This is a genomic window from uncultured Anaerotruncus sp., from assembly GCF_902490045.1.
In the GTDB taxonomy this organism is placed as follows: domain Bacteria; phylum Bacillota; class Clostridia; order Oscillospirales; family Ruminococcaceae; genus Anaerotruncus.
Map to the genome: position 1 here is coordinate 1 of NZ_CABUCJ010000005.1, position 47148 is coordinate 47148.

Sequence of the window (47148 nt, forward strand, 5' to 3'; positions counted from 1 at the left end):
CCCGCCTCTTTTGTATTTTGTCGCAATTTGTTAAGGGAATTGTAAGAATTTTGTCGACCCGGAGGAAAGAACTGTCTGGTATCATCGAAGCATGACGAGAGAGGGGAGGTGTGGTATAATCATGAAAACGAGGATCGCGGCCGGACGGATTGCGCCGAGGCCGCAAATCGCCTGCGGGGGGACAAAACGAATGGAAGAGAGACTGAGCGTGCTGGTCGTGGACGACGACCGGGAGATTGTGGAATCGATCGCGATCTACCTGAGCAGGGAAAATTTGCAGATTTACAAGGCGTATGACGGCCTGCAGGCGCTCGACGTCGTGGCGGGCCACACCATCCACCTCATCTTGATGGATGTGATGATGCCCCGGCTCGACGGCATCAAGGCGATGCTGAAGCTCCGGGAGGAGCACAACATCCCCATCATCCTCGTCTCCGCAAAAAGCGAGGACACCGATAAGATCTTCGGGCTGGAGTTCGGCGCGGACGACTACATCACCAAGCCCTTCAACCCCCTTGAGCTGATCGCGCGGGTCAAAAGCCAGCTCCGCCGGTATGTGCAGCTCGGCACCGCCGCGGACGCGGGCGGCTCGTCGGAGGTGCTGTCGGTGGGCGGGCTCGCCCTCGACGTGCACCAGAAACGCCTCACCGTCGACGGCGAGGAGGTCAAGCTCACGCCGATCGAATACAAGATCATGGAGCTGCTCATGCGCAACCAGGGGCGGGTGTTCTCAATCGATGAAATCTATGAGCGGGTGTGGAACGAACCGAGCTTCGCGCCGGAAAACACCGTTGCGGTCCACATCCGCCGCATCCGTGAAAAGATCGAAATCAATCCGCGGGAACCAAAATACTTGAAGGTGGTGTGGGGCATTGGCTACAAAATCGAGAAAGCGTAGGCCGGGGCTGTGTTTCGTCCTCTTTTTCCTCAGTCTGTCGATCCTGCTGACGGCGGGGATTCTTACGCCGTTCGCGCTGGAAAACGGGGTCGCGGCGGACTACAAGGACACCGCGAGCTACCGCAGGCTGATGGGTTCCCTCATCGGGGACGCCTACGACATTGCGGACGGCAAGCGGGCGGCGGACACCCTGCTGTGGGGCGAGGACAACGTCAGCTTCGACATCTACGACGGGACCGCCCGGGAGGACTGGTCGAAAAACGCCTCGGGAAACGGGGAGCTGGTCGCCGCCGACCTGCTGGGACAGGTGGGCGCGGGACAGTATGACCATGTGGTCTATATCAACGGAATCCACATGAAGGAACGGCTCTTCACCATCGGCAGCGGCGTCCAGGAGCGCGACTACGACTCCCTCTGGCGCTCCCCCTACGCCGCGGGCTTTTCCTCCGGGGGGATTGGGGCCGATTCCCCGACGATCGCCATCGCGGTCAAGGCGCGGGACCAGATGCTCAACTACGGCCCCGTCTACAGCGAATACTACCGCTGGTTCCGCTGGATGATGGTGCTGGCCGCCGCGGGCGCCGTCGCGGGGCTCGCCCTGCTGGTGCTGCTCGGCACGCTGATCGCCCACCGCACCCTCGGCGCGGCGCACCGCGCCATCGCCTCCGCGATGGGGCGGCTGTGGATGGAGGTCAAACTTCTCCTCTCGGTCGCCGCGCTCGGTTTCGGCGGGTGGACGCTGTGGGAGACGTTCGTCTGGGAGATCGGCCCCGCGCCCGGCATCGCCGTCTTCCTGCTCTGCTTCTGGTGGTGCTGGCTCGTGCTGGCCGACCTTGCCGTCAACGGCAGGGGATTTTTCCGGAACAACATCCCCATGTCGGTCGTGCGGTTCATGAAGAGCCTCGAGAGCCCCTACGAGTTCCTCGAGCGGATGAAGACCCGGCTGGTCGTGCTGATCGGCGCGGAGCTCATCCTCCTGGTCGTGTTCGGCGTGCTGCTCCTGCTCGGGCCCGTGGGAGGCATCCTCGACATCGGCGTGCTGGCGCTCGGCGTCTTCCTGCTCGCGCGCTTTGTGCTCGAATACAACCGCAACATGGACGAGTTCTCCAAGGTGGTGGACTACACGGCGGGCATCCGCGGCGGCACGGTCCAGGGACCGCTCCTGCTGCGGGGCGACTTCGCCGGGCTGGGGGAGGACCTCAGCGACATTATGAGCGGCGTGAGCCGCGCGGTCGAGGAACAGGTGCGCAGCGAGCGGATGAAGGTCGAGCTGGTGACCAACGTCTCCCACGACCTCAAAACGCCGCTCACCTCGATCATCAACTACACGGACCTGCTCGGGCAGGAAAACCTGACTCCCGATTTTGCAAACGACTATGTGAAGATCATCGGGCAGAAGGCGGGCCGGCTCAGCCACCTCGTGCAGGACCTCTTTGAAATCTCCAAGGCGAACAGCGGCGCGATCGACCTGGAGCCCGAACGGATCGACGTGGTCGCGCTGGCCGAGCAGACGATCGCCGAGATGGACGAAAAGATGAACCTGTCCGGCGTGGAGATCAAGGCGCAGCTCGCCCCCCAGCGGCTCTTCGTCTGGGCGGACGGCAGGAAGCTCCACCGCGTCTTTGAAAACCTGCTGGGCAACGCCCTCAAATATTCCCTCGCCGGCACCCGCGTCTACGTCGTCGTGCGGCAGGCGGAGGATTCGGCGGAAATCTCCTTTAAAAATGTGGCGAGCTATGAGATGACCTTCACCGCCGACGACATCGTCGAGCGGTTCCAGCGGGGGGACGCCTCCCGCACCGGCGAGGGCAGCGGGCTCGGACTCGCGATCGCCAAGAGCTTTGTGGAGCTTTCGGGCGGCGCGCTGTCGATCGAGCTGGACGGAGACCTCTTCAAGGCCACGGTGACGCTGCCCCTCTGCCCGGCGGAGCCGGCCCCCGCCGCACCGGAGGACGGGGACGCGTCCGGCGGCCCGGAGGCGGAATATCTGGTCGCGGCGGGCGGCGTGCCGTCTGATGAACAGGCTCCTCCCGATCCCACCGATGAATAGAGAGCACCCCAAAAGCGAGGGGCCCGCGGCGCTGCCGCGGGTCCCTCGCGCGTCCGGCGCGGGCGTGGATTAAGATTCCGTTAGAGATGGGCGCGAAGGGTTCCCCCGGGCGCGCGATGTGGTATGATAGGGGCAGAAAAGAGGGGAGGGAACCGGATGTCTGGGAAAAAGCTGTTTCTCGTCGGTCTGCTCTGCGTCGCTTTGATCGCGCTCATCCTGCTGGCGCTGACCTCCGCGTACATCGCCGTGTCCTACCGGTGGCTGCTCGTCCCGCTCGGGGCCTGGGCGGCCGCGATGCTGGTCCTTCATTTCCGCAAAAAGGACGACTGAGGAAAAAGGCCGGGGCCCCGCAGGGGCTCCCGGCCTTTTTTGTCCTCACAGCTCGTCGCAGGGGATGCCGCGGACCGCGTCCTCGGTGCCCGCCTCGCAGGCGAGCTCGTAATAGCGGATTTTGTGGTTGATCTTCTCCATGTGCTTTTGGAGCAGGGAGATCTGCTGCTCGACGATCGACTTCTGCCGCCGGAACATCGCAAGCCGGTCGGCCAGCGTGGTATCCCCCTGCACGCACCAGTCGATGAACTGCCGGATGTCCCGGATGGGCATCCCCGTGCTCTTGAGGCAGGTGATGACCGACAGCCACTCGAAATCGCTCTCCTTAAAGGCGCGGAATCCCGAGGGGGAGCGGTCCACGAAGGGCAGGAGCCCCTCCTTGTCGTAATAGCGCAGCGTGTGCGCGGTCAGCCCCGCGCGCCGCGCCGCCTGCGTGATGGTACAGCTCATCTGCGGCGTCTCCTTTCACCGGAAAAAATATTTTTTTGGGGGTATTGACTTCGAGCATGCTCTAAGGTCTATAATCATACCAGAAACACCGCAGAAATGCAAGCGGCGGGCGGCGTCCCGCCCGGTTCCAAACGATCATCATAAAGGAGCGATCTCATATGAAATTCAACTACTACATTCCCACCCGCATCCTCTTCGGCAAGGGGATGCTGAACCGGCTGTCGCGGCAGGAGCTGCCCGGCAAAAAGGCGCTCATCGTCACGACGGGCGGAACCTCGGTCAAAAAGTACGGCTATCTCGCGCGGGTCGAGGAGCAGCTTGACAAGGCGGGCGCGGAGCACCTGCTCTTCGATAAGATCCTGCCCAACCCCATCAAGGACCATGTCATGGAGGGCGCGGCGCTCGCCAAAGAGAACGGCGTGGACTTCATCGTCGGGCTCGGCGGCGGCAGCGCAATCGACTCCGCCAAGGCGATCGCGGTCATGGCGGCCAACGGGGGGGACTACTGGGATTACATCACGGGCGGCACCGGCAAGGGCCTCACGCCTCCGAACGACCCGCTCCCCGTCGTCGCGATCACAACGACGGCGGGCACCGGCACCGAGGCCGACCCCTGGACGGTGACCACCAAGACCGAGACGAACGAAAAGATCGGCGGCGGATACGACAAGACCTTCCCGGTGCTGTCGATCGTAGACCCCGAGCTGATGCTGACCGTCCCGCAGAAACTGACCGCCTACCAGGGCTTCGACGCCCTCTTCCACAGCACCGAGGGGTACATCAACTGCACCGCCTACGTGCTCAGCGACCTCTACGCGCTCAAGGCGATCGAGTTGATCGGCAGGAGCCTGGCGGCGGCGGTCGCGGACGGCGGCAACCTCGAGGCGCGCGCCGACGTCGCCCTAGCCAACACGCTGGCGGGTATGGTCGAGTCGACCTCCGGCTGCATCTCCGAGCACAGCCTCGCCCACGCGATCAGCGCCTTCCACCCGGAATTTGAGCACGGCGCGGCGCTCATCTCGGTGAGCCGCGCCTACTACACCCACTGGGCGAAGGCAGGCTGCTGCGACGAGCGGATGGTCGAGATGGCAAAGGCCCTCGGCAAGCGGGACGCGAAGGAGCCGATGGACTTTGTCGCCGCGCTCGAGGCGCTCATGCGCGCCTGCGGCGTGGACGACATCAAAATGAGCGACTACGGCATGAAGCGGGAGGAGCTCGAAAAGTACGCCCGCAACGCGCGGGAGACGATGGGCGGCCTCTACGAGGTCGACCCCGCGCCCCTCTCGGACGCGGACGCGCTGAAGATTCTGGAAGAATCCTACCGGTAACGGAAAAAGGCCCCGGACAAAGTCCGGGGCCTTTTTCCGCCATTTTTTTGCGGCCGCGCGGGGCGGGAGAAATTCCCCCTTGCTTTTTTGCGGAAGATGAGATATGATATTTGCAAATCCTTCCGTTTGATCGGAACATACAGGGAGCAATGCTTGATGTCGGCAGTTTACGAGGCGGCTTTCCACTAAAACCGAATAACCCGGAACGGAGCGGGAGCGCGGGGAATGACCGGCGCTTTTGCGGCGTTCGCGCCACCTTTCGTGAATACTGTCGCGCAGCGGGCTGCGCAGCGTAGGACACGTTTGGCGTGTCCTTTTTTGCGCCCGGATTGCGCAAAGCGGCATGCCGGACGATCCCGCGGGGACAGGCTGAAAGGTTCTGTCTCCGCGGGATTTTTGCGTTTTGGCGGGGAAAGCCCGATTGGAAAGGAGCGGCCGAAAAGGCCAAACATCGGAAACCTGTATATTTCGGAGGGAACAACATTTGAATATTGAACAATATGGATTCCGCCGGGCGGACCTGCCGCAGGACGCCCAGGGAATCCCGGCGCGCATAACGGCGGTCCGCCGCGACTGCTTTGAGATCGTCTGCGACAGTGGCGCCGGCCTCGCGCGCCTGAAAGCGGGCGCGTACCGCCCGGGCGGGGAGCCCGGCCCGACGGTCGGGGATTTTGTCCTGCTCGACTGGCGGGAGGACGGTGAAAGCCGCATCCTGGAGACGCTGCCCCGCAGGACCTGGTTCTCCCGCAGGGACCCGTCCTCGTCCGGACATGGGGAACAGGCGGTGGCGGCGAACTTTGACTACGTCTTCATCCTTCAGCCGCTCGGAAGCGGGTTTCGCCCGCGCGGGCTGGAGCGGTACCTGTCGCTCGCGTGGCAGTCGGGCGCCGTCCCGGCGGTTCTGCTCACAAAGGCGGACGCCGTGGAGGACTTTACGGACCAGCTCCGCGCGGCGGAGAAGCTCGCCGCCGGGACGGGGGTCTTCGCGGTCAGCGCCCGGACGGGGCGGGGCCTCGACCAGCTCGCCGACTACCTCAAGCCGGGCAGGACGATCGTCTTCCTCGGCCCGTCGGGCGCGGGAAAGTCGACCCTTGTGAACGCGCTGGCGGGCGGGGAGGCCATGCGTACCGCCGGCGTCCGCGAAAAGGACGGTCGGGGCAGGCACACGACCACCCACCGCCAGCTGGTTCTCCTGGAAAGCGGCGTCATGGCAATCGACACGCCCGGCATGCGCGAGCTCGGGATGTGGGAGGCGGAGGTGGGGCTTTCCCACAGCTTCTCCGACGTCGAGGAGCACCTCGGGCGCTGCCGGTTCAGCGACTGCCGCCACCAGGGGGAGCCCGGGTGCGCGGTGGCGGAGGCGATCCGACTCGGCGAGCTTTCGCCCGAACGCTGGGAGTCCTACCGGAAGCTCCGGGAGGAGTCGCGGCTGTCCGGCGGCAAGGCGGATTACCTGCGCGAAAAGCAGCGGCGGCAGAAGGAACTCTCCAAAACCCTGCGGCAGTGGAAAAAGGCGGATTACCGCCATGAGCCCTGTACGGAGAGCTTCACCTGCAAGGTCTGCGGCGCGCTGGTGACGCCGGAGGACGCCGGAAGCCGCCACCGCAACCACTGTCCCTGCTGCCTGTCGAGCATCCACGTCGACAACCGCCCGGGGGACCGGGCGTCGCTCTGCGGGGGCACGATGGACCCGATCGGCGTCTGGGTGCGCAGGGACGGGGAGTGGGCCCTCATCCACCGCTGCCGGGCGTGCGGCGCGCTCAGCTCGAACCGGATCGCGGCGGATGACAATCCGACCCTTCTCATGTCGATTGCGGTGAAGCCGCTGGCGGAGCCGCCCTTCCCGCTCTGGCGGGCCGCCCCGGAAAAGCCGTAAAAAAGCCCCGGGAACAGCAAAAGCAGCCGCGTATGCGGCTGCTTTTCTGCGGTGCGGGACGCTGCCCGCTCAGTGGCATTTCGTACAGGCGGTATAGCCCATCGCCTCGGCGCTGGCCGTATTGTAGGCCACGAAGCCCGCCGCTTCGTCAAAGTCGGCGCAGTCGAGCCTGTGGTAGACGGTGGCGCCCTCCCCCTGAATGAGCGCGATATAGGTGTCGAGGAAGAGCGCCTTTTCGGCGTCCGTCTTACCGGTCACGGCGGCGGGCGCCGCCGCGGGGGCGGAGGCTTCGGCGGGGGCCGCCGGCGCGCTCTCGTAGGGGCAGACGCCGTTTGGATGCAGGTGCGCGGGGTAGCCGTGGTGGTAGTGGTAGGGGCCGAGCCCGCTGGCGTTCTTGTTGTCGCGGTGGCCGCCGGCGGAATCGGTGCGCCCCGAATGGGCGGAAACCGGCAGTGAGAGCAGCAGGATGGACAGCAGGACGCAGAGCGTTTTTTTCATGGGACAACACCTCCTGCACACATTGTAACCCCCGGAAAATACTGGGAATGTCGAATCCCGTCGAATGGCGGAGCAAAAAAAGACGGGCCGCGGTTGTGCACCCCGCCCAACGGGCCGCCCGCTGAAAAGTCAATTTTTCCAACAAATTCTCTTTTTTACCTTGACATTCCCGCGCCAATATGGTAAGGTATAATTCGTCGAGTAAAGCTCGGCTTTTGATTTTCCCTCGGTCTGATGGACATGCGGTGGTGCTGGAATCGGCAGACAGGCACGTTTGAGGGGCGTGTGCGCGAGCGTGTGGGTTCAAGTCCCATCCACCGCACCAAAAGCGATAAATCCGAACCCAACGGGTTCGGATTTATTTTTGTCCTCCGCACCAAAAGTACAAGACAAAGCGATAGCCGGCGTGAAAAGCCATTCTGCCGGAGGGTACGGCGGGTGTGAATGAAGAATACTGGAAACAAAGCACGGGGGCGGTCCGTTAAAGGGCCGCCCCCGTGCTTTTCGGGTGAATGATAACATTCAGAGGTTAAGCCAATTCCCGCTGCAATTGCTTCAGAAACACCTCGGCTATCCTTGTAAACACCTGATATTTTTTCCAAACCAAGTACAGCTTCGTTTCCAGCAGGGGCGTGAGCGGACGGAAGCACAGCTCGCTGTCGGAGCCGGTGTTGATCAGCTTATCAAAGGACAGGGCGCAGCCCATCCCTTCCCGTACCAGGATACCGGCGTTGTAGGCCAGATTAAAGGTGGCCACGATGTTGAGCCGGTCCACCTTCTCCCCGAACCACCGGGGGAAATCTTCTGTGATTCCCTGCCGGGAGCAGATCAGCGGCAGGTCAAGCAAATCCTCTATTTGGACAGCCTCCTTTCGGGCAAGGGGGCTGTCCTTTCGCATCACAAGGCCCCAGCGGTCGGCGTGGGGGACCTCCAGATAATTGTATTTTGACAGGTCCACCTCCTGGGCGAGGACCGCGAAATCCAGCAGGCCCTTGTCCAGCCGATCCGCCACGTCTTCAGTGTTGCCGCTGTAAAGGTGCAGACGGATGCGGGGATACTGCTCCCGTAAGGATTTGACGCATCGGGCCAGGTACTTGACCCCGTCGGACTCGGCGCAGCCGATGCGGATATCCCCGCCGGTGATTTCCCCCAGAGACTTAAATTCATCGGCGGTCTTATCCACCATCTCCAGGATGTCCTCCGCCCGCTTGCGCAGGAGCATCCCCTCGTCGGTCAGCCGGATGCTGTAATTGCTGCGGGCAAACAACTTTTTCCCCAGTTCCCCCTCCAAATCCTTCAGCTGCTTGGATAGGGTGGGCTGGGACACGTGGAGGCGTTCCGCCGCCCGGGTGATATTTCCTTCCCGGGCCACCTCGAGAAAATAGCGCAGGACACGAATTTCCATACCGATCCCTCCTCTTTTCAGAATAGCAGAAAGAGTTATGCTTTTCAAGAATAACTTGATATAGAAACAAAGTATTTGATATTTCTGAATTGCAGACTTATACTCAAGACAACAGGAGGCGGTACTATGGCGGAAGCGTCAGATATCCAGGGCATCCTCTATCAGAATCTGGTGGACGCGGGCTGCGGACGGGAGACGGCCGAAAGGTGCATCCTCCTATTTCAAAACGGGGAAATGTCCGAGCTGCTCCGGCTGCTCTCCTGCCATCGGAGAGCCCTGCTGGACGCGGTCCACCGGAACCAGAAACGGCTCGACTGCCTGGATTACCTCGTCTACCAAACAGAAAAGAACAGCGTCAGGAGGAATCATGATGGTTCAATTTGATTTTAACTACCCTACCCTGGAGCAGGCCGCCCAAACGGGCCGAAGCGTATGAATAGGAGGCTGCTTATGAAGAAACGGTTTTTGTTCCCGACGCTGGTGTTCTGCACGCTGAGTCTCCTGACGCTGCCGGCCTGCGCGGCGAAAAATCGCGCTGAGCCCTCAGCCCTGCCGGAGAACACCCTCGCTTCCGGTGCCACAGAGGTGTTTACGGACATGGCCGGCGAGACCGGGCGCGCGGCGGAAGCCGTGCAAATCTCTGTGGGCGGCAAGGACTTCACGGCCGTGCTGGAGGAAAACGCCTCGGCACGCGCTTTGGCGGAGCGGCTGCCGCTCACGGTGACCATGGACGAGCTGAACGGCAACGAGAAATATTACGATCTCCCGGATAGCCTTCCCACCGACCCGGAGCAGCCGGGGACCATTCAGGCCGGGGACCTGATGCTGTACGGTTCGGACTGCCTGGTGCTCTTTTACGAGAGCTTTGCCAGCTCTTACTCCTATACCCGCTTGGGGAGGATTGCCGATCCGACCGGGTTGGCCGAGGCCGTGGGCGGCGGAAAAATAGAGGTGACCTTCCGGATGCGGACACAGGAAAGCGTACCGAACTCCAATGCGGAAAATAAAATCCTGGCGGCCTATTTTTCCGCCACCGGCACGACCCGGTCCCTGGCCGAATATGCGGCCGGTTCCCTAAACGCCGACCTCTATGAAATCGTACCAGAGGTTCCCTATACCGTCGACGACTTGAACTACAACAGCGGTTCCAGCCGTGCCAACCGAGAACAATCCGATCCCTCCGCCCGCCCCGCTATTTCGGGGAACGTAGAGAATATGGAGGATTATGACATTGTGCTTCTGGGCTACCCCATCTGGCACGGTCAAGCGCCAAGGATTATCAGCACGTTTCTGGAGAGCTATGATTTTTCCGGTAAGACCATTGTGCCTTTCTGCACCTCCCACAGCAGCGGAATCGGCTCCAGTGATACGGACCTCCATGCCCTGGCGCCCGGGGCCGATTGGCGGCCGGGCAGACGGTTCCCCGGAGGGACCGGCCGGGAGGCCGTGGAGAGCTGGATCGACGGTCTGGACTTATCCCGGCCACCGACCGCTCTGGCGGGCAGCGGAGGATTCGATTTTGAGACAGGGACCGTGACGCTCAACAGCGGCTACACCATGCCCATCAACGGATTGGGAACTTACTCCTTGACCGGTGAAACCTGCGTCCGTTCCGTGTCCGCGGCGCTGGAACGGGGCGTCCGGCTCATCGACACCGCCTATATGTACCACAACGAGGCGGAGGTCGGGCGCGCGGTACGGGAGTCCGGCATCCCGAGAGAGGAAATTTTCGTCATCACCAAGCTCTACCCGAGCCAGTTTTCCAACGCGGAGGCGGCCATCGACCAGGCGCTGGAGACGATGGGGCTTGATTACATTGACATGATGCTGCTGCACCATCCGGGCGACGGGGATGTGGCCGCCTATCAGGCCATGGAAAAGGCGGTGGCAGAGGGAAAGATCCGCTCCATCGGCCTGTCAAACTGGTATGTGGAGGAGCTGGAGGAATTTCTGCCCCAGGTGAGCGTCACCCCGGCCCTGGTGCAGAACGAGATCCACCCCTACTACCAGGAAAACGACGTGATTCCCTATATTCAGAGCCTGGGCATTGTGGTGCAGGGCTGGTATCCCCTTGGAGGCAGGGGGCACACCGCCGAGCTGCTGGGCGACGGGGTCATCTCGGACATCGCCGCGGCCCACGGCAAATCGTCGGCCCAGGTCATCCTCCGCTGGAATCTCCAAAAGGGTGTGGTGGTGATCCCGGGCTCCAGCAATCCCGACCATATCCGGGAGAACACGGAGCTCTATGATTTTGAATTGACCGACGAAGAGATGGCGCGGATCAACGCCCTTGACCGGAATGAAAAGCATGATTGGTACTGACGCACCGGCCCTTTCGCCAACTACCCGCCCATTCTGAGATTGAACAGTGATTCGCGTGATGGTTAAATCAAGCAAGAAAGCGGGAGTCGCACAGGATCAAGTCCCCGCACTTGTGGCAAAGGGAACACCGGTCGCTGCGGCGGTTGGTGTTTTTGTTTTTGCCCGGCGCGCGGGGGGAACGCTGAGACTCCCCGCATAGCGGCGCCCTCCGCGGCCCGCTGAAAATCCGGACGCTCCGCGTCCGGATTTTTTGCCGTCCGCGCGGCGGCGGAAAAAACTGGGGCGGGGTGCAGGAATCCGGTTTGATTTCGACACGTAAGGGGTGTATGACTTCAAGTATAATCTCCGCCGTGGACAGACACCGCCCTTCATCGGCGGACAAATGAATGTATATTTTCCGCGCCCCGGACGAATATACAGTGGATAAGCTGTTGAAACGGCGGGGGAGAGCGGGGCGTTTTCGCTGGTTATGGGGAAACGCTCCGGTGGAAAACCCGGTGGAAAGTGTTTATAACTTTGTGTATATTCTATGAAGCGGTCGCCACAGTCACAAAACCGGGGCGGAATATCCCCGCTTTCACCGGATTTACAACCCTTTGGCCGCCGCGGACATCCACTTTCCGGCTTTACAAGGCAAATGCCGATGATGTATAATAAGCACGTCACCGTGCACCCGGCCGGGCGGCGCGGGGGCGGACGGAATACGCGGGAGGCGGCTCCCGCCGTTAGGAGTAGAGGGATGTTTGAAAAGAAACCGCCCAAGGTGATCCGAGGGCACAATCGGAATATGCTCTGGCCGGTGCTCGGCCTGCTGGCGTTCGCACTTGTTTTTTCGCTCGCCGTGGCCGGCATCTGGCAGAAGGTGGCAGCCCAGCCGGAGGAGAGCGCCCCCTCCGTGGCGGAGAGCGCCGCGCCGGAATCGGGCAGCGAACCGGAGGCGTCCTCCTCCGAGCCGGAGGAGAGCAGCGAACCGGAAGCGCCGGAGAAGCCCGCCCTTCCCGAGGGCGCGGTTCCCGAGTCGGAGCGGGTGATGGGCACCTATTTTGACGACGCGGCGTTCGTCGGGGATTCGATCACCGAGGGGATCGGCCTCTATGGGCTCATGTCCAACACGACGGTGCTCGCGGGCACCAGCGTCAACCTCGACACCGTCTACACGCGCGAGGTCGTCAAGACGGAGGAGGGGCGCATCACGATCATGGACGCGCTCGGGCAGAAGCCCTATGCCAAGCTCTATATCATGCTGGGCGGGAACGAGGCCAGGGAGGACACCGCGACCTTCATCGCCCGTTACGGCAAGCTGCTCGACGACATCAAGGCGCTCCAGCCGGACGCGCTGATCTATGTCCAGTCGATCCTTCCGGTGACGCCGGGCAACATCTACAACCTGGACAACGGCCACATCGACGCCTTCAACGCGGCGCTGCTCGAACTCAGCAGGGAGAAGGGCGTCTACTTCGTCAACGTGGCCGAGGCGCTCAAGAACGAAAAGGGTGAACTGCCCGAGGAGGCATCCCCGACCGACGGGATGCACTTCGGGCCGGAATATTACACCAAGTGGTTTGAATACCTCAAGACCCATACCGTATCATAGATAAGGAGCTGTTATCATGAAACGTATTTTAGCGGCCCTGCTCGCATCGCTGGCGGTGCTCTCGCTGGCGGCGTGCGGCGGGCAGGCGGATTCCGGAAAGCAGCCGGCGGCGGCGGACGTGGTTGCGGCGGTGGCCGGCGGCCTCGAACTCAAGGACCAGATGGTCACGGCGGACGAGACGGTCTTTTACGGCCTCTACAGTTCGCTCGACCGGGAGAAGGTCGCCGACGCGTCGATGTACATGAGCGGCACCCGCTCGACCGCCGAGGAGGTCACCGTCATCAAGGCGAAGGACGAGGCGGACGTGCAGCATGTGAAGGACGCGATCGATGTGCGCATCGAGGACCAGAAGTTCTCCTATGAGGACTACAAGCCCGAGGAGATGACCAAGATTAACGGCGCGCTCGTGCTGACCCACGGGAACTATGTCCTGCTCGTCATGGCGGACGATACCTCCGGTGTGGAAAAGGCCTTTGAAGCGCAGTTCTGACCGCCGGAAGCCCCCGGGGAAACGGACCGTTTCCCCGGGGGCTTTCCCGTGTCCCATTTTACACGATTTTGACGGTATTTCCCCGGATTTTCGGAAATCGGGCCGATTTGGACGGTTTTCGCGCGGCTAGGCGGAAGAGGGTCCGGATTGCGGGAATTTGCGCTTGCAATCGGGGAATCATGTGCTATAATGGGAAAGGCGTCAAATGGACGCTGGAAATGAAATTTGACGGATCAAACTGTTTGGAGGTGCTGATGTGAACCCTGACCCGGGAAGTACCCGCTGGTGGAAGCTCTGTGTCAAAAAACACAATATCGTCAGGGGCGCATCCCACCGTGCGTAGAAGCCCCTGAGAAAGGGGCCATTCTATGCTGAACTTCTATAAGACGGTGGACAACCGCATCCTGAAGATCGACGCGCCCGAGCCGGGCTGCTGGATTTCGGTCGTCAGCCCCACCGAAGCGGAGGTCGCCTACCTGACCGGCGACCTCGGCGTGGAGCCTGATTTTGTCCGTGCCGCGCTCGACGAGGAGGAGAGCTCGCGCATCGAGAGCGAGGAGGATCAGACCCTCGTCATCGTCGACTATCCTTCGGCGGAGGAGCAGACCGACGAGAACAAGACGCTGCTCTACACCACCCTGCCGATGGGCATCATCATCACGCGGGACTATGTCATCACCGTCTGCCTCAACGACAACCTCACGATCATGGACATGGCGGAGGGCCGCGTCAAGGGGCTGCAAACCTCCCTCAAGACCCGTTTTCTGCTGCTGACGCTGCTGCGCATCGCGGCGCGCTTCCTCATCTACCTCAAGCAGATCGACAAGCTCTCCTCCACCACCGAGAGCCGTCTGCACCAGTCGATGCGCAACAAGGAGCTCATCCAGCTGCTCGGGCTGGAAAAATCGCTCGTCTACTTCTCCACCTCCCTCAAGTCGGACGAGGTTACGCTCGAAAAAATCCTGCGCGGCCGCATCATCAAGCTCTATGAGGAGGACGAGGACCTGCTCGAGGACGTGCTGATCGAGGTCAAGCAGGCCATCGAGATGTGCAACATCTATTCGGGCATCCTCTCGGGCATGATGGACGCCTTCGCGTCGGTCATCTCAAACAACCTCAACATCGTCATGAAGGTGCTCACCGCCATCACGATCGTCATGGCCATCCCCAACATGGTGTTCAGTTTCTACGGAATGAACGTCTCGGGGCTGCCGTTCCCCGTCTGGTGGGTGCCGATCGTCATCTCGCTGATCATCGCCGCCATCGGCACCCTCATCCTCGTCAAAAAGGATATGTTCCACTGAATATCCGTCGTAAGGCAGAAAAAGAGCCGCCCTTTCGGGCGGCTCTTTTGGGTTTTCATTTACAGGCCGTGGCAGGCCTCACATTCGGTGATCGTCCCGACGATCGGGTCGGGGTCGACGCCGTTTTTGCGGTAGTAGTCGGCGAGCGCCGCCTTGACCGCCTGTTCGGCGAGCACCGAGCAGTGAATTTTGCTCGCGGGCAGGCCGTCGAGCGCCTCGACCACCGCCTGGTTGGAGAGCCCCAGGGCCTCCTCGATGGTCGAGCCCTTGATCATGTCGGTGGCCATCGAGCTGGTCGCGATCGCCGCGCCGCAGCCGAAGGTCTTGAACTTCGCGTCCTCGATGACGCCGTCCTTGATTTTGAGGTACATCTTCATGATATCGCCGCATTTGGCGTTGCCGACCTCGCCCACGCCGTCCGCGTCGGGGATTTCCCCGACGTTGTGGGGGTTGGCGAAATGCTCGAGCACCTTATCCGAATATAACATTCTGCATCCAGTCCTTTCTATGCTTAGACCTTGAAGGTTTTTTTACCGGTTTGGATATCCTCCCACAGCGGGGACATCGCGCGGGTGCGTTCCACGACCGATTTGACCGCGGCAATGATCTGCTCGACGTCGCCGGGGGTGGTCCAGTCGGTGATCGTGAGGCGCAGCGAGCCGTGCGCGACCTCGTGGCAGAGTCCCAGCGAGAGGAGCACGTGGCTCGGGTCGAGGGAGCCGGTCGTGCAGGCGGAGCCGGAGGAGGCGCACACCCCCTGCATATCGAGCCCCAGCAGGAGCGCCTCGCCCTCCGCGCCGACGAAGGAGAGGTTCGCGTTGCCCGCGAGCCGCCGTTCCCGGTCGCCGTTGAGGCGGGAGAGGGGAAGGGTGAGCAGCTCGTCGATGATGCGGTTGCGCAGCGGGGTGACCTTGGCGATCTTGGCGGGGATGTCGGCGCAGGCGATTTCCATCGCGCGGCCGAGCCCGATGATCGACGCGACGTTTTCGGTGCCGGCGCGGCGTCCGCGCTCCTGCTCGCCGCCGTCGATGAGGTTGGGCAGCAGGATGCCCTTTCTGATGTAGAGGGCGCCGACCCCCTTGGGGGCGTGGAGCTTGTGCCCGGAGAGGGAGAGCATGTCGATCTTCTGGGCCTGCACGTCGATGGGGACGTTGCCGACCGCCTGTACCGCGTCGGTGTGGAACCAGACGCCCCTTTCGCGGCAGAGTTCGCCGATCTCGGGAATCGGCAGGATGGTGCCGACCTCGTTGTTTGCGTACATAATGGTCACGAGCGCGGTGTCGGGGCGGATGGCTTCCGCCACCTGCCGCGCCGTGATGAGGCCCCGCTCGTCCACCGGCAGGTAGGTGACCTCGAAGCCCTCCTTCTCGAGCGCCGCGCAGGCGTGCAGCACCGCGTGGTGCTCGAACACCGTCGTGACGATGTGTTTTTTGCCTTTGGCGGCGAGCTTGTGCGCCGCGCCCTTGATCGCCCAGTTGTCGCTCTCCGAGCCGCAGCCGGTGAAATAGATTTCGTTCGGCTGGGCGCCGAGCGCGGCGGCGACCTTTTTGCGCGCGTCCTCGATTGCAAAGCCCGCGCTTCGCCCGAGCTCGTAGATGCTCGACGGGTTGCCGTAGCCCTCGGTGAGCCAGGGCATCATCGCCTCGAGCACCTCGGGGGAGATCTGTGTCGTCGCGGCGTTGTCCGCGTATACAAACCGTTTCATTCGATTACCACCATTCTATCCGGAAATGTGAAGGGATGTTTGATTACATCTCAATTGTATACCAATAAAGTATAATTTGCAAGGGGTTCCGCGAAAAATCACGGATTTTCCCGCACCTTTTCGATCGCGGCGACCGCGAGCGCGTCGCACCGTTCGTTTTCGGGATGCCCGTTGTGCCCGCGCACCCAGCGAAAGGTGACGTCGTGCTCCGCGAGGAGGGCGAGCAGCCGCTTCCACAGGTCGGGATTCTTGACGGGCTCGCCGGGGGCGCGCATCCAGTTTTTCTTCTGCCAGCCGTAGACCCAGCCCTTGGAGACCGCGTCAGCGACATATTTGGAATCGGTGGTGATCGTGACGGCGCAGGGCTCCTTGAGCGCCGAAAGCGCCATGATCACCGCCGTGAGCTCCATACGGTTGTTGGTGGTCTGCTTTTCGCCGCCCGAGAGCTCCTTCTCGTGCCGCCCGAACCGCAGGACCGCCCCCCAGCCGCCCGCGCCGGGATTGCCCGAGCAGGCGCCGTCGGTAAAGATTTCGACCTGTTTACGCATCCGTTCCTCCGTGCCGTAAAACTGCCGGTTTCCCGGCGATAGACACCGGAAAATATTGTAGACGATTTTGCTCTTTTTTACAAGGGGCGCGGCCGCTTTTTTGCGCACGAACGGCTGGGAAAAGTGTAAAGGAGGGAGATTTCGTCCATACTAGCGGTAAATCTGTTTGTACGGAGGGTTCCCCACCTGATGAAAGCGGTCATTATGGCGGGCGGGCAGGGCTCGCGCCTGCGCCCGCTCACGGAAAACGTCCCCAAACCGATGGCGCGGCTGTGCGGCCGCCCCGTCGTGGAATATATCCTCGAGCTGCTCGCGGAAAACGGCGTCTTTGAGAGTGTGCTCACATTGCAATACCTGCCCGAACGGATCACCGGCCACTTTGAGGGCGCGGAGTTCGCGGGGGTGAAGCTCTCCTTCTGTGAGGAGGAGACCCCGCTCGGCACGGCGGGCAGCGTCAAAAACGCGCTCGGGACGCCCGACGGCCCCGCGCTCGTCATCAGCGGCGACGCGCTCTGCGATTTTCCGCTGCGGCAGGCGGCGGAGGCGCACCGGGAGAGCGGCGCGGCGGTCACCATCGTGACCGCGCGGGTGGACGACCCGCGCGAATACGGGCTGGTCGTCGCGGACGAAACCGACCGGATCACCGGCTTCGTGGAAAAGCCCTCCTACGCGCAGGCGACGAGCGAACTGGCCAACACCGGTATCTATATCCTGTCCCCCGAGGCGGTCAATATGATTCCCGAGGGCCGGAAATTCGACTTTGCGTCCGATCTCTTTCCCGCGATGCTCGAGCGGGGAATGCTCCTCAAAAACTGCACCCTGTCGGGCTACTGGTGCGACATCGGCGATCTCGGCGCCTACCGCCGCGCGCAGGCGGACCTGCTCGCGGGGCGGGTCCGGTGCCGGCTGCGCGGGGAGCGGGACGCCGACGGGAACTACTTCGCGGGCAGGCGGCCCGCGGGCCGGTACGAGCTGACGCCGCCCGTGTGGATTGGCGAAGGGGTGCGGATCGGCGATAACGCGCAGGTCGGGGAGGGCAGCGTGCTCGACGACGGCTGCACCATCGGCGCGGGCGCGCAGGCGCGGGGGAGCGTGCTGCTGCCCCGCAGCATGCTCGGCGGGCGAAGGCGCCGTCGTCGGCGCGGACGCGGAGGTCCGGGAGTGCGTCCGGGTGGCGGGCGGCGTGAAGGTCCCCGACGGCGCGGCCGTCTCCGACCATCTCTCGGCCAGAGGGGGCGCGGCCTGCGCCTTCGACGACGAGGGGATGTGCGGCGAGGTCGGCGTGGAGCTGACTCCTGAGCTCGCCGTGCGGATCGGCTGCGCGGTCGGCACCCTCGCCAAGGGCCGCCCGGTCGGCGTCGCCACGGGGGACGCGCGGTCCGCCAAGGTGCTCGGCGCGGCGCTCATCGCGGGGGTTCGCTCGACCGGCGCGCCGGTGCTCGATTTCGGAAGCGTCTTCGAGGCGCTCTTCGGCTTCGCCATGGGCTACAACGCCCTGACGCTGGGGGTCTACCTCTGCGGCGGAGAGCAAAACGCGATCAAGGTGCTCTGCGAGGCGGGGCTGCCCGCCACCCGCCGGGTCGAGCGGGAGATCGAGCTGGCGCTTTCGCGCGGGGAGTTCGCCCGCGCGGGGGCGGACGGGTTCGGCGACTGCGTGGACATGAGCGGCATCGGGGTCATGTACCTGACCGAGCTGCTGCGGCAGGCCCCCGACGGGCTTGACGGGATGCGCGCGCGGGTCGCCTGCGGAAACGCCGCCGCGGGGCGGCTGCTCTCCGACGTGCTCACGAAGCTCGGCTGCGAGGTCACCGAGGAGGCGGGGCTGAAGCTCACCCTCTCTGAGGACGGGCGGCGGCTGGAGCTCTCGGAGGGGGAGACAAAATTCGGCTGCCACCGGGCGGTGGCGGCGTGGTGCCTCGCGCAGTTCGAGCAGCAGGAGGACGTCGCGGTGGAAAACGACTTCCCGCGCGCGCTCGACGCGCTGGCCGGAGAGCGGGGACGGCACGTCTACCGCTATCTGCTCTGCCCGGCGGACGGCTCGGACGCGCAGGGCAGGAAGCTCGCGGCGCGCCAGCAGTGCGCGCGCGACGGGCTGATGCTCGCCGTGCAGCTGCTCGCGCACATGAAGCGCGGGGGGCTTTCGCTGCGCGAGCTCGACAAGCGGCTTCCCCCCTTCGCCGAGGCGGAGCGGACGGTGCCCATCCGGACGCCGCCCGCGCGGGCGCTCGGGCAGTTTTCCGGGGAGCGCGCGGGGGAGGGGATCGTCGTGCGGGGCGACCGCGGGGTCGTGCTGCTGCGCCCGCGCAAAAACGGCGGCGCCATCCGCGTCTTCGCGGAGGCCGCGAGTTGGGAAATCGCGGAGGAGCTCTGTACAGATTTTACCAGACGGCTGGAGAGCTTGCTTGACAAAGAGGGAGAAATCGTGTAAAATGTATAGAAATCATGTGTTCGTTTTACGCATTTTCACAATGCGTTTGATGGTAGAAGAATTCGGCTGACGGAATTTCATCGCCTATCCTCTCACTGCGATTGATGTCCTTTCCGGCGGGGATGCTGACCCGTTTCGTGGATTGGGCATGACCGGGTAAGCAGTTGGAGGATGGGTTCTGATTTTGTGATCTTTTCTGCCGGATTTTGATAAGAGCAGATGCTAATTGCATAAAACATGGAGGTACATTTTGTGACAGATGAAAAAAAAGTCGGTGGAAAATTGACCGACGAACAGCTCGGCCTTGGGCTTGACGCGCTCGAAAAGCGTTCGGTCGTCGAACGCGGCGCGCAGAAGAAAAAGCCCCGGCAGCCGGTGAAGGAGGCTGCGGCCAAGCTGATCCAGAAGGCGCTCCCCAAGACGGAGACGCCGAAAAAAGCCGCGCCCAAATCTCCTGAGAAACAGGGGAAGGGCGCCGCCGGGGCGCAGAACGAAAAACAGGACGCGCCCCAGAAGCAGCAGAAACAGCCCAAGCAGGGCGCCAAGCAGCAGGCGGGTAAACAGCAGCCCCCCAAGCAGCAGGCCCCGAAGGAGCCGAACCGGAAACAGGCCCCCAAGCAGCAGGCGGCTCAGAAGTCCGCGGCTTCCGGGCAGCAGGCGCCCAAGGCGCCGAAAAAGCCTTCCAGGGGCGGCAAAAAGGCCCCGGTGGTCGTCGGCGCGACGATCGAGCTTTCCGAGCCGGGCAAGGCCCGCCAGGCGGCCGAGGCGCGCCAGGACGCGGGCAAACAGCAGGGCCGCAGACGCAAGGGCCAGAAGGAACAGCGCAAAACCCCGGTGCGTGTCATCCCGCTGGGCGGGCTTCTGGAGGTCGGCAAAAACGTGACGGTCTACGAGTGCATGGACGACATGTTCCTCGTCGACTGTGGCATGACCTTTCCGGATGAAAACATGCTGGGCGTCGACCTTGTGCTGCCCGACTTCACCTATGTGATGAAAAACCGCGACAAGGTGCGCGGCATCGTCATCACCCACGGCCACGAGGACCATATCGGCGCGCTGGCCTATTTCCTCAAGCAGCTCAACGTCCCCGTCTACGCCACCCGGCTGACCCTCGGACTCATTGAGAACAAGCTGCGCGAGCACGGGCTCTACGGCAAGGTCAAGCTCGTGCAGATCGCCCCGCAGGAGACGATCAAGCTCGGCTGCTTCGAGGTGGAGTTCATCCGCGTCAACCACTCGATCCCCGACGCGGTCGCGCTCGCCATCCACACCCCGGCGGGCGTCATCATCCAGACGGGCGACTTCAAGATCGATTACACGCCGATCATCGGCGACATCATCGACCTCGCGCGGTTCGGCGAGCTGGGCGGCAAGGGCGTGCTCGCGCTGCTGTCCGATTCGACCAACGCGGAGCGTCCCGGCTTCACCCCCACCGAGGTGACGGTTGCCGAGAGCTTCGACAAGCTCTTCAAGCAGGCGGAGCACAAGCGGATCATCGTTGCGACCTTCTCGTCCAACATCCACCGCATGCAGCTCGTCTGCGAGGCGGCCGCCAAATACGGCCGCAAGGTCGCCGTCTCCGGCCGCAGCATGGTCAACACCGTGCTCGTCTCGACCGAGCTCGGCTACCTCAAGCCCCCCGAGGGGGTCATGATCGACATCGACGACATCAACCGCTACCGTCCCGAGGACGTCGTCCTCATCACGACGGGCAGCCAGGGCGAGCCGATGAGCGCGCTTTCGCGCATGGCGTCGGGCGACCACCGCAAGGTGTCGGTCACCGCGAACGATTTCATCATCATCAGCGCGAACCCCATCCCCGGCAACGAAAAGACGGTCGGCCGCGTCGTCAACGACCTGATGCGGCTGGGCGCCGACGTGATCTACGAGCGGATGTACGAGGTGCACGTCTCGGGCCACGCCTGCCAGGAGGAGCTGAAAATCATGCTCGCGCTCACCAAGCCGAAGTTCTTCTTCCCGGTGCACGGCGAGTATAAGCAGCTCAAGCGCCACGCCGGCCTTGCGCTGGCGATGGGCATCCCGCCTGAAAACATCTTCATCGGCGAGAACGGACATGTCTTCGAGCTCGACGGCGTGTCGGTCAAGACGGGCGAGATCGTCCCGTCCGGGCGCATCCTCGTCGACGGGCTGGGCGTCGGCGACGTCGGCAGCATCGTGCTGCGCGACCGCAAGCATCTGGGCGAGGACGGCCTCATCGTGGTGGTCACCACCATCGACGGGACGAACGGCCAGATCGTCGCCGGCCCGGACATCATCTCGCGCGGCTTCGTCTATGTGCGCGAGGCGGAGGATATGCTCGCCGAGGCGCGCGTCGTCGCCAAGCAGACGATCGAGGGCTGCACCAAAAAGCACGTCAGCGACTGGGGCAACATCAAGACGCAGGTGCGCGATTCCCTCTCTTCCTATTTCTACAGCCGCACCAAGCGCAGCCCGATGATCCTGCCCGTCATACAGGAAGTCTAGGCGCGCGTGCTTTTGGCCCCCGACCAAAAGCACGTTAAGGAAGGGCGGGACTGCCCGGCCCGATGGGCCGGAGCGGCGCTTCGCGCCGACGCCCGCCCGGCGCGCCTCATGGAGGGGGGGCGGGTCGTCCCCCTCCATGGACCACCCCCTGACAAGCAGCATACAGAAGCGGCCGCCCGATTGGGCGGCCGCTTTGTTGTGCGGTTAACATTCAGTAGGCGAGGGCGGGGTCGAATTTTTCCGCCCACAGCTCGCCGAGCGCGGCGAGATCGGCGCGGAACTCCTCGGGCGTCTGGGTCTCCTTCTGGGTGAGCTCGTCGAGCACCTCAAAGACGAAGGCGTCCTTTCCGCATGCCTTCCAGTCGGCCGAGAGCTTGTGCCAGTTGCAGCAGTCGGTCATTTTGGAAAACTCGAACTTGCCCTTCGAACCGGAGAGGTTCGTTTCGGCGGCGAGCAGGTAGCGGCCGTTTTGGGTGTTGCGGATGACGTACACGCCGCCCGAAAGGGGGCGGCTTTTGTAGGCGTTCAGCAGCTCCTTTTTATGCATGTCCATCAGTATCCCATCTCCTTTAACAGCCGGGCGAGGATGGAAAACCGCTCGCCGAGGCGTTCCCCCTCGTTTGAGAGGGCCTGGCTGAAGAGCTTGATATCCTCCCGGATCATCGGGTTTTCGGTGCAGACCGAGACGGTCATCGCGTCCCCCTCGAGTCCCACCCGGTCAATGACGGGGTGTTCCGGATCGTAGAATTCCGGATGGCGGTAGCTCTCCTCGCGGAAGTACTGGCAGGCGCGGGCGGTGAGGATGGCCAGGTCGAGCACCCGGTGAAGGGGCAGCTCCTCCGACTGCCGGGACCATTTGCCGCCCGTGTGGCGCCACACCTTGGCGGAGATATCGAGCTTTCCGCGGTCGTTCCACTGGGCAAGCCCGAGGGAGAGGCCCTTGGCGTCGGTGGCGGGGAAGCGGTGATCGTCGATCGCCTCGTAGTCCTCCACCGCGATGACGGGCTTATGCTTTAACGTTGTCGGGATGTTCATGGGGAACCCTCCATTTACTAAATTAGTAATTTACTAATCAGATTATATCAGGGCGGGCCCCACGTGTCAAGCGAAAGGTTGTGGATTGCAACTGCCGGGCGGACGTGGTATAATAATCTATGTATGAGTGGGCCGGCCCCGCTTGGGAAACCGACAACATCGTCACAAACGAGGTTTTGAAGTGAAGAAAAGTAATCATCCGTTCCAATCCTTTTTGCTGATCGCAATCGGGTGCTGCGCGGCTGTCACGGTGGCTACGCTGTTCTTCAATATCCGGCTGTTCTATATCTGCGCGTTCGTCACGGTGGCATGCGCGGTGCTGCTTGTATGGCAGGTCCAGCTTACCAAGCGGCAGATCAGCCGTTTTCTGGTCACGATGGGTCAGACGCTGACCACCGTGCAGCAGGACGCGCTGACGGGCTTCCCCATCCCGGTGTTCGTGTGCAGCGGGGAGGGTGAAATCGTCTGGTGCAACCGCCTCGGACAGACGGAGATCCTCGGGGAGGAGAACTGCTACGGCAAGAGCATCTACACCATCCTGACCGGCGTGGACATCACCCGGACCTGCCCTGAGGGCGGCTACGACACCGAATACAAGGGACGTTTTTACACCGCCTATGTGGCGCGCGCGGTCAGCGAAGAGGAAGAGCTCTACATGGTGTACTTCTTCGAGAATACCGAGCTCAAGCGCTACGCGCGCGAATACTTTGAAACCCGCCCGTCGGTCATGCTGATTCTGGTGGACAACTACGAGGAGCTCCAGCAGAACATGAAGGACAACGAGCGCGCGCGGGTGATGGGCCAGATCGAATACGTGGTGAGCAAGTTCGTCACCGACAGCGGCGGGCTGCTGCTCAAGACCGAGCGCGACCGGTTCACCGCGGTGATGGAGGAGCGCAGCCTGCGCGGGATCATTTCGGCGCGGTTCACCCTGCTCGAGCAGGTGCGCGCCATCGAGACGGAAACCAAGATGGCCCCGACCCTGTCGGTCGGCGTCGGCCGCGACGCGTCCACCTTGGAGGAGAGCGAGCGGTTCGCGCGCCAGGCGCTCGACATGGCGCTCGGGCGCGGCGGCGACCAGGCCGCGGTGCGGGGCGCGTCGGGGTACGAGTTTTTCGGCGGCGTCTCGAGCGGCATGGAGAAGCGCACCAAGGTCAAGACGCGCATCGTCGCCACCGCGCTCGCCGAGCTGATCGGCGGCAGCGACAACGTGCTCGTCATGGGCCACCGCGCCGCCGACCTCGACTGCTTCGGCGCGTCGGTGGGCATCATGAAGGCCGCCCGCCTCATGGGCAAGGAGGCTTACGTCGTCATCCGCAGGAACACCAACCTCGTGGCGCTCGAATATGAACGGCTGCTCCAGAACGGGTTCGAGGGCATGTTCCTCGAGCCGGAGGACGCGCTGCTCAAGGTCACCCGCAAGACGCTGCTCATCATCTGCGACACCCACGTCAAGCACATCCTCGAGTCGGAGGCCGTCTTTGACGCCTGTAAGAACGTCGTCGTCATCGACCACCACCGCAAGATGGTCGGCCACATCGACAACGCCGTCATCTTCTACCACGAGCCCTACGCGTCGAGCGCCTCTGAGATGGTCACCGAGCTGGCGCAGTATTTCGGCGACAAGCTGCGGCTCGGCCGCCCCGAGGCCGAGGCGCTGCTGGCGGGCATCATGCTCGACACCAAGAACTTCATCATCAAGACGGGGGTGCGCACCTTCGAGGCCGCGGCCTACCTGCGCAAGATCGGCGCGGACACGGTCGAGGTGCGGCGGATGTTCGCCCTCTCGATGGAGAGCTACCAGCGCCGCGCCAAGCTGGTCGCCAACGCGGAGGTCTACCGCGGCTGCGCGATCGCCGTCTCGCCCGACCGCGACGCGCCCGACATCCAGGTGACTGCGGCGCAGGCCGCGGATGAACTGCTCGGCATCATCGGCGTGCAGGCGTCCTTCCTCGTCTTTGAGATGAACGGCGGCGTGTCGATCTCGGCGCGCAGCATGGGGCAGCTCAACGTTCAGATCATCATGGAAAAGCTGGGCGGCGGCGGGCACCTCACGATGGCGGGGGCGCAGCTGACCGGCGTGCCGCTCGACGAGGCGTACCGCAGTCTGGTCGCGGCGATCGACCAGTACTTCGAGGAAAACAGCAGAAATTAGTCCCGGACGGCGCTTGCGCCCGACGGAGATTGCATTTGGCAGGCCCCCTTCAGGGGGCCGGAAGGGAGACGGAACAATGAAAGTGATTCTGACACAGGACGTCAAGGGAAGCGGTAAGAAGGGGGACCTCGTCAAGGTTTCCGACGGGTACGCCCGCAATTTCCTGCTGCCCAAGGGGCTGGCGATCGAGGCGAACGCGCAGGCGCTCGGCGAGATGAAGGCGCGGCAGGCGTCGATCGAGCACAAGGCCGAGGTGGAAAAGCAGGCGGCTCAGGAGCTGGCCGGGAAGGTCGGCGGCAAGACGGTGAAGATCGCCGCCAAGGCGGGCGCGAACGGCAAGCTGTTCGGCTCGGTCACGAGCAAGGAGATTTCCGAGGAGCTCTCCCGCCAGCTCGGCGCGCAGATCGACAAGCGCAGGATCGTCATGGATTCCGACATCAAGGCGTTCGGCAGCTACACCGTGCAGGTGAAGCTGCACCCGGGCATCGCGGCGGACGTCTACGTGGTCGTCGGCGAAGCGGAGTAAGCGGATCACACTGAGAGGAGGGGCGGCGTTGGCGGACTTCAATCTGGACACGGGGGAATACGGCCGGCAGATGCCCTACAGCCTCGAGGCGGAGCAGAGCGTGCTCGGCGCGGTGCTGATCGATCCCGCCTGCTTTGCGCTGGTGATGGAGAACCTGCGGTCGTCGGCGTTCTACCGCCCCCAGCACCAGCAGATTTTTGACGTGATGACCAACATGTTCAACATGAACAGGACGATGGACTTCATCACGATCCTCGACGCGGTCAAGGGAGAGCAGATCTTCGAGACCGACGAGGACGCCAAAATCTACCTGACCAACCTCGCGCAGGTGGTGCCCTCGTCGGCGAACGTCGAGGCGTACTGCCGGATCGTGCGCGAAAAATATTATGTGCGCCGGCTGATCACCGCCTCGCGGGAGATCATCGACATGGCGCAGGAGTCCCAGGCGGAGTCCGACGTGCTGCTCGACTCGGCCGAGCAGAGCATCTTCGACATCCGCCAGGGGCGCAACACGAGCTCCTTCAAGCATATCCGAACGGCGATCACCGAGACCTACGAGCTGCTCCAGCACCTCTCCGGCGAGGACCGGGACAAGTATAAGGGCATCTCGACCGGCTACCCGGCGCTCGACCGGGTGATCACCGGGCTCAACAAGACCGACCTCATCCTCATCGCGGCCCGCCCCGGCATGGGCAAGACCTCACTCGCGCTCAACATCGCGGAGAACGTCGCCACCAAGGGGGGGCGCACGGTCGCCGTCTTCTCGCTCGAAATGAGCAGCGAGCAGCTCGCGCAGCGCCTGCTTTCGTCGCAGGCGTCGGTCGAGGGGCAGCTGCTGCGCACGGGCGAGCTTTCGGGCGACGACTGGGTGCGCATCGCGGTGGCGTCGCAGGTGCTCTCCAAGGCGGATATTTACCTCGACGACACGCCGGGCATCACGGTGGGGGAGATGAAGGCGAAGCTGCGCCGGCTCAAGAAGGTCGACCTCGTCATCATCGACTACCTCCAGCTGATGTCCACCGGGCGGCGCAGCGAAAACCGCGTGCAGGAGGTTTCGGAGATCACCCGAAACCTCAAGATCATGGCCAAGGAGCTCAACGTCCCGGTCATCACCCTCTCCCAGCTCTCCCGCGGACCGGAGAGCCGCACCACCCACAAGCCGATGCTCTCCGACCTGCGCGAATCGGGTTCGATTGAGCAGGACGCCGATATCGTCCTGCTGCTCTACCGCGAGGACTACTACGCGCGCGAGGAGGCGGAGGAGCGCAACATCGCCGAATGCGACGTGGCCAAGAACCGCCACGGCGAGGTGGGGGTCGTCAAGCTCGGCTGGGACAACCGCTACACGAGATTTACGAATTTGGAGCTGGGGCGCGATGAACCGTAAGGCGAGGGCGACAATTGAAGAATTTTCCATGCTCCGGCAGGGTGACACGGTCACGGCGGCGGTTTCGGGCGGCGCCGACTCGGTCGCCCTGCTTGATTTTTTGTGCTCGCTCACCGATCTAAATCTGACGGTGCGCGCCTGCCATCTCAACCACTGCCTGCGCGGGGAGGAGAGCGACCGGGACGAGCAGCTCGTGCGCACGATGTGCGCGGAGTACGGCATCCCGCTCGACCTGCGCCGGGTCGAGGTCAGGGAGCTCGCGCGGGAGCGGGGCGTGTCGATCGAGGTCGCGGCAAGGGAGGCGCGCTACGCCTTTTTCGGCGAGCTTGCGGAAAAATACGACTGCAAGATCGCGACGGCGCACACCCTTTCGGATACCGCCGAGACGGTGCTCCTGAATCTCGCGCGCGGCACCGGCATCGCGGGGCTGTGCGGCATCCCGCCGGTGCGCGGGGCGGTCGTGCGACCGCTCATCGGCTGCACCCGGCGGGAGACGGAGGACTACTGCGCGGCCCACGGGCTCTGCTACGTCACCGACAGCACCAACCTGACCGACCGCTACACCCGCAACCACATCCGCCACAACGTCCTGCCGCAGCTCTTCCGGGTGAACCCCGAGGCGCTCGCGGCGGTCGGGCGGATGACCGACTCCCTGCGGCGGGACGCCGACTGCCTCGCGCAGCTCGCGGGGGAGGCGGGGGAGAAGCTCCGGCGGGAGGGAGGCTTCGACGCGGCGGGGCTTGCGGCGCTGCATCCGGCGCTCTGTACCCGCGTCATCGCCTCGCTGCTCGAGGAGGGCGGCGTCGAGCGTTCGGCCGAGCGGATCGGCGCGGTCGCTGGGATGCTCGAAAACAGCCGACGGCACACGATGCAGGTCGGGCCGCGGCTCTACGTCACCGTGCGGGACGGTGTGCTGCGGCTGGAACGGCGCGGCGAGCGCCCCGCGGGGCCGGTCACGCCGCGGCAGCTCGAGAAGGCGCGGCTCGACGGCGCGCGAATTCCGCTGGACGGTGGAAAAGCAATAGAATTTTCGGTTATAAACTGTGCAGATTATGAAATTTTTGAGAACATTCCGGATAGGGGATTAAAAAACGCGGTCGATTATGATAAAATAAATGTTGATATTTTTTTGCGTTCGCGGCAGGCGGGCGACCGGATGAAGCCCGCCGGGCGCGGATGCACAAAAACGCTCAAAAAGCTCTTTTCCGAGCTTGGGCTCGACGACCGCGAGCGGCTGTGCGTACTGGCCGACAGCGAGGGGGTCTTCTTTGCGGAGGGCGCCGGCGTGGACGAGCGGGTGCGGGTTGGCCGCGGGACGAAAAACATCATGATGATCACCCTCGCGCCGGAGCCCGGGGCGGGGGAAAGACGAGCGGAGGATGAATAGGCATGGCAAAAGGGAATATGACGGACGACATCCTGAAGGTGCTGATCGAGGAAGAGGAGATCGCGGCAAAGGTAAAGGAACTCGGCGCGCGGATTTCCGCGGATTACGCGGACAAAAAGCTGCTGGTGCTCGGCGTGCTCAAGGGATCGTTCGTCTTTATGGCCGATCTCATCCGCGCGATCACCGTCCCCTGCGAGATCGAATTCATGGCTGTTTCGAGCTACCGTTCCGGCGTAAAATCCTCGGGAGTGGTTAAGATAATCAAGGATATCGACATCAACCCCCAGGACTACAACATCCTCATCGTCGAGGATATCCTCGACAGCGGCCTGACCCTCAAATACCTCAAGGAGCTGCTCATGCAGCGGCACGCGTCGGACATCCGCATCGCGACGCTGCTGGATAAGCCCGCCCGCCGCGCCGCGGACATCCAGGCGGACTACACCTGCTTCGAGGTGCCCGACGAGTTCGTGGTCGGCTACGGGCTCGACTTCGCGGAGAAATACCGCAACCTCCCCTATGTGGGCGTGCTCAAGCCGGAGGTCTACGAAAAGTAGTCCCGCGCCGCCGTGCGGCGCGCCTTGGGCGCGCAATGATTTGACAGGAGTGAATCTGATTTGAACAAAAAGTCAAGAGGCATCGGCATCTGGCTTTCCACCTTCCTGCTGCTGATGCTCATGGCCGTGCTGATGTTCTCGTCGATGCGGCAGACCCCCGTCACCGAAAAGTACTCCGACGTGCTCGGGTATTTCCAGCGGCAGGAGGTCAAGGAATACACCCTCGACCTGGGCACCGGCGAACTGAAAATGACCTTCCAGGACGACACGGCCAAGGACTACAAGGTCCCCAACGTCGTGCTTTTCCTCGACGATATCAGTTCCGACAAGCCGGACGGCACCAAGAGCTATGTCCGGCAGTACAACGAGGCGCATCCCGACGCCCCGATGGTCTACGACCACTTCCCGATCAAGCAGACCCCCTGGTGGGTGAGCCTGCTGCCGACCCTCGTGCTCGTGGGGCTGCTCGTCTTCTTCTATTACATGATGATGAAGCAGGCGCGCGGCGGCGGCACGGGCGGCGTGATGAGCTTCGGCAAGGCGAAGCCCCGCGCCCCCGAGGAGGGGCCGAAGGTGACCTTTCAGGATGTCGCGGGCGCGGACGAGGAGAAGGAGGAGCTTGTCGAGATCGTCGAGTTCCTCAAAAACCCCTCCAAATTCAACTCCCTCGGCGCGCGCATCCCCAAGGGCGTGCTGCTGATGGGCCCTCCCGGAACAGGTAAGACGCTGCTTGCCAAGGCGGTCGCCGGCGAGGCGGGCGTGCCCTTCTTCTCGATCTCCGGCTCCGACTTCGTCGAGATGTTCGTCGGCGTCGGCGCGTCGCGCGTGCGCGACCTCTTCGAGCAGGCCAAAAAGAACGCCCCGTCCATCGTCTTCATCGACGAGATCGACGCGGTCGGCCGCCACCGCGGCGCGGGCCTGGGCGGCGGGCACGACGAGCGCGAGCAGACCCTCAACCAGCTGCTCGTTGAGATGGACGGCTTCGGCACCAACACGGGTGTCATCATCATCGCCGCGACCAACCGCCGCGACATCCTCGACCCGGCGCTGCTGCGCCCCGGCCGCTTCGACCGCCAGATCGCGGTCGGCTATCCCGACATCAAGGGGCGCGAGGCGATTTTGCGCGTCCACACCAAGAATAAACCGATCGCGCCCGACGTAAACCTGCACACGATCGCCGCGTCGACCGTCGGCTTCACCGGCGCGGACCTTGAAAACCTCGCGAACGAGGCGGCGCTGCTCGCCGCCAAGAAGAACCTCCGGGCGATCACGATGGCCGAGATCGAGGAGGCTACGATCAAGGTGATCGCCGGCCCCGAAAAGAAGAGCCGGGTGGTCACCGAGAAGGACAAAAAGCTCACCGCCTACCACGAGGCGGGCCACGCGGTCTGCACCTACTACCTGCCCACGCAGGACCCGGTGCACCAGATTTCGATCATCCCGCGCGGCATGGCGGGCGGCTATACGCTCTCGCTGCCGGGCGAGGACAAATCCTATATGACCAAGCGGGAGATGAACGAGGAGATCGTCACCCTGCTCGGCGGGCGCGTGGCGGAGAAGCTCGTGCTCGAGGACATCTCGACCGGCGCGTCCAACGACATCGAGCGGGCCACCAAGGTCGCGCGCAATATGATCATGCGCTACGGCTTCTCGGAGAAGCTGGGCCCCATCGTCTACGGGCACGACGAAAGCGAGATCTTCCTCGGCCGCGACTTCTCGAGCACCCCGAGCTATTCGGAGAACGTCGCCGCCGAGATCGACGCGGAAATCCGCGAGATCATCGACACCGCCTTCGAGCGCGCGGTCGAGATCCTCACCGAGCATATGGATCAGCTGCATCAGGTGGCGCAGTACCTCTTCGAGCACGAGAAGATGGAGGAGGACCAGTTTGCCGCGATGATGGAGGGCAGGCCGGTTCCGGAGACCTCTGGATCCTCCTTCTACCGCGACGCCTCCAGCCGGCAGCCTGAGCCGCCCAAGGAAACCGCCCCCAAAGAGGGGCCCGCCCCCGGAGGGCAGGCTCCCCCCGCGGAGCACCAGGACGATTCGCCCTTCGGGGAGGAATGGAATCACTTTTAGCGGGAGGTTAGGAAGATGCTCTTCGACAAGATCATCACGCTGTCGCTCAACCCTGTGGCGGACATCACCCTCTACGTGGATGGATTCATCATGGGCAGCGAGAACACCGTCACCAGCGAGCTGTACGACTCGGCGGGCAAGGCGGTCGACGTTTCGCGCGTGCTGCAGAGCTACGAGCTTGCAAACACCGCGCTCATCGTGGCCGGCCAGGAGAACAGCAAGCGCTACTTCGAGCGCCTCGACGACGAGCATGTCCGGACGCGGGTCATCCTCACGCCCGGGCGGATGCGCGAGAACATCAGCATCGTCACCCCGGACGGAACCTTCACCCGGCTGATCCGCAGGAGCCCCAAGATCCGGCAGCGTACGATCGACGAGCTGGAGACGGCGCTGTCGGAGGAGATCCGTCCGGCGACGCTGGTCGTTGTGGCGGGCGCGATGCCCGAAGGGGTCACCGACGACATCTTCTGTGAAATCTGCATGTTCATCAAGGAGTGCGGCGGCACGGTCGCGCTGGACACCCGCTCCGCCACGCTTGAGAACATCGCCAAAATCCAGCCGTGGGTGATCAAGCCCAACTTCGAGGAGCTGTGCATGCTCGTCGGCCGTCCGCTCGAATCGCTCGAGCAGGTCAAGGACGCCGTCAAGCAGCTGGCCGATCTCGGCGTGCGCCATGTGCTGGCGAGCATGGGCGCGGAGGGGATGGTCTACGGGGACGGCAAGGTTACATACAAAGCCGACGTCCCCGAGCTCTCGGAGATCAAATCCTCCATCGGCGCGGGCGACGCGGCCCTCGCGGGGTTCATTATCGCCCACGATTACAAGTACGATCCCAAGCGTTCGCTGCAGTTCGCGGCGGCGTTCGGGACGGCCTCCTGCCTCGTGGAGGGCACCAACCCGCCCCGGCGCATTTCGGTCGCGATGGTCAATAACCAGGTATCCGTATACGAAATTTAAACGGAGGGCCGGAGGAATCCGGCCCTTTTCAAAAGGGAGGACAAGCAAGTGAGCAAGCTGTTGGTCGTGGTGGACTACCAGAACGATTTTGTGAACGGGAGCCTCGGATTCCCGGGCGCGGAGGCGCTTGAGGAGCCGATCTGCCAAAAGATCGAGGCGTACAAATCCCGCGGGGACGACGTGGCGTTCACCTTTGACACCCACGGGGAGGATTACCTCGAGACGCAGGAGGGCAAAAACCTGCCCGTCGTCCACTGCGTGCGGGGGATGCCCGGCTGGGAGCTCTACGGGAAGGTGGCCGATTACTGCGACGCGCTGACCCCCTGCTTCCACAAGCCCGCCTTCGGTTCTATGGCGCTGGCCTACTATGCCAAGACGCAGGGCTATGAGGAGGTCGAGCTGTGCGGGCTGGTGTCCAACATCTGCGTGATCTCCAACGCGGTACTGATCAAGGCCGCGCTTCCCGAGGCGCGGGTGTCGGTCGACGCGCGCTGCACCGCCTGCGCCGACCCGGCGATGAACGAAAAGGCGCTCGACGTGATGGAGGGTCTCCAGGTCGCCGTGACCAACCGGTAGGAGCGGCCAAACGGGATGACAAAGCCGCTTGAGAAGCGGAAAAAAAGAGGGCGGACACGAAGGTGTCCGCCCTCTTTGCGCGTGATGCCGGGGAAGGGGAAGCGGCGGCGATGTTGACAACCCCGCCGCGGACGCTTACAATGTCTACATTGATAAGATGAAGAAATGCTCGAGGCGCCGACTAATTGACCGAAAGGAAGTCTGCAATATGTATGAACTGATGCTTGACACCGCGAATCTGGCGGATTTGAAGGAGGGGCTGGACAGCTGGCCGGTCGTCGGCGTGACCTCCAACCCCACGATCCTGAAGGCGGAGGGCGAAATCGACGTCTACGCCCGCCTGCGGGAGATCAAGGCGCTCTGCGGCGAAAAGCGCAGCCTGCACGTGCAGGTCGTCTCCACCGCCACCGGCGCGATTCTCGAGGAGGCGCGGCACATTCTCGAGAATCTGGGCAAGGACACCTTCATCAAGGTCCCTGTCAGCGCCGCGGGCCTGCCCGCCATCAAAAAGCTCTCCGACGAGGGGGTGAACGTCACCGCCACGGCGATCTATTCGACAATGCAGGGGATGCTCGCGGTGCTGGCGGGCGCGAAGTACATCGCGGTCTACTACAACCGCATGGAGAACAACTGCACCGACCCCACCCGGGTGATCGCGGAGCTCCGTGAATTCATCGACGGCAGCGGCAGCGGCGCGAAAATCCTGGCCGCGAGCTTCAAGAACGCCGCGCAGGTCGTCTCCGCCTACGCGAGCGGCGCGCAGGGCGCCACCGTGAGCGCCGACATCATCCGGCTGGGGCTGGGCATGACCGGCGTCGCCAGCGCGGTGGACGTCTTCCGGAAGGACTTTGAGGCGATCCACGGCGCGGGCCGGACGATGATGACGATCTGAGCCGCGCCATAAAAAGCCCGGCTGCGGGAGGCAGCCGGGCTTTTTTTCTTCGCGGTCGATTTTTCCAGCTCCGGCGGGGGCGCACAGGCCGGGCCGGCGGGAAAAGTTGAACGCCCGCCGGGAAAGGCGGACGCTCTTGGGGAAAACGGGTTATTTGTTTGTGTCTTTAGTATACCATAAATTTACAGCTCTGTATATAGTCATATTCGCGAAAAAACGGGAAAGAAAATCGAATATATTGTGATATCCAGAAAATTGGAAATGAAAAAAGGGCAAAAAAGTACCGCCCAAGCGATTGCCCGGACAGCACCCCTGGTGGACGGTAAGGAACTCGAATCCCTGACCCCCTGCACGTCAAGCAGGTGCTCTACCAGCTGAGCTAACCGTCCATATCGTCGTCTCTATCAGCGACTTTGTTATTATAATATAATTCTCGGTAAAATGCAAGCGAAAAATTCAAAAAAGGCGCAAAAATTTGTAAACCGTGGAAATCGACAAGGAGCGCGGGGGGAATCGGGGGGATTTATTGTGCAGTTCTGTCAAAAATTGCCCCCTCCGCACTGTCAAAACCAACTGAAAAGCACTTGTTCGCCGGTGCGTGAATGTGATATAATAAATTGATTTGGCATGTACAGGAGGGCGTCATGGTAATTCTGGGAATCGACCCCGGCTACGCCACGGTCGGCTTCGGGGTGGTCGATTATGCCTATGGGAGGTTCACGCCCATCCGCTTCGGCGCGATCACCACGCCGGCGGGGATGGCGTTTCCGGCGCGCCTGGAAATCATCTACGGCGACATCTGCCAGGTGCTCGACAAGACCCCGCCCGGGGCGATGGCGGTCGAGCAGCTCTTCTTTACCAACAACAAGACCACCGGCATCGACGTGGCGCAGGCGCGCGGGGTGATCCTGCTCGCGGCGCAGCAGCGCGGCGTGCCGGTATACGAGTATACGCCGATGCAGGTCAAGCAGTCGGTGGTGGGCTACGGGCTGGCCGAAAAGCAGCAGGTGATGGAGATGACGCGCCGTCTGCTCGGGCTGGAAAAGGTCCCGCGGCCGGACGACACCGCTGACGCGCTCGCGCTGGCCATCTGCCACGCGCACTGCGCGGGCTCGCTGCTCGCAAAATACCGATAGGAGGCGCGGGGATGTATTACTGCGTAACCGGAAAGCTGATCCATGTGGAGCCCTATCTCGCGGTGGTGAGCTGCGGCGGGGTGGGCTACAAGTGCATGACGACGCTGACGACCCTCTCCTGCCTGCCGCCGGCGGGCGGGGAGGTCACCCTTTATACCCACCTGAACGTAAGGGAGGACGCGCTCGACCTCTACGGGTTCTATACCCAGGCGGAACGGACCGCCTTCCAGATGCTGATCGGCGTGTCGGGCGTGGGGCCCAAGTCGGCGCTCGCCATCCTTTCGGACATGACGCCCGACCAGCTCTCGCTGGCGGTCGCGTCGGGCGACGCGAAGAGCCTGCGCAGCGCGCCGGGCATCGGGCCGAAGGTCGCCCAGCGGATCATTCTCGAGCTCAAGGACAAACTCGGGACGGATGGGCTCGCCGAGGGGATGCAGGAGGTCGCGGCGCAGCTTCGCAGCGAGACGACCAACATGAGCGAAGCGGTCAGCGCGCTGTGCGTGCTCGGCTACAGCCAGTCGGAGGCGGCGCGCGCGTTGGCGGGCATGGCCGCCGACACGCCCGTGGACGAGCTCATCAAGCACGGGCTCAAGGCGCTTTCGGGCGGCAGATAACGGGAGGGGGCATCGGGGATGTTCGACAACGAGATGGACTTTGAAAACCGCATCGCCGCGCCGGAGTACACCCCGGCGGACGGCGAGATCGAGCTCTCCCTGCGCCCCCGGACGCTTGGGGAATACATCGGTCAGGAAAAGGTCAAGGAGAACATGCGGGTCTTCATCCAGGCGGCGAAGGGCCGCGGGGAGCCGCTCGACCATGTGCTGCTCTACGGCCCTCCAGGACTGGGCAAGACGACCCTTTCGGGTATCATCGCCAATGAGATGAACGTCAATATTCGCGTCACCAGCGGCCCGGCGATCGAAAAACCGGGCGATCTGGCCGCGTTACTCACCAATCTCGCGCCAAATGATATACTGTTTATAGATGAGATCCATCGGCTGTCCCGCGCGGTGGAAGAGGTGCTCTACCCCGCGATGGAGGACTACGCGCTGGATATCATCATCGGGAAGGGCCCGTCGGCGCGGTCGATCCGCATCGACCTGCCGCGCTTCACGCTGATCGGGGCGACAACGCGCGCGGGACAGCTCACCTCGCCGCTGCGCGACCGGTTCGGCGTGATCCAGCGGCTGGAGCTGTACACCGCCGACGAGCTCTGCACGATCGTGCGGCGCAGCGCGGGGATCCTCGGGGTCGAATGCGACCCCGAGGGGGCGTTTGAGCTGGCGCGCCGCAGCCGCGGCACCCCGCGCGTCGCCAACCGGCTGCTCAAGCGGGTGCGCGATTTCGCACAGGTGATGGGGGACGGCAGGATCACCAAGGAGATCGCCGCCATCGCGCTCGACCGGCTGGAGATCGACCATCTCGGGCTTGAGACGACCGACCGCCGGATGCTCGAGACGATCATCAAAAACTATGCGGGCGGCCCGGTGGGGCTGGACACGCTGGCCGCCGCGGTCGGCGAGGAGGCCATCACGCTCGAGGACGTCTACGAGCCCTACCTCATGCAGCTGGGCTTTCTGGCGCGCACCCCGCGCGGGCGGTGCGCCACGGCGCTGGCATACGGGCATCTCGGGCTCAAAATGCCGGGGGAGGACGCCCCCGGACAGCTGACGCTCGGCTGAGCGGAGCGATTACATACGATAGGAGAAAGACCGAATGGGCAGAATTTTTGGAACCGACGGGGTGCGCGGTGTCGCCAACGGCGACCTGACGCCCGAGCTCGCCATGAACCTCGGCCGCGCGGCCGGCATGGTGGTGGAAGAGGCGACCGGACGCCGCCCGACCTTCCTGGTCGGTAAGGATACGCGGGTTTCCTCCGACATGCTCGAATCCGCCCTGGCGGCGGGGCTGTGCAGCGCGGGGGCGGACGTGGTGTTGCTCGGCGTGGTGCCCACCCCGGCGGTCGCCTTTTTGGTGACCAGGTACGGCGCGGACGCGGGGGTGATGCTCTCGGCGAGCCACAACCCCTACGAATATAACGGCATCAAAATCTTTTCTTCCCAGGGCTACAAGCTGCTCGACGCGCAGGAGGAGGAGATCGAGCGGATCGTGCTCGACCACGAGAAGCCCTATTCGATCAAGGCCCCGGCGGAGATCGGCGGGGTGCGCCGCGCGGAGAGCGCGGTGGACGACTATGTGGAATACCTCAAGACCACCGTGGAGTGCGATCTCTCGGGGCTGCGCGTCGCGCTCGACTGCGCCAACGGCAGCGCGAGCGTTACGGCGAAAAAGCTCTTCGAGGGGCTGGGCGCGGAATGCGAAATCCTCCACGCCGAGCCGGACGGCAGAAACATCAACGACGGCTGCGGCAGCACCCACATCGGGGAGCTCTGCGCGCGGATGCGCGCGGGCGGCTTCGACGCGGGGCTCGCCTTCGACGGGGACGCCGACCGCTGCCTCGCGGTGGACGAAAAGGGCGGGCTGGTCGACGGCGACCGGCTGGTGGCCCTCTTCGCATACCATCTCAAGGAGCAGGGCAAACTGAAAAACAACACCCTTGTGGCCACCGTGATGAGCAACCTCGGCCTCTTCAAGTTCGCCGAAAAGCACGGCATCGCGGCCAAGGCCACCAAGGTCGGGGACCGCTACGTGCTCGAGACGATGCTCGCCGAGGACTTCTGCATCGGCGGGGAGCAGTCGGGGCACATCATCTTCCGTGACTTCATGCCCACGGGGGACGGGCAGCTTTCGGGCATCCAGCTGCTGAGCCTCTTAAAGCTCTTCCGCAAGCCCCTCTCCGAGGCGGCGGGGCTCATGAAGACCTATCCGCAGACCCTCCTAAACATCCACGCGACGCCGGAAATGAAGGCTTCGCTCTCGCGGGACGCGCGGGTGCAGGGAGAGATCGCCCGGCAGAACGACCGCCTGGGCGGCGACGGGCGGGTGCTTGTGCGCGCGTCGGGGACCGAGCCGCTCATCCGCATCATGGTCGAGGGGCAGGACAGCGGGGAAATCGAGGCGATCGCGCGGGAGATCGCGGACGTGATAAAGGGGTAGTGACATGCGCGCAGCAACCGGATGGAAGGACTTTGAACTGCTCGACGCGGCGGACGGCGAAAAGCTGGAGCGGTGGGGGGATGTGATCCTCGCCCGCCCCGACCCGCAGGTGATCTGGAAGACGCCGAAGGGGCCGGAGTGGGGCCGCGCCAACGCGCGCTACAACCGCTCGTCGAGCGGCGGCGGGAGCTGGCAGGTGAACCGCCTGCCGCGCGCCGAATGGGAGATCGGCTACGGGGCGCTGCGCTTTTGCATCCGGCCGACCGGCTTCAAGCACACGGGACTCTTTCCCGAGCAGGCGGTCAACTGGGACCTGATGGACGGCCTTGTCAAAAACGCCGGCCGTGAGGTGAGCGTGCTCAACCTCTTCGCCTACACAGGCGGCGCGACGCTCGCCTGCGCGGCGGCGGGCGCGAAGGTCTGCCACGTCGACGCCTCAAAGGGGATGGTGCAGTGGGCGCGGGACAACGCCGCGCGCTCCGGCCTTTCGGACAGGCCCGTCCGCTGGATCGTCGACGACTGCAAGAAGTTCGTCGAGCGGGAGATTCGCCGCGGCGTCCGGTACGACGGCATCGTCATGGACCCGCCGAGCTACGGCCGCGGGCCGGGCGGCGAGGTGTGGAAGCTGGAGGACAGCGTCTATGACCTCGTGAGCCTCTGCGCGGGGGCGCTGTCGGACGCGCCGGAATTTTTCCTGCTCAATTCCTACACGACGGGGCTTTCCCCGTCGGTGATGGCGTACATCCTGTCGGTGACGGTGGGGGAGCGGTTCGGCGGGCGGGTGTCCGCCGACGAGATCGGCCTGCCGGTCGCGCGGACGGGGCTGACGCTCCCCTGCGGCTCCACCGCCGTCTGGACGCGCGAATAGGCGTCCGGCGGGAGCGGCCCGTAAAAACAGACAAGCTCACACGGCCGGTATCCCCCGGGAACCGGACCATCTAAGAGGAGACAGCCAAAATGGAAGACATCATTTCCGCGGAGCGGGTGGTCTTTGGCTACCCGAAGGAGGACAACCAACTGAATATCGTCCTGCGGGGCGTGAGCCTTACCATCCCGGAGGGGCAGTTCGTGGCGGTGCTCGGCCATAACGGCTCGGGCAAATCCACGCTGGCCAAGCATTTTAACGCGATCCTCGTCCCGAACGAGGGCAAGGTGACCGTCTGCGGCATCGACACGACGGACGAGGACAAGCTCTACGACATCCGCCAGCAGGTGGGCATGGTGTTCCAGAACCCGGACAACCAGATCGTCGCGACGATCGTCGAGGAGGACGTGGCGTTCGGACCGGAGAACATGGGGGTTGACCCGGCGGAGATCCGCCGCAGGGTGGACGAGTCGCTTTCCGACGTGGGGATGACCGAGTACCGGACCCACGCGCCGCACCAGCTTTCGGGCGGGCAGAAGCAGCGGATCGCCATCGCGGGCATCATCGCGATGCGCCCGCGCTGCATCGTGCTCGACGAGCCGACCGCGATGCTCGACCCCAAGGGCCGCAGGGAGGTTTTGAGCGTCATCAAGCGCCTCAACCGCGAAAACGGCATCACCGTCGTGCTGATCACCCACTATATGGAGGAGGCGGCGCAGGCGGAGCGGGTCGTCGTGATGAACGACGGCGAGATCCTCTTCGACGCGCCGCCGCGGGAGGTCTTCTCCCACGTGCAGGAGCTGAAGGAGGTCGGGCTCGACGTGCCGCAGGCCACCGAGCTCTGCTGGCAGCTGCGGCAGGCGGGCGTCGATCTGCCGGGCGACATCCTGACCGAGGCGGAGGCGGTCGAGGCCATCTCGGGCGCGCTGCGGAAGAGGGGGGTGGGCGCAAGATGATCGCGATCAAGACAGAGGAGCTCACCTACACCTATTCGGCCGGCACCCCCTTCCAGAAGACGGCGATCGACCATGTGAACCTCGAGATCGAGCAGGGGGAGTTCGTCGGCGTCATCGGGCACACCGGCTCGGGCAAGTCGACCCTCATCCAGCACTTCAACGGGCTTCTCCGGCCCACCTCGGGCCGGGTGCTCATCAACGGGACCGACCTGTGGGCCAAGGAGACCAACCTGCGGGAATACCGCTTCAAGGTGGGGCTGGTGTTCCAGTACCCGGAATACCAGCTCTTTGAGGAGACGGTCTACAAGGACATCGCGTTCGGCCCCACGAATATGGGCCTGTCGCCCGCGCAGGTGGACGAGCGGGTGCGCGAGGCCGCCAACTTCGTCGGCCTGCGCGACTACCATCTGCAGAAGTCGCCCTTCGAGCTTTCGGGCGGGCAGAAGCGCCGGGTGGCGATCGCGGGGGTGCTCGCGATGAACCCGGACATCCTCGTGCTCGACGAGCCGACCGCGGGGCTCGACCCCAAGGGGCGCGACAGCATCCTCGGGCAGATCAAGCGCTACCACCGGGAGCGGGGCAGCACGGTGCTGCTCGTCTCCCACAGTATGGAGGACATCGCGCGCTACGCGCGCAAGGTGCTCGTGCTCAACCGCTCGGGCGTCGCGATGTACGACAACGTGGCGAAGGTCTTCTCCCGCGCGGAGGAGATTACGAAGATGGGCCTTTCGGTGCCGCAGGTGACCCGCATCTTCATGGGCCTGCGGGAGGCGGGCTTCCCGGTGAGCGAGAGCGTCTACACGATGGACTACGCGCGCGAGGAGCTGCTTTCGCTGCTCGGAAAGGGGGCGGGGAACCGTGCTTAAGGATATCACGATCGGCCAGTATTTCCCCGGCACCTCCCCCATCCACAAGCTCGACCCGCGCATGAAGATCGTGCTCACGGTCGCGTATATCATCCTGCTCTTCACCGCGCAGAACGCGGTGGGGCTGGCGGTCGGGGTGCTCTTCCTCGTGCTTGTCTACGGGATTTCCAAAATCCCGCCCGTCATGATCCTGCGGAGCTTAAAGCCCGTGGTCCCGATCATCGTCTTCACCTCGATCCTCAACATGTTCTTCATCGACGGCAGAGTGCTTTTCCAGTGGTGGATTCTAAAGCTCACGGCGGAGGGAATCAAAACCGCCGTTTTCATGAGCGTGCGCATCGTCTGCCTGATCGCGGGCACCAGCCTGCTGACCTACACGACCTCGCCCATCGCGCTCACCGACGGCATCGAGCGGCTCTGCAACCCGCTCAAGCGCTTCAAGCTGCCGGTGCACGAGCTTGCGATGATGATGACGATCGCGCTGCGCTTTATCCCGACCCTCATCGAGGAGACCGACAAGATCATGTCGGCTCAGAAGGCGCGCGGCGCCGACCTCGAGAGCGGCGGGCTCATGCAGCGGGCGCGGGCGCTCATCCCGATCCTGATCCCGCTCTTCGTGTCGGCGTTCCGCCGCGCGGACGAGCTGGCGCTCGCGATGGAGTGCCGCTGCTACCGCGGCGGCGAGGGCCGCACCCGCATGAAGCAGCTCAAAATCCATGCGCGCGACGTGTGGAGCGCCGTCTTTGTGGGGGCCTGCCTCGTCTTCATCGTTCTTTCCAACATTTATGGGGCCCGGGTCCTGGCGCAGCTGGGCCTGCTGCTTCGTTCTGTCTAGCGGGGGGGTGACGGGGTTGCGCCATCTGCTTTTGACGCTGCGCTACCGCGGCACAAATTACCACGGCTTCCAGGTGCAGCAAAACGCGCTCTCCGTGGCACAGGTGGTACAGGACGCGGTGGAGGCGGTATTCGGCGCGCGGCTCGACGTGAAGGGCTGCTCCCGCACCGACGCGGGGGTGCACGCCAACAGCTTCGCGCTCACCCTGCGCACCGAAAGCGGAATCCCCTGCGACGCGGTGGTGCGCGCGATGAACGTGCGCCTGCCGGAGGATATCGCCGTGACCGGCTGCCGCGAGGCGGCGGAGGAATTCCACCCGCGCTACTCCTGCACCGGCAAGCGGTACCTCTATAAGATCCACAATTCCCCGGTGCGCGACCCGTTTTTGAGCGGCCTCGCGCTCCACTGGAAATACCCGCTCGACGAAGGGGCGATGGACGCGGCGGCGCGGGAATTCCTCGGGACGCACGATTTCGCGGCGTTTTGCAGCGCGGGCGGCTCGGTGGAGGACACGGTGCGGACGATCACCGCCGCGTCGGTCACGCGCGAGGGGACGCTCGTCACCTTCTCGGTCACGGGCAGCGGCTTTCTCTACAACATGGTCCGCATCATGACGGGCACGCTGCTGGAGGTTTCGCGCGGCGCGCTTTCCCCCTCCGACATTCCCCGCATCCTCGCGGGCCGCGACCGCGCCGCGGCCGGGCCGACCGCCCCGCCGCACGGACTCTATCTCGACGCGGTATTTTACTGATTTGGTCATTCACGGGAGGAAAACCGATGGCACAGTTAACCGATCTTGAAAAGGTGCGCCGCCGCCGGGCCCGGCGCCGGATGGTGCGGAGCCTCTTTATCCTCGCGCTTTTCGCGGCGGTGGTCTTCCTCTGCGTGACGGTCATCCGCCAGGCGGGCGACCTCGACCTCAAAACCGCCTACAGCGATCTCAAAGCGGGGATGGCGTCGGGCGACGGATACCCCGTCTCGCTGCCGGGCGGCCAGGTGACGGAGCTCGAGAGCGCGGGGGACGCGCTCGTGATGCTCACCGACACCAACCTCTACACCTACAACTCCTCGGGCGGGCAGATGCTGGGCGTGCAGCACGGCATGGCCGGCCAGACCCTGAAAACCGCCCGCGACCGCATCCTGCTCTACGACCCGAGCGCGGAGAAGCTGGCGGTCTACTCCAAGTCGGCGCTGCTCTCGTCGGTCACGACCGACAGCCAGATACATACCGCGGACCTCGCCACCAACGGCAACTTCGCGGTGGTCACCGGCGCGAACGACGCGCTCGCGCGCGTCATCGTCTACAACCGCGGCGCCGAGGAAATCTTCCGGTTCTCGGGGAACACGCCGATCATCAGCATCTCGCTGGCCGACAACCGCGATACGATGGCGGTCGGTTTCGTGGACGCGGCGGACGGCAAATACCTCTCGAGCATCCGGAAATTCCAGTTCAGCTACCAGGAGGGGGACACCGGCCGGGTCGACCTGCCGGGCGAGCTGCTCCTGATGGTCGACTACCGCAGCGCGAGCGCCATCCGCGCGCTGACCGACCAGCGGGTCATCCTCTTTGACGGCGACCTGCGCGAGACGGCGTCCTTCTCCTTCGGGGAGACGGCGCTCGACCGCTACGCCGATTCCCCCGACGGCAGGCTGGTGCTCGTGCTCGGCAACTACGACAAGGAGAAGCGCCTCTCGGTGGTGACCCTTGACCGCGACTTCAACGAGGTCGGGCGGTTCACCGTCGATTACAACATCTCGGGTGTCAAGGCGGACAGCGACTACATCTACCTGATGGCCAAGGACCGCCTGCACATCCTCGGCTTCGACGGCGCGATGGCGGCGTCGGTGCAGATCAACAGCTTGAGCCAGATTCAGCCGGTCGGCGGCAAGCTCTACTATACGACCGACACGGCGCTGAGCGTCATCGACGTCGGAGAGATCGCGCCGCCCGTCAACTCCGACAAGGAAACGCCCTCGCCGTCCGGGGAGGAAAGCGCCCCCGCGGACGACGGGCCTTCGGAAGAGGAGGCTTTGGAGCCGTCCGGGGAGGAAGCGCCTTTTGAGAGCGGGGAAGACGCGGAAAGCCTCCGGGCGGAGCCTGAAAGCGGGGCGGAGCCGGAGTCCGTCCCCGCTTCCGAAAGCGGCGCCCCTTCCGGGGACGCCTCGACGGGCGACCTTCTCAACTACGACAACCTCACGCCGGAGGGCTGAACCGATTTGTAAATTTGCGGCAGAACTGGTATAATAGCCGCAGGACGATCCGCGCCTGCGGCGCTTCCGTCCCGATGCGCAATGATACCGCTTCGCGCATTGCGCCTGCGGAATCATGGCCGCAGGCGGCGGCTATGATACCCGTGCGGAGCGTTCTTTGCGGCTGCGCCCGCCGCGCGTTTCGCGCCGGTGGGCGCGCAGCCGCAGGAAAGGGAATCTATGGACATTGTAGCCATTGTATTGGATATCGCCGCCGTCGCCATCGTGATCTATTGCGCGCACGCGGCGGCAAGAAAAGGCTTTTTGCGCACGGTCATCCAGATGGTCGCCTATGTTGCGATCATCCTCGCGGCCTCCTTCTTCAGCCGCGCCGCCGCCCCGGTCGTCTATGACCGGGTGGTCGAGCCGATGATCACCCAGCGTCAGGAGGCGCCGCGCGAACCCGGCGGGGCGGACCTCATCTCCTATGGGCGGACGGGGCTGCTCTCGGTGCTTGACGACGGCCTCGGCGCGCTGGAAAGCGGCCTGGACTCGGTGAAGGAGCTGCTGCCCGACGAATTCGACCCGCAGGCGCTCGCCGACGGACTCGTGGACGAGCTGGCGGACGCCACCCTGCGCCCGCTCATGATCAGCGCGATCGGCATGATCGGGTTTGTGCTGCTCTTTTCCATCCTGTCGATCGTCGCGAACATCCTGCTCTCCACGCTGGGGATCGTCAACCACCTGCCGGTGGTCGGCCCGATCAACGCGCTGCTCGGCGGCGCGGTGGGCATCCTCGAGGGGCTGCTGCTCGTGTGGGTGTTCGCCTTCCTGCTGCGGGGGCTGCTGGGCATCTACCCGGAGGGCTGGTGGATCTTCCGCGCCGACACGATCGGCCACACCTTCCTGTTCCGCTATTTCGCCGATCCCACGCTGCTGGGGCAGCTTGCATAAGCCGTTTGGCCTCCGACGCCAGAGAGAGGGTTGACCGCAATGAAAATGAATGTACCAAACGCGCTGACCGTCCTGCGGATTCTGCTGATTCCGCTCTTTTTGTGGCGGTTCCTGACCGCGCAGACGCAGCCGCAGTTCTACGCGGCGGCGCTGGTTCTGGGGGTTTCGGCGCTCAGCGACACGCTCGACGGCTATATCGCGCGGCACTATGACCAGATCACCCAGCTCGGTAAAATCCTCGACCCCATCGCGGACAAGCTCACCCTGGCCTCCGTCGTCGCGGCGCTGTGGATTACAAAGCCGCATCTCTGGCCGCTCTACGCGGTCTTCATCCTCAAGGAGTTCCTCATGCTCGTCGGCGGGCTGCGCCTGCACCGCAAACAGGTCACCATCGAGGGGGCCAAGTGGTTCGGCAAGCTCGCGACCGTCATGTTTTATGTCATTATGATCACGATCGTGGCCTTCCCGGCGCTGGGCGACGGGACCATTTTTGCGATGCTCCTGCTGCTGCTCGTCTTCATGCTCTTTTCTCTGCTGCGGTACGGGGTGATGTTTTGGGGGATGCTGCGGTCCGCCAAAAAACGGTAAACTACACCAAAATCGTATGATTATTTATGACGCGTTAATATGTTGTTCACAACGGGCATATACAATATAGTCTGGTAGATTCCATTTCCGCTTGTGAGAAAAGGTGAAAAATCTGATGGATATGATGTGTACAAGATGCAAAAAACGCCTGGCGGTGGTCTTTATGACCCGCCTTGACGGGGATAAAACGGTCAACGAGGGGCTCTGCCTGCGCTGCGCGAAGGAGCTTGGCCTCAAGCCGGTCAGCGACCTGATGGAGAAGATGGGCATTACCGACGACGAGCTGGACAATGTCTCCGACCAGATGATGGATATGTTCGGCGCGGACGGCGAGAACGGCTTTGAAATGGGCGGCGCGCAGGCGCTGCCGCCCTTTCTGCAGAACATCATGGGCGGCGGCCTGGTGCCGCAGGAGCCGAAAAAGGAGGAGCTTCCGCAGGAGCCGCCGGCGCGGCTGCGCGAGAAGCCCAAGCCGCCGCGCAATAAGCGCGGGGCCCCCGAAAAGAAATACAAGCACCTTGACGCCTACTGCGACAACCTGTCGCTCAAGGCGGAGCAGGGGAAGATCGACCGGATCATCGGGCGCGACCGGGAGATCGGCCGCGTCGTCCAGATCCTCAACCGCCGCACCAAGAACAACCCCTGCCTGATCGGCGAGCCGGGCGTCGGCAAGACGGCGGTCGCCGAAGGGATCGCGCAGCGGCTGGCGAGCGGCGACGTGCCCTTCCGCCTCGCGGACAAGAAGCTCTACCTGCTCGACCTGACGGCGCTCATCGCGGGCACCCAGTTCCGCGGGCAGTTCGAGAGCCGCGTCAAGGGGCTCGTCGAGGACATCAAGGAGGCGGGCAACGTCATCCTCTTCATCGACGAGGTCCACAACCTCGTCGGCGCGGGCGATTCGGAGGGCTCGATGAACGCCGCGAATATCCTGAAGCCCGCCCTCTCCCGCGGGGAGATCCAGGTGATCGGCGCGACCACCTTCAACGAATACCGCAAGAACATCGAAAAGGACGCCGCGCTCGAGCGCCGTTTCCAGCCGGTGACGATCGAGGAGCCGTCAATCGAGGAATCGGTCGAGATCATCAAGGGGATCAAGAGCTATTACGAGCAGCACCACCGGGTGGTGGTCAGCGACGAGCTGGCCCGCATGACCGTCGTGCTGTCCGAGCGGTATATCACCGACCGCTTTCTGCCCGACAAGGCGATCGACCTGCTCGACGAGGCCTGCTCGGCCGCTGTGCTGCGCAACGCGGACCTCGCGGAGTACGACCGCCTGATGAAGCAGGACGGCGACGTGACCGAGCAGCTCGAGGAGCTCGAGGCGTCGACCGACGAGCCCGATTACGAGACGATCGCGCGGCTGCGCGGAGAAAAGATCGTCATCGATGAAAAACTCAAGGAAGTCGGCCCCAGGGCGCTGGCCCAGCCGGTGACGGGGGACGACCTCGCAAACGTCATCGAGCTGTGGACGGGCATCCCCGCCGCCAAAATCCGCGAGACCGAGCTGCGCCGGGTGGCCCGGCTCGAGCCCGCGCTCAGGGAAAAGATCATCGGGCAGGACGAGGCGGTCGAACTGGTGAGCGCCGCCGTGCGCCGCTCCCGCGTCCAGATTTCCGCCCGCCGCCGCCCGGCCTCCTTCATCTTCGTCGGCCCGACCGGCGTGGGCAAGACCGAGCTGGTCAAGGTGCTCTCGAAGGAGCTCTTCGATTCGGCCGACCCGCTCATCCGGCTGGACATGTCCGAATTCATGGAGAAGCACACGGTCAGCCGCCTGGTCGGCTCGCCGCCGGGATACGTCGGCTATGACGAGGCGGGGCAGCTCACCGAGAAGGTGCGCCGCAAGCCCTATTCGGTCGTCCTTTTCGACGAGATCGAAAAGGCCCACCCCGACGTGCTCAACATCCTGCTGCAAATCCTCGACGAGGGGCGCATCACCGACGCGCACGGCAGGGTCTGCTCGTTTGAAAACACCGTCATCGTCATGACCTCCAACGCGGGCAGCGAGCGGCGCGAGGGCGCGCTCGGCTTCAACCGCACCGATGGGGAGGCCTCGAAGGAGAAGGCGCTCAAGGCGCTCTCCGAGTTTCTGCGGCCGGAGTTTCTGGCGCGCGTCGACGAGGTGGTCGTTTTCCGCCCGCTTGACGAAGGGGACTTCCGGAAGATCGCCGGGCTGATGCTCGGGGAGCTTCGGGACCCGCTCGCCGAGAAGGGGATCAAATTCGGCTGGGACGACGAGGCCGCGGCGCTCATCGCCCACAAGGCGCACGGCAAGCGCAGCGGCGCGCGCGACCTGCGCACCGTCATCCGCAAGGAGGTCGAGGACGCCATCAGCCTGCGGCTGGTCGACGATCCCGACAACGTCCCCGCGCTCATGAAGCTGACCGTCGAGGACGGAAACCTGAAGCTGATCTACCAGTAAAAAAAGCGGCGCTCACCATAT

At 63.7% G+C, this 47148-nt stretch carries 43 protein-coding genes and 2 tRNA genes; 36 read left to right on the forward strand and 9 right to left on the reverse strand.

The genetic code is table 11. The annotated features are described in order from the left end of the window. The first annotated feature begins 202 nt into the window (after positions 1–202). The 3 genes from RDM88_RS01130 (at position 203) to RDM88_RS01140 (ending at position 3278) form a co-directional block, all read left to right on the forward strand. Entirely contained in the window at positions 203–898 is a 696-nt protein-coding gene (locus RDM88_RS01130; RefSeq protein ID WP_308752445.1) for a response regulator transcription factor, read from the forward strand. Then, positions 873–2948 carry a HAMP domain-containing sensor histidine kinase gene (locus RDM88_RS01135; protein WP_308752370.1) on the forward strand — a complete coding sequence of 692 codons (2076 nt, stop codon included), beginning with the start codon at positions 873–875 and terminating at the stop codon, positions 2946–2948. The genes RDM88_RS01130 and RDM88_RS01135 overlap by 26 nt, the downstream gene beginning before the upstream one ends. 156 nt (positions 2949–3104) lie before the next feature. Next, positions 3105–3278: a hypothetical protein gene (locus RDM88_RS01140; protein WP_308752372.1), complete on the forward strand. Its 174-nt coding sequence runs from the start codon at positions 3105–3107 to the stop codon at positions 3276–3278. Positions 3279–3323: 45 nt separating this feature from the next. Here the strand turns inward: RDM88_RS01140 and RDM88_RS01145 are convergent, their stop codons facing one another. Next, complete coding sequence (locus tag RDM88_RS01145; RefSeq protein WP_308752374.1) at positions 3324–3728, reverse strand: MerR family transcriptional regulator; 405 nt, start codon at positions 3726–3728, stop codon at positions 3324–3326. A 158-nt stretch (positions 3729–3886) separates the two neighbouring features. On the opposite strand from RDM88_RS01145, the gene RDM88_RS01150 reads away from it, so the two are divergent. After that, the gene (locus RDM88_RS01150) at positions 3887–5056 is read left to right on the forward strand and encodes an iron-containing alcohol dehydrogenase (RefSeq protein ID WP_308752376.1); all 1170 of its coding nucleotides are present in this window, start codon (positions 3887–3889) and stop codon (positions 5054–5056) included. 484 nt (positions 5057–5540) lie between these two features. Next, a complete protein-coding gene (gene rsgA, locus RDM88_RS01155) occupies positions 5541–6932 on the forward strand; it encodes a ribosome small subunit-dependent GTPase A (RefSeq protein ID WP_308752378.1) in 1392 nt (463 codons plus the stop codon). 69 nt (positions 6933–7001) lie between these two features. Here rsgA and RDM88_RS12865 read toward each other — a convergent pair whose 3' ends face one another. Next, positions 7002–7430, reverse strand: coding sequence for a YHYH domain-containing protein (locus tag RDM88_RS12865; protein ID WP_374045395.1), 429 nt, complete (start codon positions 7428–7430; stop codon positions 7002–7004). 242 nt (positions 7431–7672) lie between these two features. On the opposite strand from RDM88_RS12865, the gene RDM88_RS01165 reads away from it, so the two are divergent. After that, positions 7673–7755: transfer RNA gene (locus RDM88_RS01165), tRNA-Leu, on the forward strand. A 204-nt stretch (positions 7756–7959) separates the two neighbouring features. On the opposite strand, the gene RDM88_RS01170 is transcribed toward RDM88_RS01165, so the two are convergent. Beyond that, positions 7960–8835 (reverse strand): LysR family transcriptional regulator, encoded by an 876-nt coding sequence (locus RDM88_RS01170; RefSeq protein WP_308752380.1) that lies wholly within the window; start codon positions 8833–8835, stop codon positions 7960–7962. 126 nt (positions 8836–8961) lie between these two features. On the opposite strand from RDM88_RS01170, the gene RDM88_RS01175 reads away from it, so the two are divergent. From RDM88_RS01175 to RDM88_RS01195, 5 genes are all read left to right on the forward strand, one after another. After that, positions 8962–9219 (forward strand): hypothetical protein, encoded by a 258-nt coding sequence (locus RDM88_RS01175; RefSeq protein WP_308752382.1) that lies wholly within the window; start codon positions 8962–8964, stop codon positions 9217–9219. Positions 9220–9285: 66 nt separating this feature from the next. Beyond that, positions 9286–11157 carry a flavodoxin gene (locus RDM88_RS01180; RefSeq protein ID WP_308752384.1) on the forward strand — a complete coding sequence of 624 codons (1872 nt, stop codon included), beginning with the start codon at positions 9286–9288 and terminating at the stop codon, positions 11155–11157. A gap of 739 nt (positions 11158–11896) precedes the next feature. Then, positions 11897–12751, forward strand: a complete 855-nt coding sequence (locus RDM88_RS01185) for a GDSL-type esterase/lipase family protein (protein WP_308752386.1) — start codon at positions 11897–11899, stop codon at positions 12749–12751. Between the two features lie 16 nt (positions 12752–12767). Continuing rightward, the gene (locus RDM88_RS01190) at positions 12768–13241 is read left to right on the forward strand and encodes a DUF4358 domain-containing protein (protein WP_308752388.1); all 474 of its coding nucleotides are present in this window, start codon (positions 12768–12770) and stop codon (positions 13239–13241) included. 368 nt (positions 13242–13609) lie between these two features. Continuing rightward, positions 13610–14545 carry a magnesium transporter CorA family protein gene (locus tag RDM88_RS01195; RefSeq protein ID WP_308752390.1) on the forward strand — a complete coding sequence of 312 codons (936 nt, stop codon included), beginning with the start codon at positions 13610–13612 and terminating at the stop codon, positions 14543–14545. Between the two features lie 59 nt (positions 14546–14604). Here RDM88_RS01195 and nifU read toward each other — a convergent pair whose 3' ends face one another. From nifU to rnhA, 3 genes are all read right to left on the reverse strand, one after another. After that, the gene (nifU, locus tag RDM88_RS01200) at positions 14605–15033 is read right to left on the reverse strand and encodes a Fe-S cluster assembly scaffold protein NifU (RefSeq protein ID WP_308752392.1); all 429 of its coding nucleotides are present in this window, start codon (positions 15031–15033) and stop codon (positions 14605–14607) included. Between the two features lie 23 nt (positions 15034–15056). Then, on the reverse strand, positions 15057–16250 hold the full coding sequence (gene nifS, locus RDM88_RS01205; protein WP_308752394.1) for a cysteine desulfurase NifS: 1194 nt from the start codon (positions 16248–16250) through the stop codon (positions 15057–15059). Positions 16251–16348: 98 nt separating this feature from the next. Further along, entirely contained in the window at positions 16349–16798 is a 450-nt protein-coding gene (gene rnhA / locus RDM88_RS01210; RefSeq protein ID WP_308752396.1) for a ribonuclease HI, read from the reverse strand. A gap of 189 nt (positions 16799–16987) precedes the next feature. Here rnhA and RDM88_RS01215 point away from each other — a divergent pair, with 189 nt between their 5' ends. From RDM88_RS01215 to RDM88_RS01225, 3 genes are all read left to right on the forward strand, one after another. Further along, complete coding sequence (locus tag RDM88_RS01215) at positions 16988–18097, forward strand: NDP-sugar synthase (RefSeq protein ID WP_308752398.1); 1110 nt, start codon at positions 16988–16990, stop codon at positions 18095–18097. Beyond that, complete coding sequence (locus RDM88_RS01220; RefSeq protein ID WP_308752447.1) at positions 18063–19226, forward strand: hypothetical protein; 1164 nt, start codon at positions 18063–18065, stop codon at positions 19224–19226. Before RDM88_RS01215 ends, RDM88_RS01220 begins: the two co-directional genes overlap by 35 nt. Positions 19227–19478: 252 nt before the next feature. After that, positions 19479–21710: an RNase J family beta-CASP ribonuclease gene (locus RDM88_RS01225; RefSeq protein ID WP_308752400.1), complete on the forward strand. Its 2232-nt coding sequence runs from the start codon at positions 19479–19481 to the stop codon at positions 21708–21710. 211 nt (positions 21711–21921) lie between these two features. Here the strand turns inward: RDM88_RS01225 and RDM88_RS01230 are convergent, their stop codons facing one another. Further along, positions 21922–22263, reverse strand: a complete 342-nt coding sequence (locus RDM88_RS01230) for a GIY-YIG nuclease family protein (protein WP_308752402.1) — start codon at positions 22261–22263, stop codon at positions 21922–21924. Next, positions 22263–22745, reverse strand: coding sequence for a DUF6530 family protein (locus RDM88_RS01235; RefSeq protein ID WP_308752404.1), 483 nt, complete (start codon positions 22743–22745; stop codon positions 22263–22265). Before RDM88_RS01235 ends, RDM88_RS01230 begins: the two co-directional genes overlap by 1 nt. 181 nt (positions 22746–22926) lie before the next feature. Between RDM88_RS01235 and RDM88_RS01240 the strand changes: the two genes are divergently transcribed. The 9 genes from RDM88_RS01240 to RDM88_RS01280 all read left to right on the forward strand — a co-directional run bounded on the left by RDM88_RS01240 (position 22927) and on the right by RDM88_RS01280 (position 33261). Then, a complete protein-coding gene (locus RDM88_RS01240) occupies positions 22927–24900 on the forward strand; it encodes a DHH family phosphoesterase (RefSeq protein WP_308752406.1) in 1974 nt (657 codons plus the stop codon). A gap of 76 nt (positions 24901–24976) precedes the next feature. Further along, the gene (gene rplI / locus RDM88_RS01245) at positions 24977–25426 is read left to right on the forward strand and encodes a 50S ribosomal protein L9 (RefSeq protein ID WP_308752408.1); all 450 of its coding nucleotides are present in this window, start codon (positions 24977–24979) and stop codon (positions 25424–25426) included. Between the two features lie 28 nt (positions 25427–25454). Further along, positions 25455–26813, forward strand: a complete 1359-nt coding sequence (gene dnaB, locus RDM88_RS01250) for a replicative DNA helicase (RefSeq protein WP_374045396.1) — start codon at positions 25455–25457, stop codon at positions 26811–26813. Further along, the gene (tilS, locus tag RDM88_RS01255) at positions 26803–28200 is read left to right on the forward strand and encodes a tRNA lysidine(34) synthetase TilS (protein WP_308752410.1); all 1398 of its coding nucleotides are present in this window, start codon (positions 26803–26805) and stop codon (positions 28198–28200) included. Before dnaB ends, tilS begins: the two co-directional genes overlap by 11 nt. Before the next feature lie 2 nt (positions 28201–28202). Next, the gene (hpt, locus tag RDM88_RS01260; protein ID WP_308752412.1) at positions 28203–28757 is read left to right on the forward strand and encodes a hypoxanthine phosphoribosyltransferase; all 555 of its coding nucleotides are present in this window, start codon (positions 28203–28205) and stop codon (positions 28755–28757) included. A 114-nt stretch (positions 28758–28871) separates the two neighbouring features. Next, positions 28872–30836, forward strand: coding sequence for an ATP-dependent zinc metalloprotease FtsH (gene ftsH / locus RDM88_RS01265; protein WP_308752451.1), 1965 nt, complete (start codon positions 28872–28874; stop codon positions 30834–30836). Positions 30837–30851: 15 nt separating this feature from the next. Next, positions 30852–31793, forward strand: a complete 942-nt coding sequence (locus RDM88_RS01270) for a hexose kinase (protein ID WP_308752414.1) — start codon at positions 30852–30854, stop codon at positions 31791–31793. Positions 31794–31841: 48 nt separating this feature from the next. Next, positions 31842–32369: an isochorismatase family cysteine hydrolase gene (locus RDM88_RS01275; RefSeq protein ID WP_308752416.1), complete on the forward strand. Its 528-nt coding sequence runs from the start codon at positions 31842–31844 to the stop codon at positions 32367–32369. Between the two features lie 208 nt (positions 32370–32577). Beyond that, entirely contained in the window at positions 32578–33261 is a 684-nt protein-coding gene (locus RDM88_RS01280) for a fructose-6-phosphate aldolase (protein WP_308752418.1), read from the forward strand. A 313-nt stretch (positions 33262–33574) separates the two neighbouring features. Here the strand turns inward: RDM88_RS01280 and RDM88_RS01285 are convergent. Beyond that, positions 33575–33650, reverse strand: a tRNA-Val gene (locus RDM88_RS01285). A gap of 255 nt (positions 33651–33905) precedes the next feature. Between RDM88_RS01285 and ruvC the strand changes: the two genes are divergently transcribed. The 13 genes from ruvC (at position 33906) to RDM88_RS01350 (ending at position 47127) form a co-directional block, all read left to right on the forward strand. Further along, entirely contained in the window at positions 33906–34397 is a 492-nt protein-coding gene (gene ruvC / locus RDM88_RS01290; protein WP_308752419.1) for a crossover junction endodeoxyribonuclease RuvC, read from the forward strand. An 11-nt stretch (positions 34398–34408) separates the two neighbouring features. After that, positions 34409–35011, forward strand: coding sequence for a Holliday junction branch migration protein RuvA (ruvA, locus tag RDM88_RS01295; protein ID WP_308752421.1), 603 nt, complete (start codon positions 34409–34411; stop codon positions 35009–35011). An 18-nt stretch (positions 35012–35029) separates the two neighbouring features. Then, a complete protein-coding gene (gene ruvB / locus RDM88_RS01300; RefSeq protein ID WP_308752423.1) occupies positions 35030–36079 on the forward strand; it encodes a Holliday junction branch migration DNA helicase RuvB in 1050 nt (349 codons plus the stop codon). 34 nt (positions 36080–36113) lie between these two features. Beyond that, a complete protein-coding gene (gene glmM, locus RDM88_RS01305; RefSeq protein WP_308752425.1) occupies positions 36114–37454 on the forward strand; it encodes a phosphoglucosamine mutase in 1341 nt (446 codons plus the stop codon). 4 nt (positions 37455–37458) lie between these two features. Then, a complete protein-coding gene (locus RDM88_RS01310) occupies positions 37459–38322 on the forward strand; it encodes a class I SAM-dependent methyltransferase (RefSeq protein ID WP_308752427.1) in 864 nt (287 codons plus the stop codon). Positions 38323–38411: 89 nt separating this feature from the next. Continuing rightward, on the forward strand, positions 38412–39275 hold the full coding sequence (locus RDM88_RS01315; protein WP_308752429.1) for an energy-coupling factor transporter ATPase: 864 nt from the start codon (positions 38412–38414) through the stop codon (positions 39273–39275). Beyond that, entirely contained in the window at positions 39272–40141 is an 870-nt protein-coding gene (locus RDM88_RS01320) for an energy-coupling factor transporter ATPase (RefSeq protein WP_308752431.1), read from the forward strand. Before RDM88_RS01315 ends, RDM88_RS01320 begins: the two co-directional genes overlap by 4 nt. Beyond that, complete coding sequence (locus RDM88_RS01325) at positions 40134–40976, forward strand: energy-coupling factor transporter transmembrane component T (protein ID WP_308752433.1); 843 nt, start codon at positions 40134–40136, stop codon at positions 40974–40976. The genes RDM88_RS01320 and RDM88_RS01325 overlap by 8 nt, the downstream gene beginning before the upstream one ends. A 16-nt stretch (positions 40977–40992) precedes the next feature. Beyond that, complete coding sequence (truA, locus tag RDM88_RS01330; RefSeq protein ID WP_374045397.1) at positions 40993–41727, forward strand: tRNA pseudouridine(38-40) synthase TruA; 735 nt, start codon at positions 40993–40995, stop codon at positions 41725–41727. Between the two features lie 26 nt (positions 41728–41753). Continuing rightward, positions 41754–43187 (forward strand): DUF5711 family protein, encoded by a 1434-nt coding sequence (locus RDM88_RS01335; RefSeq protein ID WP_308752437.1) that lies wholly within the window; start codon positions 41754–41756, stop codon positions 43185–43187. Between the two features lie 219 nt (positions 43188–43406). Beyond that, entirely contained in the window at positions 43407–44120 is a 714-nt protein-coding gene (locus RDM88_RS01340) for a CvpA family protein (protein ID WP_308752441.1), read from the forward strand. Positions 44121–44159: 39 nt separating this feature from the next. Then, positions 44160–44708 carry a CDP-alcohol phosphatidyltransferase family protein gene (locus tag RDM88_RS01345; RefSeq protein WP_308752443.1) on the forward strand — a complete coding sequence of 183 codons (549 nt, stop codon included), beginning with the start codon at positions 44160–44162 and terminating at the stop codon, positions 44706–44708. Between the two features lie 121 nt (positions 44709–44829). Continuing rightward, on the forward strand, positions 44830–47127 hold the full coding sequence (locus RDM88_RS01350) for an ATP-dependent Clp protease ATP-binding subunit (RefSeq protein ID WP_308752453.1): 2298 nt from the start codon (positions 44830–44832) through the stop codon (positions 47125–47127). Positions 47128–47148 lie beyond the last annotated feature (21 nt).

Excerpts from the sequence above, each read along its gene's own strand:
- RDM88_RS01140 (WP_308752372.1), top strand. The coding sequence starts at position 3,105 with ATGTCTGGGAAAAAGCTGTTTCTCGTCGGTCTGCTCTGCGTCGCTTTG.
- RDM88_RS01145 (WP_308752374.1), bottom strand. The coding sequence starts at position 3,728 with ATGAGCTGTACCATCACGCAGGCGGCGCGGCGCGCGGGGCTGACCGCG.
- RDM88_RS01150 (WP_308752376.1), top strand. The coding sequence starts at position 3,887 with ATGAAATTCAACTACTACATTCCCACCCGCATCCTCTTCGGCAAGGGG.
- RDM88_RS12865 (WP_374045395.1), bottom strand. The coding sequence starts at position 7,430 with ATGAAAAAAACGCTCTGCGTCCTGCTGTCCATCCTGCTGCTCTCACTG.
- RDM88_RS01170 (WP_308752380.1), bottom strand. The coding sequence starts at position 8,835 with ATGGAAATTCGTGTCCTGCGCTATTTTCTCGAGGTGGCCCGGGAAGGA.
- RDM88_RS01175 (WP_308752382.1), top strand. The coding sequence starts at position 8,962 with ATGGCGGAAGCGTCAGATATCCAGGGCATCCTCTATCAGAATCTGGTG.
- RDM88_RS01180 (WP_308752384.1), top strand. The coding sequence starts at position 9,286 with ATGAAGAAACGGTTTTTGTTCCCGACGCTGGTGTTCTGCACGCTGAGT.
- RDM88_RS01185 (WP_308752386.1), top strand. The coding sequence starts at position 11,897 with ATGTTTGAAAAGAAACCGCCCAAGGTGATCCGAGGGCACAATCGGAAT.
- RDM88_RS01190 (WP_308752388.1), top strand. The coding sequence starts at position 12,768 with ATGAAACGTATTTTAGCGGCCCTGCTCGCATCGCTGGCGGTGCTCTCG.
- RDM88_RS01195 (WP_308752390.1), top strand. The coding sequence starts at position 13,610 with ATGCTGAACTTCTATAAGACGGTGGACAACCGCATCCTGAAGATCGAC.
- nifU (WP_308752392.1), bottom strand. The coding sequence starts at position 15,033 with ATGTTATATTCGGATAAGGTGCTCGAGCATTTCGCCAACCCCCACAAC.
- nifS (WP_308752394.1), bottom strand. The coding sequence starts at position 16,250 with ATGAAACGGTTTGTATACGCGGACAACGCCGCGACGACACAGATCTCC.
- rnhA (WP_308752396.1), bottom strand. The coding sequence starts at position 16,798 with ATGCGTAAACAGGTCGAAATCTTTACCGACGGCGCCTGCTCGGGCAAT.
- RDM88_RS01215 (WP_308752398.1), top strand. The coding sequence starts at position 16,988 with ATGAAAGCGGTCATTATGGCGGGCGGGCAGGGCTCGCGCCTGCGCCCG.
- RDM88_RS01220 (WP_308752447.1), top strand. The coding sequence starts at position 18,063 with ATGTGCGGCGAGGTCGGCGTGGAGCTGACTCCTGAGCTCGCCGTGCGG.
- RDM88_RS01230 (WP_308752402.1), bottom strand. The coding sequence starts at position 22,263 with ATGGACATGCATAAAAAGGAGCTGCTGAACGCCTACAAAAGCCGCCCC.
- RDM88_RS01235 (WP_308752404.1), bottom strand. The coding sequence starts at position 22,745 with ATGAACATCCCGACAACGTTAAAGCATAAGCCCGTCATCGCGGTGGAG.
- rplI (WP_308752408.1), top strand. The coding sequence starts at position 24,977 with ATGAAAGTGATTCTGACACAGGACGTCAAGGGAAGCGGTAAGAAGGGG.
- tilS (WP_308752410.1), top strand. The coding sequence starts at position 26,803 with ATGAACCGTAAGGCGAGGGCGACAATTGAAGAATTTTCCATGCTCCGG.
- hpt (WP_308752412.1), top strand. The coding sequence starts at position 28,203 with ATGGCAAAAGGGAATATGACGGACGACATCCTGAAGGTGCTGATCGAG.
- ftsH (WP_308752451.1), top strand. The coding sequence starts at position 28,872 with ATGCTCATGGCCGTGCTGATGTTCTCGTCGATGCGGCAGACCCCCGTC.
- RDM88_RS01270 (WP_308752414.1), top strand. The coding sequence starts at position 30,852 with ATGCTCTTCGACAAGATCATCACGCTGTCGCTCAACCCTGTGGCGGAC.
- RDM88_RS01280 (WP_308752418.1), top strand. The coding sequence starts at position 32,578 with ATGTATGAACTGATGCTTGACACCGCGAATCTGGCGGATTTGAAGGAG.
- ruvC (WP_308752419.1), top strand. The coding sequence starts at position 33,906 with ATGGTAATTCTGGGAATCGACCCCGGCTACGCCACGGTCGGCTTCGGG.
- ruvA (WP_308752421.1), top strand. The coding sequence starts at position 34,409 with ATGTATTACTGCGTAACCGGAAAGCTGATCCATGTGGAGCCCTATCTC.
- ruvB (WP_308752423.1), top strand. The coding sequence starts at position 35,030 with ATGTTCGACAACGAGATGGACTTTGAAAACCGCATCGCCGCGCCGGAG.
- glmM (WP_308752425.1), top strand. The coding sequence starts at position 36,114 with ATGGGCAGAATTTTTGGAACCGACGGGGTGCGCGGTGTCGCCAACGGC.
- RDM88_RS01310 (WP_308752427.1), top strand. The coding sequence starts at position 37,459 with ATGCGCGCAGCAACCGGATGGAAGGACTTTGAACTGCTCGACGCGGCG.
- RDM88_RS01315 (WP_308752429.1), top strand. The coding sequence starts at position 38,412 with ATGGAAGACATCATTTCCGCGGAGCGGGTGGTCTTTGGCTACCCGAAG.
- RDM88_RS01320 (WP_308752431.1), top strand. The coding sequence starts at position 39,272 with ATGATCGCGATCAAGACAGAGGAGCTCACCTACACCTATTCGGCCGGC.
- RDM88_RS01335 (WP_308752437.1), top strand. The coding sequence starts at position 41,754 with ATGGCACAGTTAACCGATCTTGAAAAGGTGCGCCGCCGCCGGGCCCGG.
- RDM88_RS01340 (WP_308752441.1), top strand. The coding sequence starts at position 43,407 with ATGGACATTGTAGCCATTGTATTGGATATCGCCGCCGTCGCCATCGTG.
- RDM88_RS01345 (WP_308752443.1), top strand. The coding sequence starts at position 44,160 with ATGAAAATGAATGTACCAAACGCGCTGACCGTCCTGCGGATTCTGCTG.
- RDM88_RS01350 (WP_308752453.1), top strand. The coding sequence starts at position 44,830 with ATGATGTGTACAAGATGCAAAAAACGCCTGGCGGTGGTCTTTATGACC.